We start from the raw sequence: 56,073 nt of genomic DNA on the forward strand, positions 1-56,073 counted from the left end.
GTCATGGGCAGAATTTGCGCTGGAAACAGTCCGCCGGCCATGGGACCATCCACAGCATCGCGGTTATGCACCGGGCTTCTCCGCCTGAGGCCACAGCCATCGTGCAGCTCGATGAAGGCATCTGCATCTACACGCAGATCAGGCTCGGCGAAGATGAAACAGCAGCCATTGGCGACAGGGTTCTGGCCAGCTTCGAGCCGGTTTCATCTGCCTCCAGCGCGCTTGTCTTCAGGCTCCCGACGTGACCCTGAACGCAGCATCGCTCCACTTCCTGGCGAAAGACCGGTTTGAACCAGCCTTTCCGTGGCCCACACGCAATGGTGTCGAAGCCGGCTCTGTCGCACCGTTTGGAATGCCGGCGCCGTGGCAGGGAGATCCGGTGATGGTGCGGTGGAAAAGGGCCGCGGGTTTGCCCCTTCAGTGATCCTGCCGGGCCGTTCCCAACTTTGCCGCTCGCCATCCGGGCGGCACGCCGCCGGTGTCCGGTTGCAGTGAGCCTCCCCTGTATTGGTGATACCTTCATCGCCAGCGACGTGATGGCCGGCAGTCAATGCCGGGCCATCACCAGCGTGCCGGACGGCCGTTTCCGGAGGCTGTCGTTCATGGCTGAGGGGGCCGGCATCTGTCGTCGGGAGGTAGTGCTTTCTATGCAGCACTTTTTTGCCTCAGCGCCGCAACCCCGCCGCCAGATGCAAGGGTGGGCCGGGACGGATGGCTTCGCATGAGGACCAGCACATACGAGTGTGCAGTCCATGCAGCGGCTGGCGGACTTGGCGATCGTTACTCGCAACGGGCGGGACACCAGCGCCGCGCGGGCATCGCGCCACGGTGATCCGTGTTGCCGGCCGATCATCGGAAACAGGAGCAAAATCACGCCCGTTTGAAAAAATGAAACTTTACATACATTCTTGTTTGTATATAAAATCGCCCGAAAGGTGTCGTCATGCGCAGGACCAAGGAAGACGCGGAACAGACCCGAACGGCCATCCTCGATGCGGCCGAGCGCGTCTTCATGGAGCGCGGCATAGATGCCGCGACGCTGGACGGCATTTCACGCGCTGCAGGCGTCACGCGCGGCGCCTTCTACTGGCATTTCAAGGACAAGACCGATCTTCTGAGCGCGTTGCAGGCGCGCAGTTCGTTGCCGCAGGAAGAACTGCTCGCTTATGACGAGACCAGCAGCACCGACGATCCGTTCGAGTTTCTGGAAGCTGCCGGCATCAAGGCCCTGACCGTCTTCGAAGAAGATGAAAGCTGCCAGCGCCTGTTCAGCATTCTCTCCAGCCATACCGGCCGGGGGCAGAGCGCCGACTGGATGGACGATGCCAATTGCCGCCTGTTCCGGCTGATTTCGCGCCTGACGCGCATCGCGGCGGATCAGGGCAAGCTCGGTCCCCATTTCACGCCGGACGAGGCGGCAGGCGTGCTCATGGCCAGCATGAACGGGCTTCTGGGCGAATGGCTGCGAGCCAAGAAAGTCTTCCCGCTGAAGGAGCTTGGCTCCAAGCTGTTGCGCGGGCAGCTTGCCATGCTGAGGGCATCCGAATGATCCCGCTGATCTTTTCGCTGCCTCCTCCGCCGACGCCGGATCTGCCCGGCTAGCCGGAACAAAAGGCGCTGTCGCCAGCGCAAATACATTCTCCCAAAAACGGTTTCATCAGAGAGTTCCCATGCGAAACAGGCTCACAGGAAGCGCTGCAACGGGTGTCTTCGCCTTGGTTCTGAGCGGGCTTGCCCCGCTTGCATCCATGGCGCAGGAGCAACCGCCGGCGACGGTAACGGTCATGAAAGCCGAACCGCAGGATTTCACGGTGACCGCGCGGCTGCCCGGCCGCGTCAAGGCATCCACGGTCGCGGAGGTGCGCCCGCAGGTGTCCGGCATCATCCGCGAGCGACTGTTCGACGAAGGTGCGCGGGTCGAGGCTGGCCAGCAGCTCTACAAGATCGAGGACGACACCTATGTCGCTGCCGTAGCCGCGGCGAAGGCCACTGTCGCGCAGGCCCAGGCCAACTATGATCTGGCGGTGCGCGAAGCCCGCCGCGCCGACGAACTGTTTCAGGCAAAGACCGGCTCGGAACAGCGCCGCGACAGCGCCAACGCCACGCGCGATGCCGCCGACGCCGCGCTGCAGCTCGCGAAGGCGCAACTGATGAGCGCCGAGATCGAGCTCGAACGCACCAATGTGCGCGCGCCGGTTTCCGGCGTTATCGGACTGTCGCAGACGACCACCGGCGCACTTGTCGGTGCCCAGCAGGCGACTGCGCTCGCCACCATCCGCACGCTCGACCCGATCTATGTCGACGTCACCCAGTCGGCCAACGACCTCATGCGCTGGCAGGGGGCGCGCAAGTCTGAAGAGCCCGGCGCGGATGCCGCAACCTTGATCCTGCCGACCGGCGGCGCGTTCCAGCACAAGGGAAAGCTCAGGGCGGCCGAACCGCAGGTGGAGCCGATGACGGGCATGATCACCCTGCGCGTCACCTTCGACAATCCCGAACACACGCTGCTGCCCGGCCTCTATGTGGAGGTGGAGCTGCCGCAGGCTGTGGCCGAAGGTGCCTATCTGGTGCCCCAGAACGCCGTGATGCGCGACACGACCGGTGCCGCCCATGCCTGGGTGGTCGAGGGCGGAAAGGTCGCCGTGCGCAATCTCACGGTGCTGACGGCTTCAGAAAACCGCTGGGTCATCACCGGCGGCCTGAAGCAGGGCGATGAGATCATCACTTCCGGCTTCCAGAAGATCGGCCCCGGCGCGCCCGTGGAAATCGTGCGCGAGAAGATTGAAGCGGCCGTGCAGCCGGCCGAAGGGAACTGACCCATGGCCCGCTTCTTCATCGACCGGCCCATCTTTGCATGGGTCATAGCCATCATCATCATGGGCCTTGGCCTGCTGTCGGTATCGCGGCTTGCGGTGTCGCAATATCCATCGATTGCCGGCCCCTCGATCGTCATCAGCGCGGTCTATCCCGGCGCCTCGGCGGAGACTGTCGCCGATACGGTCGTCCAGATCGTCGAAAAGGAAATGACCGGCCTCGACGGGCTGCGCTACATCAAATCGAGCACCACCTCGACCGGCACGGCCTCGATCACGCTGACCTTCAACATCGGCACCGATCCCGACATCGCGCAGGTTCAGGTGCAGAACAAGCTCGCCCAGGCGGAAGCCAACCTGCCCGAAGCCGTGGTGCGCCAGGGTGTTACGGTGGAGAAGTCGGCGACCGGCTTCCTGATGGTGATTGCGCTGATCTCCGACGACGGTGCGCGCCGCGACGTCGATCTCGCCGACTATCTGAACTCCTACATGGTCGAGCCGATCGCCCGTCTCACCGGCGTCGGCAAGGTTCAGGTGTTCGGCTCCGAATATGCGATGCGCATCTGGCTCGATCCGCAGAAGCTCAAATATTACAATCTGGCGCCCTCGACGGTGGTTTCGGCCATCAACGCCCAGAACGCGCAGATTTCGGCGGGTTCCTTCGGCGCCATGCCGGCGCCGGAAGGCCAGCTTCTCAACGCCACCATCACCGCCCAGTCGCTCCTGAAAACGCCCGGGGATTTCGAGGGCATCGTGCTGCGTGCCGATGCCGATGGCGGCCTCGTGCTGCTGCGCGACGTGGCGCGCGCCGAACTGGGCACCGAGAATTACGAGATCACCGGTTTCTATAACGGCAAGCCTTCCTCCGGCATGGCGATCCAGCTCGCTTCCGGCGCGAACGCGCTGGACACGGCCGAACTGGTCAAGGCCAGGATGGAGGAGCTTGCCGCTTCGCTGCCGGCGGGCGTCAGCTACGTCATCCCCTATGACACGACGCCCTTTGTTCTGATTTCGATCGAGGCGGTGCTGAGCACGCTGGGTGAGGCGATCATTCTCGTCTTCTTCGTGATGCTGCTGTTCCTGCACAATTTCAGGGCCACGCTCATTCCAACGCTCGCCGTTCCGGTTGTGCTGCTGGGAACCTTCGGCATCATGGCGGCGCTGGGCTTCACCATCAACACGCTGACCATGCTGGCCATGGTGCTTGCCATCGGCCTTCTGGTGGACGATGCCATCGTGGTGGTGGAGAACGTCGAGCGCATCATGCGCGACGAACATCTGGGGCCGGTCGAAGCCACGCGGAAATCCATGGACGAAATCACCGGCGCTCTGGTCGGCATCGCCATGGTCGTGTCCGCGGTGTTCGTGCCGATGGCATTCTTCGGCGGTTCCACCGGCGAGATGTACAAGCAGTTCGCCGTCACCATCGTCTCGGCCATGGGGTTGTCGGTGCTGGTGGCGATCGTGTTCACGCCGGCCCTGTGCGCCACGATGCTCAAGCCGCATTCGCATGCGCCGCGCAAGGGAATGCTGGCCCGCATGGGTGGCGCGTTCAGCGATGGTTTCGAGCGCCGCTTCTCGCAGGTGACGTCGGGCTATTCCGGCATCGTCCGCTTCGCGACCCGCGGGCCGCTGCGCATGCTGGTGGTCTATGCCCTGATCGTCGGCGGCATGGTCATGCTCTACCAGCGCACGCCTCCCTCCTTCCTTCCCGATGAGGATCAGGGCGTGCTGATGGCCATCGTCCAGCTTCCCTCCGGGGCCACCGCCGGACAGACGGAAGAGGTTCTGCACAAGGTGGAACAGTACTTCATCAGCACCGAACCGGAGAATGTGGCGTCGGTGTTTTCCGTTCGCGGCTTCTCGTTTTCCGGTCAGGGACAGAACATGGGCATGATGTTCGTCAAGCTGAAGGACTGGTCACTGCGCACCTCTCCCGATGCCTCGGCATCGGCCATTGCCGGACGCGCCTTCGGCCCGCTGTTCGGCGGCATCCGCGAGGCCATGGTGGTGCCTTTCGTGCCGCCTGCTGTCATGGAGCTTGGCACGTCGAACGGTTTCACCGCCTTCCTTCAGGCCTCGGCGGGCCAGAGCCATGAGGAACTGCTGAACGCCCGCAAAAAGCTGATCGGCATGGCGTCCGATGATCCGATGCTGACGGCGGTGCGGCCGAACGGGGTGGAGGACGCCACCCAGTTCCGCCTGAACATCGACTGGAAGAAGGCCGGCGCCGTGGGGGTGACGGCGGCGGATGTCGGCACCTTCCTGAACACCATCTGGTCGGGCGCCTATGTCAACGACTTCCTCTATGAGGGTCGCGTCAAGCGCGTCTACGTGCAGGGCGAGCCTTCGGCACGGACCAAGCCTGAAGACATGGCGCTGTGGCGCATCCCCAACGTCAATGGCGATTTCGTGGACCTGACGACCTTCTCCGAGCAGCAATGGGTGTTCGGGCCGCAGCAGGTGACGCGCTACAACGCGCTGCCGGCCATGGAGCTTGAAGGTTCGGCCCGCGACGGCTTCACCTCGGGCGAGGCAATTTCCGCCATGGAGCAGCTCGCCGAAAAGCTGCCCCCCGGCTACAATCTGCGCTGGACGGGCATGTCGCTTGAAGAAAAGGAAGCCGGTGCGGGTGCCATGATCCTGTATGGTCTGGCGCTGGCCACCATGTTCCTGTGTCTTGCGGCCCTCTACGAAAGCTGGACCATTCCGATCGCCGTGCTGCTGGCGATGCCGGTCGGCATTCTGGGCGCGCTGATCGGCGCCTGGATCGGCGGCCAGTCCAACGGCGTCTACTTTCAGGTGGGCCTGCTGACCGTCGTCGGCCTGACCGGCAAGAACGGCATCATGATCGTGGAATTCGCCCGCGACCGCATGGCCAAGCTCGGCGAGAGCGCGGTCGAGGCGGCGCGCGAGGCATCGAAACTGCGCTTCCGCCCGATCCTGATGACCTCGCTGGCCTTCGGCCTCGGCGTTCTGCCGCTGGTGGTGTCGTCGGGCGCCGGTGCGGGCGCGCGGCAGGCCATCGGCTTCGCCACCTTCTTCGGAACCATCACCGGAACGCTTCTGGCTCTGGTGTTCGTGCCGGTGTTCTTCGTCGTCATCAACCGGCTGTTTTCCCGCCGCCGGACAGAAGATCGGGCGGTCACCGCCTGATTGCGTGCGTAGCTGAGTAAACTCGTACCGCGTAACGGCCCTGCCGCCCGTGTCAAAACCGGCGGCAGGGCTTTTTTGAAGCAGGGCTTGCGCATTCCTGATCATCAGGAACGGTTGGAAGGGACACCGAAGCGATGAGCAAGACGGAAAATCCGAAACGCCCGAAGGAAGGCGTTTCCGTCATTCCGGCGGCGCAGAAGCGGCAGCGCGACCGCGTTTTCTGTGCCGTCGTCGCGGTTGCGCTCGATCAGGGGTTTGGCCATGTCACCATGGATGCGGTGGCAAGGCAGGCAAAGCTGAGCAAGGGTGGCCTGCTCTACTACTTTCCCAACAAGGCTGAACTGATCCAGGCGATGCTTGCCAGATATTCCGGCTGGGAAAACACCCCGCAATGCAATCCGGACAAGGGCGGCGGCGCAGGCGGCATCGACCTTTTCGCCGTTGCCGTTCTGGTCGCCGCCGCCGAAGACCCCTCTTTGCTCGCCTGTGCTGCCGATTGCCCCGGCCAGGAGGCCACCGGCGACGACAAGGCTGCATTCTCGGCAAGATGGCGTCTTTTCTGCCATCTCCTCGCCAACCGCCTTTAAAGCGTGTCGCGATCTTCCAGATTCGCTCCTCACGCTTTAAGTTATTGTTTTTGCGCATGTCGTTATCCCGAAACCAATTCCCACTTTCGGGCGACATGCGTTAGGGTCGGGGCCGAGTGCTTAAGTGACGGCCATTGTTGAGCAAATGGCTGCTGGCCGCGCGTGGCTGCGATGCAGACTGGTTTCCTGACGCTGCACGGGCAAAGGGATCACTGATCGTATTCAATTCCATTTGCCTTCCTGCGATGCCGCGCAAGCCCCTGACGATCGGCGTCGGTTACGCCCTGAGCCGGGTAAGAACCATATATCCGCAGCCGCACGACATCCCGATGGACGTCATCGTCACCGACTGATCGCGCAGACATGGGCCTTGATCCCGACCGCGACGGCGTGACGCCGCCCCTTCGGTGACTGCTGCTTGCGCGCATAGGCAGAAGCGCCTGCCGTTGCCTTCGGATGCATTCCTGCAGGGATTTCATGAACAGCGCCCCTGAAATGGGGGCTTGCCGGGGTGTCGGAGAATGAACCGGCGCCTGCTGCGACCATATCGCACATTTGTTGTCGGGGGAGTTTGCGCAAAAAGATTATCTGAGATACCTCTTTTAGGAGGAGCACGAATTTCGTGCAGGAGAGCCCGATGCCATCCGTTTCCGGTTTGCGCCTGACAGCCCTTGTCAGGCCCGTTTTCACCACAGTCTCCGGCTTCCGTATTGCATGGGCGCTGCCATGCGCCTGACGCTGCATACCGACTATGCGCTGCGCATGCTGATCTACGCCGCGACACGGCCCGACCGGGCGTGCACGGTGAGCGATGTGGCCGAAGCCTACGGGTTGTCGCGCAATCACCTGCTGAAGGTGGCGCAGACATTGCGCGAGCATGACTTCATCGAGACGGTGCGGGGGCGTTCCGGCGGCATAAGGCTGAAGCGGGAACCCGCCAGCATCGGCATCGGCGCGCTGGTGCGCACGATCGAGGAAGATCTCTCGCTCGTGGAATGCATGCAGAAGCGCGGCGGGCACTGCGTGATCTCGCCCTGCTGTGAGCTCCGGAACATGTTTTCCGAGGCGCTCGCCGCCTGGCTGGCCGTCCTCGATAAGTACACGCTCGCCGATATCGTGCGCAACAGGGCACAGCTCGGCATCCTGCTCGGCATCGAAGGCATCGCGGCATAGCCGGCAAACAAGCGAGGGGAAAGCCAGATGGTTTCAGGATTGACGGTTTCCGAACGCCAGCTTTCGCTGGCCGTGCTCACGCTGCTGGCGCTGTGCGGGCTTGCCATGGCCGCTGCCGGCCGGGCCGATGCGCTGGGCATTCACGGCTTCATCGTGCTTGCCTTCAGCCTTGGGCTGATCTTCCTGGTGATCTCGCGCTACAACGACCCCGAACCGCCGGCGGAGCGGCTGGCGCACTATTACGACGACCCGACGAGGGTCGGCATCGTGCTGACCATGATCTGGGCCGTGGTCGGCATGTTCTTCGGTGTGTGGGTGGCCGCGCTGCTGGCGTGGCCGGATCTGACCTTCGATGCCGGCTGGGCGAGCTTCGGCCGCCTGCGGCCGGTGCATACTTCCGGCGTGATCTTCGGCTTCGGCGGCAATGCGCTGATCGCTACCTCCTTCCACGTTCTCCAGCGCACGTCGCGGGCGCGCCTGCCCGACCAGTTCAGCCCGTGGTTCGTGCTGATCGGCTACAATCTGTTCTGCGTGCTGGCCGCCAGCGGCTATCTGATGGGGCTGACCCAGTCCAAGGAATATGCCGAGCCCGAATGGTATGCCGACATCTGGCTGGTGATCGTGTGGGTGGTGTATTTCCTCATCTACATCCGCACCCTGCAGCGGCGGAAGGAACCGCATATCTACGTTGCCAACTGGTACTACATGGCCTTCATCCTGGTCGTGGCGGTGCTGCACATCGTCAACAATCTCGCCGTGCCGGTCTCCTTCGGCCATGCCAAGAGCTACTCGCTGTTCTCCGGCGTGCAGGATGCGATGACGCAATGGTGGTACGGCCACAACGCGGTCGCCTTCTTCCTCACCTCCGGCTTCCTCGGCATGATGTATTACTATCTGCCCAAGCGCGCCGAACGGCCGATCTTCTCCTACCGGCTTTCCATCATCAGCTTCTGGGGCATCACCTTCATGTATATGTGGGCGGGCTCGCACCACCTGCACTATACGGCGCTGCCGCAATGGGTGCAGACGCTGGGCATGACCTTCTCGCTGGTGCTGCTGGTGCCATCATGGGCCTCCGCCGGCAATGCGCTGGCGACGCTGAACGGCGCATGGGACAAGGTGCGCACCGACGCCACGCTGCGCTTCATGATGGTGGCGGCCGTGTTCTATGGCCTGTCCACCTTCGAGGGCTCGTTCATGGCCATCCGCGCCGTCAACTCGCTGTCGCACTATACCGACTGGACCGTCGGCCATGTCCATGCGGGCGCGCTCGGCTGGGTGGCGATGATCACCTTCGGCTCGCTCTATGCGCTGGTGCCGTGGATGTGGAAGCAGCAGCGCATGTATTCGCCGAAGCTGGTCGAGGTCCACTTCTGGCTCGCGCTCACAGGCACCATCATCTACGTCTTCGCCATGTGGAACTCGGGCATCATTCAGGGCCTGATGTGGCGCACCTACAATGACAGCGGCACGCTGGCCTATTCCTTCATCGACAGCCTCGTCGCCATGCATCCCTACTATATCGCGCGCACCGTCGGCGGCCTTTTCTTCCTTGCCGGCGCCATCGTGGCCTCCTGGAACGTGTGGATGACGATCCGCATGGCCCGCACCGGCCAGTATCAGGAGAGCGGCGCCGACGTGCCGCTTTACGGCAGGGCCGACGCCGTGCAGGCAGGAGAATAGCGATGAAGGAGTTCTTCCACCGCAAGATCGAACGCAACGCCATCGGCTTCGTCCTGGCGATCGTCGGCGTCGCCTCCATCGGCGGCATCGTGGAGATCGCGCCGCTGTTCACCATCAGCGAGACGGTCGAGGAAGCGCCCGACATGCGCCTCTACACGCCGCTCGAACTGGCGGGGCGCAACATCTATATCCGCGAGGGCTGCTATGCCTGCCACTCGCAGATGATCCGCACCCTGCGCGACGAGGTCGAGCGCTACGGGCCGTTCTCGCTGGCGGTGGAGTCGCAATACGACCACCCCATGCTGTGGGGATCGAAGCGCACCGGGCCGGACCTCGCCCGCCTCGGCGAAAAATATTCCGACGCCTGGCATGTCGCCCACCTCATCAACCCGCGTGACGTGGTGCCGGAATCGGTGATGCCCAAATATGGCTGGCTGATGCGCAATGAGCTGAAATACGACGATCTTGGGCTGCATCTGGCGGCCCAGCGCAAGGTGGGCGTGCCCTATACCGACGAGATGATCGCCAATGCGCAATGGGACGCCTACGGGCAGGCCAACCCCGACAGCAATCAGGCGCAGGGCGTGGCCGAGCGCTATGGCGAGGCCACCATCATAAGGGTGTTCGACGGCGATCCCGCCCGCATCACCGAGATGGACGCGCTGGTCGCCTATCTGCAGATCCTCGGCAGGCTGACGGATGCCGCGCACCAGAGCGCGGCCGTGGAGGAGTGAGGCCATGGACCACGAGATGCTCGTCGCCTTCTCCAAGAGCTGGGGCCTGTTCTACCTGATCATCTTCGCCATCGGGGTGCTGGTCTACGCCTTCTGGCCGGCCAACAGGAAGCGGTTCGACCGCGCCAAGAAGAGCATTCTCGACGATGACGACCGGCCGGGGGAGGGGGAGTAGGCGCATGGCAACCGAACGACACGACCCCATCACCGGGCGCCCGACCACCGGGCACGAATGGAACGGCATCGAGGAACTGGAAACGCCGGTCCCGCGCGTGGTGTTCTTCTTCCTGATCGCCGGCACGCTGTTTGCGATCGGCTACTGGCTGCTGATGCCGGCATGGCCGCTCGGCTGGACCTACACGAAGGGCCTGCTCGGCATCGACCAGCGCACCGTGGTGACGCGGCAGGTGGAGCAGGCTGCCGTCTCGCGCGCCGTCTGGGCCGACCGCATCGCCGGCGAGGACTTTGCCGCCATCGCCGCCGACGAGGAGCTGATGCGCCATGTGCGCGACACCGGCCGCACGCTGTTCGTCGACAATTGCGCAGTGTGCCATGGCGTGCGCGGCACCGGCGGTCCGGGCTTCCCCAATCTGGCGGCGGGCGCGTGGCTGTGGGGCGGCGACCCCGAGACCATCGCCGAAACCATCAGCGTCGGCATCAATTCCACCGATGACGATACGCGCATCTCGCAGATGATGGCCTTTGGCCGCGACGGCGTGCTCGAAATCGGGCAGGTCAGGGCGGTGGCGGCCTATGTGCGCTCGCTGTCCGGCCAGCAGCTGGGCGAAACCGATCAGGCCCGGTTGCCGGAAGGGCAGGAGGTGTTCGCGGCGAACTGCGCCGCCTGTCATGGCGAGGAGGGCAAGGGCATGGTCGAGGTCGGCGCGCCAGATCTCACCGACGAGAACTGGATCTATGGCGGCGACGCCCAGTCGGTGTTCACCACCATATATTCGGGCCGGCAGGGACACATGCCGCACTGGCAGGACCGGCTGTCGCCGGTCGATATCAGGATCCTCGCCCTTTATGTCGGCACGCTCGCGACCGACGGAGGCACGCAATGAGCACCGCGCCTCCCGCCACGCGGCCCGGCCGGCTCAACTGGCGCCTCATCTCGGCGCTGATCGTCGCCGGCGGCGTGCTGCTGTTCGCCGGCGCCAATGCCCATCTCGTCTATGTCGCAATCGGCTCGCAGCCCGACTGCGTGCCGCATGAAAAGACGGCCGATGGCGCGGGAACATACCGCGCCGCCAGATCGTCCTGCTGAGGAGGAAGTTCATGGGACGCACCGAAAGCACGCCACTTCCGCTGGCCGGGCAGCGCCGGCGCAATCTGCCGGCAAGCGCCGCCTTCGGCTGGCTGGCGGCCGGCTGGCGCGACCTGTGGCGCAATCCCCTGCCCAGCCTCGCCTATGGGCTGGTGGTGTTCGTGCTGTCGCTGGCGGTGGTGACCTGCCTGTTCAGGCTGGAGCTCGACTACATATTGTTCCCGGCGCTGGCCGGCTTCATGGTGGTCGGGCCACTGGTCGCCATCGGCCTCTACCAGAAAAGCCGCGATCTGGAGGAGGGCAGGCCGGTGAGCCTTGCCCGCATGATCTTCGTCCGGGCGGAATCGGGCGCGCAGGTGTGGTTCATCGGCGCCATCCTGTGCCTGCTGATGCTGGTGTGGATGCGCGCCGCCGTCATCATCTATGCGCTGTTCTTCGGCCTTCGGCCTTTCCCCGGCCTCGACCACATCGCCGCCATGCTGTTCACCACGCCCGAAGGCTGGGGCATGCTGGTGGTGGGCACCGTGGTGGGCGGCCTGTTCGCCGCCTTCTCCTTCGCCATCAGCACCTTCTCCATACCCATGCTGCTGGCCGAGAAGGTCGATGCCTTCACCGCCATGGGCACCTCCATCTCCATGGTGTTCAGGAACCTGCCGGTGATGCTGGTCTGGGGCGCCATCGTGCTTGCGCTGTTCCTGATCTGCATCGTCACCGGCCTTGTAGGTCTCGTCGTCATCTTCCCGCTGCTCGGCCATGCGACGTGGCACAGCTACAGGGCGATCAGATGAGGCGCCGCACCCCATGGCGGCATCGGGCCTGCGGATGACGGGCAGCCTGCTCTATCTCGTTCCGCTGGCGCTGATGCTCGGCGCAGTCGCGCTCGGCGCTTTCCTGTGGTCGCTGAAGAGCGGCCAGTATGAGGACCTCGACGGGGCCGCGCAGCGCATCCTCATCGATGCCGAAAGCGACCGTATCGACGGCGATCCGGAGCCTTCGTCCGGCGAGGCCACCCAACCGCGCGAGAAGCGCGGCTAGAGCATTTTGCAGCCAGATGGAAACATCCGGCGTCGCATAAATGCGGCTGAAACAAAGCGATGGAGCATTTCCGGACGCAAAAGCGCGCAGCGATTTTGCTGGAATTGCTCTGAGACATCCGCATCGCAACTGTTTGTGATTGCGCAAAGTCCGTTCCGAGCGGCCCGGATAGATTCCGTCTGAAATCATCGACAGAGGAGTTTTCCCGATGAACAGAGGAAGCAGGGCCGGGCCGGACATGGTTCGCAGGCACCCGGCGCGGTGGCTGGCGGCGATGACGGGTGCATTGATGCTGGCCATGGCTCCCGCGATGGCGCAGGAGCACAATCACGCTACGGGTACCGATTCGTCGCAGGCGAACACTGCGCAGCCTGTGGCAGCGCCCGCCGACGGCACCAGCACGGCCGCCTCGCCGGCCGTCAGCTACCACAACGCCACCATCTTCACCCTGAAGACGGGCATCGCAGGCGGGCGCATGGTCTATATCGGCGTCGGCGGCGATATAGACGGCCAGACCAATCCGACGCTGATGGTGCATGAGGGCGAACTCGTGCAGATCAACCTCATCAACGGCGAGGGCGCCGAGCATGATGTGGTCATCGATCAGTATCCCGCCCGCTCCTCCATCGTCGTGGGCATCAACGCGTCCTCGACCTTCTCCTTCATCGCCAACAAGGTCGGCGAATTTACCTATTTCTGCTCGATCGCCGGGCATCGTGAAGCCGGCATGGAAGGGCTGATCCGGGTCATGCCCGGCCCGCGCGAGGCCATGGACACGGACGCGGCCGACATCGTGCATGATCCGGCGGATCTGCCCGGCCCCATCGGCCAGCGCGCCCCTCAGGTGGTCAAGGTCGAGATGGAGACGGTGGAGCTGAAGGGCAAGCTCGACGATGGAACGAGCTATGTCTACTGGACCTTCAACCGGAAGGTTCCCGGACCGTTCATCCGCGTGCGCGTGGGCGATACCGTGGAGGTTCACCTCAAGAATGCGTCCGACAGCGTGATGCCGCATTCGGTCGATTTCCATGCCGCGACGGGTCCCGGCGGCGGCGCCGACTTCACCCAGATCGCGCCGGGCGAGGAGGCGGTGGTGACATTCAAGGCCCTCAAGCCGGGGATCTATGTCTATCATTGCGCCACGCCGAGCGTCGCCCATCACATCACCAGCGGCATGTACGGCCTCATCCTCGTGGAGCCGGAAGGCGGATTGCCTCAGGTCGATCGCGAATTCTACGTGATGCAGGGCGAACTCTACACGGTCGAGCCGTTCGGCACGCAGGGCGAGATGGAGATGGACTATGACAAGCTGATCTCCGAGCGGGCGGAATACTTCCTGTTCAACGGTTCCGTCGGGGCGCTCACCAAGTCGCATCCGCTCTATGCGACGGCCGGCGAGACGGTGCGGATCTTCTTCGGCGTCGGCGGGCCGAACTACACCTCGTCCTTCCATGTCATCGGCGAGATCTTCGACCATGTCTACACGCTGGGCAGCGTGACCTCGCCGCCCGTCACCGGGGTCCAGACGGTCACCGTGCCGCCCGGCGGCGCCACCATCGTCGACTTCAGGATCGATCGTGGCGGACATTATGTGCTGGTCGATCACGCCCTGTCGCGCGCCGAGCGCGGGCTGGCCGGCTACCTGATCGTGGACGGGCCGGTGGATGACGAGATCATGCATTCCGGCCCGGCCGGAAGCCTCGGCAAATAACCGGGGGGCAGGAACGGGCGCGTCTGCGATGCGCCCGTTCTTCTTTCCATTAAAGCATGTCGCCCGAAGGTGAGGATCGGTTTCGGGACAACGACATGCGTAGAAACAACGGCTTAAGGCATAAGGAAGCGCATCTGAAGGATTGCGGCACGCTTTAAGTTCTCCGGCTGGAAGGGCCAGCGCTGCGCCATGCTCACCAACAGGCAGTATCGCGACGACATGAGCATGGATGAGATCATGCGGCTGTGGCCGGCGACCATCCGCGTCGTGCTCGACCATCGCCTGCTGTGCGTCGGCTGTCCGATTGCACCCTTTCATACCGTGGAGGAGGCGATACGCGCCCACAAGATCGACGGCGACGATTTCCGCAACGCCCTGATGAAGGCCATAGGCGGCAGCCGGCAGGGCTGAGTTCAGGACCGGCCGGTCCTGCCATCGGCCAGCAGAAGCAATCCGTGCGGATCGGTGATGCACACCTGCATGCGGCCGGAGCCGACCAGCCCCTTTTCCTCCCATGCGGTCAGCAGCCTGCTTACCGTATGCAGCGTGGTGCCGGTCATTTCGGCGATATCCTGCCGCGACAGCGGAAAGTCGATCAGAATGCCCTTGTCCGTTTTGCGCCCCGATTGATGGGCGAGCCGCAACAGGGCATGGGCGACGCGGCGCTCCACCTGCTCGGTGGCCAGTTCCATCACCTGCGTCTGCATATCACTGAGGCGGGCGCCCACCGTCCTGTACGTGGTCGTGCCGAAGGTGGGAAAAGCGGCGGCGAACTCGGACCAGAGCTTGCCCGGCCAGCTCAGCAGCACGCAATCGACGACGGCTATCGCGCTGGCCGGATAGGTGCTGCGCGCCAGAGCCTGCGCGATGCCCAGCAGCTCGCCCGGAACGATGTAGCGCACGATGATCTGCTGGCCGTCGACGGTGGATTTCACCACCCGCACTTTTCCATCGAGCAGCACGAAGAAGGAATGTGCCTCGCCATCCTGCCCGAAGATCGCGGCATCCTTCTCCACCCGCAGCGACCGGGCGCTTTGGAGGACGGCATCCAGATCGGCGGCATCCAGACCCTCGAACGGAGGCAGACCTGAAATCAGGGAACGGTCAAGTCTGCTCACATTCATCGGTCCCTGGATTGTCTGCGTACGGGCGGATTCATCCATACCGACTTTCACATGAACGCGATATGTCGGGCAAGCTTGTCCCGCGGCCTGATGATCTCTGCTTTTCCTGTTCTGTTTGCGTTTTTGCAAAGTCACGCGGAGCGCGCACGCCTAGAAACAGCACAACGCCAGACGTTGGAAACAGAGTGAAAGGCAAGAAAAATGAAATGGACGCTCACGATCGCGGCAGCACTCGCAGGCTTGCTGCTGGGTGGCGGCGCGCAGGCTGCGGACCATCAGGTGCAGATGCTCAACAAGGGCGACAAGGGCGCGATGGTGTTCCAGCCCGACTTTATCGCGGCGGCTCCCGGAGACACGGTCACCTTCCTGCCGACCGACAAGTCGCATGATGCCGAAAGCGTCAAGGGCATGCTCCCGGAAGGGGCGACGCCCTTCAAGGGAAAGGTGAATGAGCAGATCACCGTTACGCTCGACAAGGAGGGCGTCTACGGCATCAAATGCACGCCTCACTACGGAATGGGCATGGTGGCGCTGATCGTCGTGGGCAATCCGGTCAATCTGGAAGAGGCCAAAACCGTCAAGCATCCCGGCAAGGCCAAGAAAGTGTTCGCCGAACTTCTGGAACAGGCTGCGGCGAACTGACATCGGAACGAAGTCAGGCGGTTTACCGGGGGCTAGCTGCGATGCAGCCGGCCCCCGCGGCGCTGACTGCCCCTGCGGCGCTGACGGCAAGCCTTCAGCCTGTCACCCGCCAGCCGCGCCTCAGTCCCGCCCGGCCCATGGCACCAGCCTGCGCTCAAGATTGCGGATGGCGAATTCCAGCAGGAAGGCGATGGCCGCGATGACGAATATGCCCATGATCACCACGTCGGTGACCAGAAACTGCGCCGCCGACTGGATCATGAAGCCGAGCCCCTCGGTCGCCGCGATCAGCTCGGCGGCGACCAGCGTGGTCCATCCCGTTCCGAGCGCGATGCGCAAGCCGGTCAGGATCGAGGGCAGGGCGTCCGGCAGCACCACATGGCGGATCACCTGCGCGCGCGAGGCGCCGAGCGTGCGCGCCGCGTTGACGCGGTCGCGGCTGGCGCTCTTCACCCCCGAAGCCGTCGACAGCGCGATCGGCGCCAGCATGGCGATGGCGATCACCAGCACCTTGGACGGTTCGCCGATGCCGAACCAGATGATGATCAGCGGCAGATAGGCGAGCGGCGGGATCGGCCGCAGGAACTCCAGCAGGGGATCGAAGATGCCGCGCCCGACGGTGCTGAGCCCGATGGCGAGGCCGACCGGGACGCCGACGGCCAGCGCGGCCGCCAGTGCGGCGAAGACACGCCCGAGGCTGGCGCCGAGATGGGTCCACAGCGAGGCGTCGGCGAAACCATTGGCGGATACGGTGACGAATTTTCCTGCCACCGCGGCGGGCGAGGGCAGGAAGACCGGCGACACCAGCCGCAGCTCCGCGGCCAGCGCCCACAGCGCGATGAGCACGGCAAGCGTCGCGAGGCTGATGCGCTGCGAGGTCCAGAACCGCTTCCTGCGCGTCGGCGGGGCCTGTCGTGCGGCGGCTCGCGGCGAGGCGGGCGCCGGTTTGGCAAGCGTGCCGGATACGGTGCTCATGCTGTTTCTCCCTCGAAGATCGCGGCCGACAGCTCGGCGCGGGCGGCGATGAATTCAGGGTCGGCCTTGATCGAGGCGACCGGCTCGCCATCGGCGTAGCGCCGGCCGAATGCCGCCTTCCGGCTCCACACGATGCGACCGGGCCCCGGCGCCATCACCACGATGCGGGTGCCGAGCAGCAGGGCTTCCTCGATGCCGTGCGTGACCATCAGCACCCCGGCCTCCGCCGAGGCCCAGATGTCGAGCAAAAGGCTCTGCATGCGCTCGCGCGTCAGCGCGTCCAGCGCGCCGAGCGGTTCATCCATCAGCAGGAAGTCGGGTTCGGCGGCCAGCGCGCGTGCCAGCCCGACCCGCTGGCGCATGCCGCCGGAAAGCTCCCAGATGCGCTTGTCGCCGCTGTTGTCGAGACGCACTTTCCGCAGCAGCGCATCGGCCTGCGCCTGCCTGCGCCCGGGCGCCACGCCGCGCATGCGCAGCGCGAAGGCGACGTTCTCGCGCACGCTCAGCCACGGAAACAGGGCATCGTTCTGGAAGACCACCGCCCTGTCGGCGCCGGGCGCGGTGATCGGCCGGCCGTCGATGGTCGCCGAGCCGGACAGCGGCTCGACCAGCCCGGCCGCGACATTGAGCAGGCTGGTCTTGCCGCAGCCGGAGCGGCCCGTAAGCACCACGAACTCGCCCGTGGCCACGGCAAGCGAGGTTTGCGCCACCGCCACATGCGGCTGGCCGTCGTAATGGATGGTGATGTCGTCGAGCGACAGTTGCGGCATGTCGGAGATCCTTTTGCCACGAAGCCCGCCCCACGCCGCGGAGGCGGTGGAGCGGGCCGGCGAGCGCGTCCGGTATGGGCGTCAGGGGAGGATGACGCGTCAGTTGGACAGGGCAGCCTGTTCGACATATCTGGCGGAGACGTATTTGCCGTAGTCGGGCAGCACCGCGTCGATGCGCTCCTGTTCTTTCAGGAACTGCGACGTCGCGGTGAGCGCCTGCGTGATCGCGCCGCCAAGGAATTTATCCGAGGCCTGTTCCGCCAGCGACGGAAACACGTAGCCGTCGAGCAGCAGCTCGGTGTCATCCTGCTTCGCGCCGGTCAGCCTGCTGATCCGGGCAGCGTTCTCGGAAGCATTGTTCCAGGCGGAAGGGTTCTTCAGGAAATCGTCGTAGGCGGCTCCCGTCACCCGTGCGAAGCCGGTCACCGCGTCCGGGTTCTTCTGCACGAATTCGGTGCGCACGATCCACGCGTCGAAGGTGGGCGCGCCCCATTCCGCGACCTTCGCGGAATCGACGATAATCTCTCCCGAGGTCCTGATCTGGCCGAGCGCGGGGTCCCACACATAGGCGGCGTCGATGTCGCCGCGCTCCCATGCCGCCGCGATTTCCGGCGGACGCAGGTTCAGGATCTGCACGCTCTTCGGGTCGACGCCCTCGTGCTTGAGTGCGGCGAGCAGGGAATAATGCGTGGTGGACACGAAGGGCACAGCCACCTTCTTGCCGGCAAGGTCTTTGACCGAGGCGATGCCGGACCCGTTGCGGGCCACCAGCGCCTCCGACTTGCCGATCAGGCCGACCACGAAGATGGTCTCGATCGGCAGCTCGCGGCTTGCCGCGGCCGCCAGTGGGCTCGACCCGACATAGCCGATGTCGATCGCGCCCGAGGCGATGGCGGCGATCACGTCGGCGCCGGAATCGAACTTGCGCCAGTCGATGGTCGCGCCCAGCGCCTTTTCATAGTCGCCATTCGCCTGCGGAACCTTGGAGGGCTCCACCACGGTCTGGTAGCCGATGGTCAGCTTGAGGTCCTGCGCGGCGGCCGGCCATGCCAGCGAAGCGGCAAGCAGGGCCGTCGAAGCCGCGATGACGGCGCGGCGGGTGATCGTTGGCCGGAAAATCCTGGACATGGGGCTCGTTCCCGTTCGTGTTGAACCTGAGTGCCCGTTTACGATGCAGAATCCCGCCTTTGCTGTAGAGCCAACCCATGCCAAGTTTTCCGGAGGCAGGGGAAATTTCATTTCATTCTCCGGTTGCCGCCGCCGTGCGCGTTCGGCCGGCGGCGGCAACCGGGCTGTGCGTCAGACAGCCGATATAGTCAGGCAACCTGTGGTCAGACAGGCGATGATCAGGCAGCCGACGGATAGTCGATATAGCCTTTGGCCCCGCCGCCGTAGAAGGTCGCATTGTCGGGCGTCGCCAGTTCGGCGCCCTTCTTCAGCCTCTCGACCAGATCGGGGTTCGAGATGAACAGCCGTCCGAAGGCGACGAGGTCGGCGGTGCCGTCCGCCACCGCCTTTTCGGCCAGTTCTGCGTCATAGCCATTGTTGACCAGCCACGCGGCCTTGCCGCCGGCATCGCGATAAGCGGTCTTGAAGGCAGCGTAATCGAAGGGCTGGCCGCCCTGCCGGAAGTCCCGGTCGCCGCCGGTCGCGCCTTCGATCACATGCACATAGGCAAGGCCGTAGGGAGCCAGATGCGCGGCGACATGTTCGAACAGGGGCTGCGGATCGGGATCGGAGGCGTCGTTGGCGGGGGTCACGGGCGAGAGCCGGATCCCGGTGCGATCGCCGCCCACCGCATCGGTGACGGCCTTCGTCACCTCGAACAGGAAGCGCGCCCGGTTCTCTATCGATCCGCCATAGGCGTCGGTGCGATGGTTGGAGTCGGCACGCAGGAACTGGTCGATCAGATAGCCGTTGGCGGCGTGGATCTCGACGCCGTCGAACCCTGCTTCCTCGACCGCCGCCTTTGCGGCGCGGCGATAATCCTCCACGATGGCGGGGATCTCGTCGATGTCGAGCGCGCGGGGCTCAGACGTCTCGTCGAAGGCGCCGCTGCCGTCCTCGTTGACCAGATAGGTCTTGGCCGCCGCGCGGATGGCCGACGGCGCCACGGGCTTGCCGCCGCCCGGCTGGAGCCGCACATGCGAGATGCGCCCCACATGCCACAGCTGCACCACGATGCGCCCGCCGGCGGCGTGAACGGCATCCGTCACCTTCTTCCAGCCGGCGAGCTGGTCGGGTGCGTAGAGGCCGGGCACATTGGCATAGCCCTGCCCCTGATGGCTGATCGCCGTGGCCTCGGTGATGAGCAGCCCGGCGCTGGCGCGCTGGCTGTAATAGGTCACTGCCAGTTCGCCGGGAACCGCACCCGGAGAGCGGTTGCGCGTCAGCGGGGCCATCACGATGCGGTTGGGAAGATCGAGGGCGCCGACCTTGATCGGGTCGAAGAGCGTCGTCATTGCGGAAGCCTTTCTCGAGTGTGGAACCGTGATGATAGATCGGCTCTCGCGGCTTACGAAACAAGGCAAATGATTCCACTTTTGCAGGCGTTCGCGAAGCGGATTCGCCTTCGCGGCGGACCGGCGGCGCGCAAGCCTGTTCCGGGATCGCGTGCATTATTGGAACGCCCTTTCTCGCGCCGGCCGCTGCTTCCGGCAATGTTTGCGCGACCATTCCCATCCGCAAAAGGCACGGACAGCGCAGCCCCATGAGCATTCACATTCACTGGTATCTGCCCACCAATGGCGACAGCCGCGAGATCGTGGGCTCGGGCGACGATTCCCATGTCATTGAAGGCGTCAGCCGGCCGAGCTTTCGCGAGCCGAGCATCGGCTATCTCGCCGATGTCGCGCGCACGGCGGAGCGGCTGGGCTATGAGGCGGTGCTGACGCCGACCGGCACATGGTGCGAGGATGCGTGGATCACCACCGCGGCGCTGACGCAGGCGACCGCGCGGCTGAAGTTCCTCGTCGCCTTCCGGCCGGGTCTCGTGACCCCGACGCTCGCCGCCCATCAGGCCGCAACCTTCCAGCGCATCTCCGGCGGACGCCTGCTTCTCAACATCGTGACCGGCGGCGATCCGGTGGAGCAGCGGCGCTTCGGCGATTTCCTCGATCACGACCAGCGCTATGCGCGCACCGGCGAATTTCTCGAAGTGCTGCGCGGCGTCTCGAAGCCGGCGCATGAGCCCGGCGATTTCGACTATGACGGCCGCCACTACCGCATCGAAGCGGCGCGCATCGATTTCGGCGGCTATGAGCTGCCGCAGATATTCTTTGGCGGGGCGAGTGCGGCGGCCGAGCAGGTTGCCGCCCGCCATGTCGACACCTACCTGACATGGGGCGAGCCGCCCTCGGTGGTGGAAGAGCGGGTGCGCCGCGTGCGCGACCTTGCCGCCTCGCATGGCCGCACCGTTTCCTTCGGCATCCGCCTCCACGTCATCAGCCGGGATACGGAAGCGCAGGCCTGGGCCGAGGCCGACAGGCTGATCGAGCGGATAACGCCCGAGCGGGTCGCAAAGGCGCAGGTCGTCTTCGCGCGCACGGAATCGACCGGGCAGCAGCGCATGACGCAATTGCAGGAGGGGTCCGGCATCGCGGCCGTGACGTCGCGCAATGCGCGGGCGCTGGAAGTATCGCCCGGCCTGTGGGCCGGATACGGGCTGGTGCGCGGCGGGGCCGGCACAGCGCTTGTCGGCAGCCACGAGCAGGTCGCCGACCTCATCGGCGAATATCATGAGCTCGGCTTCGACCACTTCATCCTGTCCGGCCAGCCGCATGTGGAGGAAGCCTATCATTTCGCCGAGGGTGCAGCCGCCGTGCTGCGCGCGCGCAAGCTGATCGCGCCGGCCGCCGGCTAAGGTGCGTGGGGATTCATCTTGAATTGATGACGGCAGCTGCGAGATTGATGAAGGCTGCGAAGCTCTGGTCTGTTTTGTCGGCGGGCATGGCGATGCGCTTGAACTCCTTGAGCTTGCAGAAGAAGTTCTCGATGAGATGCCGCCACTTGTAGAGTTCCTTGTCGAGCGGCAGGGGAGAAGCGCGGCGAGAGTGCTGTGAGATAACGATCTTGGCGCCGCGCTGGTTGAGGTCGGCAATGATGGTGTTGCTGTCGAAGGCTTTGTCGGCGATCAAGCCACCGAAGCAGACGCCATCGATGAGCGGTGCGACGCCTACCGTATCGAACCGCTGGCCGGGCAAGAGGTCAAAGCGCACAAGATTGCCAAGTGCATCGGTGAGCGCCAGGATTTTGGTGGTCATGCCGCCCTTGGAGCGGCCTATGGCCTGGCTTTGAGTCCCCCTTTTGCGCCCTGTCCGTGGCGGTGGACCTTGACGATGGTGGCGTCGACCATGGCGTATTCCATGTCCGGTTCATCCGAACAGGCGTCGAAAAGCCTTATGAAAACATCGGCTTTGACCCAATCGCGATAGCGTTTGAAGACGGCGTTCCAGTTCCCGAAAACGCTAGGAAGATCACGCCATGGACTTCCTGTCCGCACAATCCAAAGCAAGGCTTCGATGAAACGGCGATTGTCACCGCCACTTCGTCCGGGATCGGTTGGTTTGCCCAGGCAATGCGCTTCCATCTTCGCCCATTGGGTGTCCGTCAGCACAAATCGTTCCATCCAAAGCTTCAATCACAATCCAAGCTCACGCGGAATCCTGAATCTCAACAAGCCTTAGGAGGTGTGGACAGTTGGGATTCACAAAGCGGTTGTGATCTGATTCAGGGTCGTTTTCTGCGGGAGGCGATCATGGGAGTGTTGGACCGGCTGATCCTTGGGGATGAGCAGTGGGCTCGGATGTCGGGCCACATCATCGGGGACGCGCGGACGCGCGGTTCGTCGGGTCGCGACAACCGGATGTTCGTGGAGGTGGTGCTGTGGATCGTGCGGACGGGTTCGCCGTGGCGCGCTCTGCCGGACGTGTTCGGCTCGTGGAACAGCGCGTTCCGCCGGTTCAGCCGGTGGAGCACCAAGGGCATCTGGCATCGCATCTTCGCCGCCTTCCAGCTGACCGGCGGCCACAGGGGCGACGTGCCCCAGACCGCCAGCCTGATCGACGGCCACCAGGCCGAGGTGTCCTGGCCGATGCCGCTTACGACGTCGACCATTTCCGTGCCGTCATCGCCGTCATGGACGCCACGGCGGTGATTCCCAACAACCCCTCGCGCACCGCCAAACACCCGTTCGACCGGCAGCTCTACCGCGAGCGACACCTGATCGAGTGCTGCTTCTCCAAGCTCAAGCAGTTCCGCCGCGTCGCCACCCGCTTCGAGAAAACCGCCCGCAATTATCTCGCCGTCGTCACACTCGCCGCAACCATCCTATGGCTCAGATAACTGTCCACACCTCCTGGAGTGTCTGTCGAAAGTCCTTCAGCCGGTATCCGCAGAGCACCCCGTCGGCGCATGAGCCGGGAAGAAAAGGCCCGCGCGACGCTGGACAGTCTGCTCAATGCCGGCTGCGCGGTCGTCGCAGCTGAGGGATATTCGGATGCTTCAGTGGCCAAAATCGCCGATCTGGCCGGTGTGGCCCATGGCACTTTCTACAACTATTTCGAAGACCGGAAGGCTCTGTTCAACGCGCTTCTGCCTTATGAAGGGCTGCGGATGCGCGAGAAGATCGAACAGATAGCGCGCACGGCCCCTCCGGGCATCCAGCGTGAGATCGTCCGCTTCGAGGCGTTCCTCAACTACGTGATCGAGAACGAGGGTTTCTACCGTATTCTCTACGAGGCGGAAATATTCGCCCCGGAAGCCCAACGGGAGCACATGGACAATATCGTCAACGGCTATCTCGGCACGTTCCGGCGGGCCATGGCTGAAAACCGGATACGGCGCTTCGACGACCAGCAGCTGCACTGTCTTATCTACCAGATTCTTGGCATGCGCGCCTATGCAGCCATGCAGATCCATTATGCGGCGGACCAGTCCGAGAAGCTCAGGATCCGGGACTGTTCCGTCGAGATGTACGGCCTGTTCTTCGGCCAAAGCCTTCTGCAAACCTGAACCGATACCTGATGCCGGCCGCCCTCAGGGCGCCGGGAGCGACCGGGCCCTCTCAGGACGCGTTTCAGGCCATGTGATCGCGCGCGTCTCTCCCTGTATCCATCGATAAGCACGAGGGGCGGGAGTCAGACCTGCGCCTTCAGCAGTTTCAGAACGGTTCGGGAGGCGATTTTTGCGCTCTCGTCATCGGTGAAGCCGGCTTCATCCAGCGCCGCGAACAGGCGGCCTGCGATCGGGCCGGTGCTGACGATCGGCCAGTCGCTGCCGGCAACGAGGTGGTCCGGCCCCAGCGTATCGGCAAGGGCGCGCAACAGCACCGCATCCAGCCCCATGGTTTCGGCATAGACCTGGCGCTTCAGCAGTTCGCGGGCCCTGAGGCGTCCCTCTTCACCCTTGTCGAATGTCGAGGACAACAGGATGCCGCCGACCGCCAGCGCCGTCACCACGACATTGAGGCGCGGCAGCGCTTCCAGCACGCCGCCTTCGATCAGGGCGATCAGGCTGGCGCCGTTGATGGTGCCGCGCGCCTGCAGGATGCCGAGACGCGGATATCTGGCAAGCTGCGCCGTCAGCCCGGGCGGATTGACGGGATGGACGAACACGGGAACGCCCAGCCCTGCCGCGGCCTCCAGCACGGGGCGTGCCTGTGGCGCGTCAAGCAGCAGATCGCCTTTGGCGCTGTCGACGAACACGCCTTGCAGGCCGAGCTGGCGCACGGCGTGTTCGAGCTGGCGGGCGCCTGCTTCACCGCCGAACGTGTCGACGCTGGCCAGACCATAGAGCCTGCCCGGATGGGCTGAGACCAGTTCGGCCAGTCCCTCGTTCAGCCTTTCGTGAATGCCATCGGCAAGCGGTGCCGTTCCTCCTTCCAGAAGGGCCGTCGGGCTGTTGACGACCCGGCCGGCGAGATCCCCGGATTCAATGTCTTCGAGCAGGGCCTGCCGGTCTGAAATGCGGCTGGCGATCGCTTCCCAGCGGGCCCGGTTCTGCGGTGATCCCTGCCCGATGGCGCCGATGGTGAAACCCGGCGGCAGGTAGTGCGTGTGAAAGTCGATGACGGGATGACGTTGGGCCATGTGACGATCTCAGATGTAAGTGCGCGGGCCGGGCACCACGCCGTTCAGGTGATAATTTCCGAGGTGGTAGAGCTTCCAGCGGAAGGGGTCGTGCAGCGAATGGGTGCGGGCGTTGCGCCAGTGGCGGTCGAGACCGTATTTGTCGAGGGTTGCGCGCGCGCCGGTCAAAAGGAAGAACTCGTCGGCAACCTTCGTGGCGGCGGCGCCGCAGTTCAGCCGGGCATCGGCGATGGCCAGCCGTGCTTCCAGCACATCGTTTTCCGTGCGGGTGGAATGCGCGATGTCGACCAGATCGGCCGCATGCCGCAACGACAGGCCGGCCGTGCGTATGGCGACGGCCAGCTCGCCGAATTCCTTGATGACGAAGGGCTCCTTCGCGTGCTCGTCATACGGATTGTCGATCCACGGGCGGTTGTGGTTGAGAATGTAGTGCCGGGCGTCGGCCAGCGTCGCTTCGGCGATGCCCTGATCGATGGCCGCATGGATGAGGCTCGCGAGCAGCATCCGCCCGCGATTGCCGGGCTTGTCCGAGGCGAAGGGAAAGACATTGGCGTCGGGCACGAACACGTCGTCGAAAATGGTGGTGCCGCTGGCCGTGGTGCGCTGGCCCATGCCGCGCCAGTCGTCCACCACGGTCACGCCGTCGCTGGATGCATCGACGAAGAACATCAGCTGGTTGTTCTGCTCGTCCTGACCGATGAAGGGGATCCACTGGGCGAATATCGCGCCGGTCGAGTAATATTTGCGTCCGGTGATGCGCCATCCGCCGGACACGCGGGTGAGCTGGTGCTCGTAATCGCCGGGCCGCTTGCGGGTGTCCTCCGAATGGGCATTGCCGATCCGGTCGCCGGCAAGGATGCGGCCATAGAAGAAGGCTTCCTGTTCCGGCGTGCCGTTGGAGAACAGAGGCAGCCAGCAGAAATGGTTCTGGGGGATCTGGCCGATGCTGGGATCGGCATCGGAGAGAATCCTGAAGATATCGGCGATGGTGCGGGCGGAAACCCCGGCGCCGCCGAATTCCTTCGGTACGGCGACCCCGAAGATGCCGTTGCGGGTAAGCTCCCCGATCTCCTCAGCTGGCAGGATGCGGTTCTGGTCGCGCGCCTGCGCGCCCTTGCGGAACTCCGCCGCAAGGCGGGTTACGATCTCCAGCGCCTCGGCATCGGAGCGGACGATGTGGACGGATGTGTCGGCAGGCGCGACGGCCCGCACGGCTGTTGTGGATGTCAACGAAATCTCCTGTTCCTGAAAGGGGCTGGCAGTCTTCAGCTGGCTCTGGCAAGCGCCTGGCTCGCCACCAGCGCGCGGGCCCTTGGAATGACGTGTTCGGCAAAGCGTTCCTGCTCGGCGATCAGCGGGAAGAAGGAGAGCATGAAGGTCGAGATGCCGATGCCGTGGAATTCGGCGAGGCGCTTCGCCACGGTGTCGTAGCTGCCGACGAAGCCGGGGAGCGTCCCGCCATTGGCGCCGATCATGGGCTTGTCGGGATATTTGAAACCGACCTTCAGCGCCTCGGCCTTCTCGTCGATATTGCCTTTCATCTTTTCGCGCCGGGCGGCGAAGAACGGTTCCTGAATGTCCAGCAGTCGCTGGACCTCGGCCTCCGCCTCCGCATCGGTCTCGCGCGCCAGAACGAAGCCGGTGACGCCGATGCCGAGCGGTGGCCGGCCGGGCGCGCGCCGCGACAGGATGTTGTCGACCAGCGGCACCACATCCTCCAGCGGGCGGCCGTTGATCAGCCAGTGATCGGCCAGTTCATCGACCAGTTTCAGGCCGGGCTCGGATTCGCCGCCGGCATAGATGACGGGACGGTCGCGGTAACGCGAGCGTGGCGACAGCCGGAAGCGGTCGAGCCTGAAGTTGGGCCCGTCGGCAGTTACCTCTTCGCCTGCGATCAGCGCCCGGACGATGCGCAGCCATTCGCCGCCATAGGCATAGCGCTCGTCATGCTCGGGAAAGCCGATGCCGGAGCGTTCCAGTTCCGGTTTGAACCATGCGTTGACGAAGTTGATGGCAAAGCGGCCATGGCTGATGTCCTCGATGCCGAGCGCCATCTTGGCGAGAACAGCGGGATGGTAGAGCCTTGGCTTGATCGCCGCGATGATCTCGATGCGTTCGGTAAGGGCAGCCGCCGCCGCCGCTGCCGTCCACGCTTCGAGTATTTCCTCGGCCTGGTCGATCGGATTGATGGTGTGCTGGGCGATCAGGACGGTGTCGAAGCCGACCCGCTCCGCACTCTGGATGACCTCGCGATTGAAGTCGAAGTCGGCAACGAGATGGTCATTCTCGCCGACGACCCACTGGCCGCGATACGGGGCCCATATGCCGAAGCGCAGCGGATGGCCGCTCTGCACAGGCCGCCGCGAAAATGTACTGGAACCGGACATCTGTGTTCTCCATAGGGACAGCGGTCGCGGACGGGGGCTCCCATCCGCGACGGCGCCTGTCACGGGATGTATTTGTTGAATTCGTAGTTGAAGCTGGAATCGACCTTGATCTCTTTTTCGATCACTTTCTGGCGAAACAGCTCATCGGCGATTGCCTGATTGCTGGGGATCAGCTCCGGCCGGATCTCCTGCAGCTTCTTTGGCCGGTTGCGCTCGACGGAGAGCGTGACTTCCGGCTCGATCCCGAGCAGTTCCGCCACGAAGCCGGCATGCTTTTCCTGGTTCTCGCTGGCCCATGCCAGATGCTTGCCGAGCTGGTTGACGAAGGCGCCGATGGCTTCCTTTTTCTCCGCGATCGCCTTGTTGGAGGCGATGAAGAACAGGGCGTTGTCGACATCGACATCGCCGGCATTGACGAGACGGCGCGCGCCCTGCGCCTCATAGGCCGACAAGGTGGCATCGATCGCCACCGCAACATCGATCTGGCCGGCCTCAAGCACGGAAAGCGTGTTGGTTCCCGCGGGCAGGAACACGGATTCGACATCGGTGATGTCGAGACCGGCCTTCTGGAGCGCCTTGTTGACGACCCACTGGCCGTTGGTGGCGCGCGCATAGGAAATCTTCTTGCCCTTCAGATCCTCCAGCGTGCGGATGGGGGAGTCGCCGGCAACGACCAGCGCTTCTCCGATGCGCCATGGCTCCGTTGCCGCGATGATCTGTGCCTCGACATCGGCCGACTGCGCCACCACGGGGCCAACCTCGCCCATTTCGGCAACGTCGATCTCGCCCGCATTGATTGCGGCAATGAGACCCACGACCCCCGACGTGAAGGGAATGATCTGGAACGTTATGTCGCCGGCCTTGTCATGGCCCGCCTGCTCGAAGGTGGATGCAACGCCGAAAAGATTGATGGTTCCGACGCGAAGCGTCTTCGCATCGTCGGCGGATGCCGGCACCGGAAGGGAAAGCGACAGGGCAAGAACGACAGCGGCGGTGGCGCTGCTCAGCAGCCTGGGAAGTCTCATGGAAATCTGCTCCGTGTGATTTGGAGCCGGATTAAGCCACGGCAGTGCGCGGGCTTGGGAGGCACTGGTTTTCCAAAAAAACCTAATGTCTATAAAAATACTCTACTAAAGCGGTGAAAGGAAAGGCCAGCCGCCCTTCAGGCATGGCGCAGACCCCCTTAGGCTTGCCGGCATCATTCAATGAACGTGAGCCGCATGTCCCTCGCAACTGTTTCCACCTCATCATCGGCCGCCGATCAAGGTGCCGCCGGCACATGGCAGGTGCCGCGCTTCGTGCGCCGCCTGATCGTGCCGGTGTCTCTTCTGGTGATCTGGCAGGTTCTTGCCAGCTACGGCATCATCAACCGGCGCTTCAGCTCGTCTCCGGTCGATATCATCGCGGCCCTGTGGAAGCTGGCCGTCAACGGGCAGCTCTTCGACAGCCTCTGGATTTCCCTGGTGCGCGCCTTTCTCGGCCTTGCGCTGGGCGGCTCGCTCGGCCTGCTGGCGGGCCTTGTCGCAGGGCTGTCCCGGCTTGGCGAGGACGCGCTGGATTCCACCATTCAGGCCATCCGCACGCTGCCCTTTCTGGGGCTGGTGCCCTTGTTCATCCTGTGGTTCGGACTGGGGGAAACGCCGCGCATATTGCTGGTGGCGCTCGGCACCTTCTTTCCGATCTATCTCAACGTCTTCAAGGGAATACGCGGCGTTGAGGAACGGCTGATCGAGCTTGGCCGCAGCTATGGCCTCAACCGTTGGGAACTGATCCGCGACATCATCCTGCCGGCGGCCCTGCCGAATGCGCTGGTGGGCCTGCGCTATTCGCTCGGCATCGCCTGGCTGGTGCTGGTGATCGCCGAGCAGATCAACGCCACCTCGGGCCTCGGGTGGCTGATCATCAAGGCAAGCGAGCTGGCCCAGACCTCCGTCATCATGATGGTGCTGGCCGTCTACGCCCTTATCGGCATTCTCGCCGATGCCATCGTTCGTCTCATCGAAACCCGGGCGCTGCGCTGGCAGCGGTCGTTCCAGGGAGCCTGATCATGCCAAACCTCGCCTCTTCGGGTGTCGCGCTCAGAAATGTCAGCCGCACCTTCGGGACCCGCAGGGTTCTGTCCGACATCGATCTTGAGATCGGCGAAGGTGAATTCCTCGTTATCGTGGGCGCCAGCGGTTGCGGGAAATCCACATTGCTCAAGATCATCGCCGGGCTCGATCGCGGCGCCGAGGGCGAAATACGGATCGAGGAAAACCGCTCGATCGTGTTTCAGGATCCGCGCCTGCTGCCATGGAAGCTTGTCTGGGAAAATGTCGTGCTCGGCCTGCGCGGCAACCGGGCGGAACTGCGCCGTCGCGCCCTGGCGGCGCTGGATGAGGTCAATCTGCTGGCCCGCGCCGATGCCTGGCCGCTGACGCTTTCCGGCGGCGAGGCGCAGCGTGTCGCCATCGCGCGCGCTCTGGTGCGAACGCCGAAGCTGCTGCTGCTGGACGAGCCCTTCGCCGCGCTTGATGCGCTGACGCGCCTGAAGATGCAGCAGCAGGTGGCGGCGCTGGTCGAACAGCACCGGCTGACGACGCTTTTCGTCACCCATGACGTGGATGAAGCCCTTCTGCTGGCAGATCGCATCCTGCTGGTGGAGGCGGGGCGGATCGCCAGAACCTTCGATGTTGGCCTGAACCGTCCCCGCAACCGGGCGGATGCCGGTTTCATCGGTCTGAGGCGTGAACTGCTGGAAGGGCTGGGCGTCAGCGAAGAAGACGGTTTCGCGGCTGCAGCACAGCCTCCGAAACAACCCCGCCAGACCCACCCCCTCGAAGTTGCCGTCGCAGCAGAATAACGCAGAACGAAGGTTTCCATCATGAGTGACAGAATTCCCCATATCGTGGTTCTCTCCGGCAGCACGCGGCGGCCTTCAAGGTCGCTGGCGCTCGGTGAAGCGGTGGCGCAGGTTGCCAGCCAGAAGATCGACGTCGTTGTCACGAGCTACGATCTGATCGATGCCGGCCCGGGCCTCGGTGCGGCCTTCACGCGTGATGCGCTTTCAGAGGAGGCGCTGGCGGTGATCGAAGCCGTCGAAAGTGCGGATGCCCTCATTGCCGTCTCTCCGGTCTACAAGGGGTCCTATGCGGGGCTGTTCAAGCACCTGTTCGATTTCGTTTCGCCGGAGGGGCTCGCCAACAAGCCCGTCGTCGTCGGGGCCACGGGTGGCGGTCACAGACATGGCCTTGTCGTGGAGCACCAGCTGCGCCCGCTTTTCGGTTTCTTCTCGGCCCTGACGGTGCCCACCTCCGTCTATGCCAGCGACAATGAATTCCTCCACGGCAAGGTCATCGATCTGACGGTTCGCGAACGCATCGAGCAGGCCGGCAACCAGCTTGCCCACCTGCTTTTCGCCTATAGCGGCAGGCAGGAGCCGGCGCCGGAGGAAGTGACCGCGAAAAGCGCCACGGCTGCCTAGAGCATTTTGCAGCCGGATGGAAACATCTGGCGTCGCATAAATGCGGCTAAAACAAAGAGATAGAGCATTTTGCAGCCGGATGGAGACATCCGGCCTCGCATGAATGCGGCCAGAACAGGGACCTGAAGCGCCAGCAGCTCATCTGAAAGATCGCGACACGCTTCAGGGGCAGCCCGGTGTGGTGAGCGGAAAGCAGCACCATGTCCGTGCTGCATTTTGCGCGCTCCCCGACCCTGTCGATGCCTTGTCAGGCGGGGTCTTTCTCCTGCGCTGCTGCGCATTTCGCCAGCCACATGTGGATGGCCTCCAGCGCTTCCGGCTCATCGAGAAATGGAATATGGCCGCGATCCGGCACTTCGGCTCGGATCAGGCCGGGGCTGCGGCGCTGCATTTCGCGCGCGGTCTCCAGCGTCAGCAAGTCCGAATTCGCGCCGCGGATCAGCGCCAGCGGCATTCCCGCACATCCCTCGAACAGGGGCCAGGCGTCGGCCAGCGGCCCGGTCATCGCCCGGTCGAAGCCGATGCGCAGGGCGGGATCGTAGGGCAGGTCGAGGCCGTCTTCGGTCTGGATGAAGTGGCGGACCGTCTCTTCCTCCCATCTGAGGGCGGGAATGTTGCGGAAGCCGGGATTGGCGGCCGGGCTGCGGTCGACCACCTCCTCCAGCGTGCGAACGGCAGGCTTCACGCCCAGATAGGTGCCGATCCGCGCCAGCCCTTCTTTTTCCAGAGCAGGCCCGACATCGTTGAAGCAGATGCCGGCTATGCGGGAGGGCGCGATGGCGGCCATCACCATGGCCAGCAGCCCGCCGCGCGACGAGCCGATGATTGCCGCCCGCGCGATGCCCAGATGATCGAGAAGCGCCAGGGCATCCTGCGCTTCCTGCGCGACGGTATAGGTTTCGGGATCGGCCCGCCCGGAAGCGCCGCGCCCGCGGCTGTCCAGCCGGATCAGGCGCACGCTGTCCCTGATATGGCGTGCCAGATAGTCGAAGTCGCGACCGTCCCGCGTCAGTCCGGCAAGGCACAGCACGGGCAGGCCGCTGCCCTCGTCGCTATAGGCAAGCTGCGTGCCGTCTTCCGCGCGGAAGCTTCCCCTTGTCATGGTCCGGCCGCTCCTCTTCAGCCCGGATAGTCGAAGAACCCCTTGCCGGTCTTGCGGCCCAGCCAGCCGGCATGGACCATCTGCTTCAGCAGCGGGCTTGGCCGGTACTTCGGATCGTCGAACCCCTGACAGAGAGTTTCCATGATGTTCAGCACCACGTCCAGCCCGATGAGGTCGCCCAGCGCCAGCGGTCCCATCGGGTGATTGGCGCCGAGCTTCATCATGGCGTCGACATCCTGCGGCGTGGCGACGCCTTCATGGACGCAGTTGATCGCCTCGTTGATGAAGGGGACGAGCAGGCGGTTGACGACGAAGCCATAGCTGTCGCTGGAGGCGTGCGGGCTCTTGCCGATGGCGCGGGCGACTTCGGTGACGGCCTGTGCCACCTCGTCGGTGGTCTGCAGCGCGCGGATGATCTCGATCAGCTGCATCATCGCCACGGGATTGAAGAAGTGCATGCCGATGACGCGGCCCGGATGGGCCGAGGCGGCCGCGATCTGGGTCAGCGAGATCGAGGAGGTGTTGGAAGCAAGAATGGTCTGCGCGCCGCAGATCGCATCGAGCTGCTTCAGCACCTGCGTCTTGACCTCCAGCCGCTCCACGATCGCCTCGACCACGAGGTCGCGGTCGGCCATGGCGGTGAGGTCCGTCGCGGTGGTGATCCGCGACAGGGCATCGGCGGCTTCCGCCTCCGTCAGCGCGCCCTTCTTCACCTGCCGGGCAAGGCTGGTTTCGATGGCGGCGCGCCCGCGTTCGAGCGCGGCTGCGGACAGGTCCTGCATCACCACCGCAAAACCCGCCACGGCAAAACATTGCGCGATGCCGTTGCCCATGGTGCCGGCGCCGATCACGCCGATCTTCTCTATTTTCATGATCTCTCCGCTTTCAGGATGGGAAGCGCTCAGGCAAAGCGCATTTCGGCCAGATCGTCGGCGACGATCAGGGTTGCGGCGGTGGCCGCGCGTATGTCGTCCACCGATACGCCCGGCGCATGCTCGCGCAGGAGCAGGCCGTCTTCGGTGGGCTCGATCACCGCCAGTTCGGTGATGACCAGATCGACGCGGCGCGCCGATGTCAGCGGCAGCGTGCATTCCGGCACGATCTTGGAGACGCCCTTGGCCGCATGCTGCATGGCGACGACGACGCGGGCAGCACCCGTCACCAGATCCATCGCCCCGCCCATGCCCGGCACCATCTTGCCCGGCACCTTCCAGTTGGCGAGGTGGCCGGCTTCATCCACCTGTAGGCCGCCCAGAACCGTGACGTCCAGATGGCCGCCCCGGATCAGGCCGAAGCTCATGGCGCTGTCGATGGTGGCCGCGCCCGGCACGGCGCTGACGTAGCCGCCGCCGGCGTCGGTCAGGTCGGCATGCTCCATTCCCTCGGGCGGGCGGGCGCCGAGCCCGATGATGCCGTTTTCCGCCTGGAAATACACGCCGGCATCGGCGGGCACGTAATTGGCCACAAGGCTGGGCAGGCCGATGCCGAGATTGACCAGCGTGCCGGGCCTAATTTCCAGCGCCACGCGCCGGGCAATCAGTTCCTTGGCGTCCATCAGTGCCTCCCTCAGCGGTGAACCAGAAGATGATCGACGAGCGCGCCGGGCGTATGCACCGCATCGGGCGCGATCACGCCGACAGGTACGATCGAATCCGGTTCGGCAATCACCGTGCGCCCCGCCAGCGCCATCACCGGATTGAAGTTTCGCGCCGTCAGCAGATAGAACAGATTGCCCACGTAATCGGCCTGCCAGGCGCCGATCAGCGCGAAATCCGCCCTGATCGGCGTTTCGACGAGGAAGGTCCTGCCTTCGACCTCTATGGTCTGCTTGCCGTCCTCGACCTCGGTGCCGAGGCCGGTCGGGGTGAGGATGCCGCCGAGCCCCATGCCGCCCGCGCGGATGCGCTCGATCAGCGTGCCCTGCGGCACGAGTTCGCAATCGATCTCGCCGGAGATCATCTTCGCCTGCGTTTCGGGATTGAGCCCGATATGGGAGGCGACAACACGGCTGACCGCGCCGGCGCTGATCAGCTTGCCGATGCCGCGTCCGGGCAGGGCGGTGTCATTGGCGATGACGGTGAGATCGCGGGCATTGCGGGCGACGAGGGCGTCGACCAGACGCTCCGGTGTGCCGACGCCCATGAAGCCGCCGATCAGCAGGCTCGCACCGTCGGGTATCAGGGCGGCGGCAGCCTCCGCCCTCAATGTGCTCTTCATGCCGCAACCCCCTCATTGATGCCAGCGGCGGCACGGGCTGCCCGGGCAATGACCAGATCCTCACGCGTTGTCACGATCATCACCGTGGTCCGCGAAAATTCGGAAGACAGAACAGTCGCGTTGGCGGCGTTTCGGCCGTGGTCGATCTCTATTCCCATCCAGCCGAGACGTTCGCACACGCGACGACGGATGACACGCGAGTTTTCACCTATGCCGCCACAGAAGACAAGCGCGTCAATACCGCCCATCACCGCCGCCATCGCGCCAAGCTCGCGCTGCACGCGGAAGACGAAATAGTCGATGGCCCGGTGGGACTGCGCGCTGTCGGCCTGCTCCAGCGTGCGCATGTCGTTCGACAGCCCGCCGGACAGGCCCAGAAGCCCGGATTCATTGTAGAGGATCTGCCGGATCTGCGCCGTATCGAGATGTTCCCGGTCGAGCATGTAGAGCAGCACGCCCGGATCGATCTGGCCGCAGCGCGTGCCCATCGGCAGGCCGTCCAGCGCCGAAAAGCCCATCGACGAGGCTACGGAGCGGCCCTTGTAGATGGCGCACATGGAAGCCCCGTTACCCAGATGCGCCACCACCACGCGCCCCGCCATCAGATGCGGCGCGATGCGCTCCAGCTCGCTCGTCACGTAATCGTAGCTGAGCCCGTGGAAGCCATAGCGGCGCACGCCTTTCTCGTAATAGCGGTGCGGGATGGCGAAGGTGTCGTTGACGAAGGGCTGGCCGCGGTGGAAGGCGGTGTCGAAGCAGGCGACCTGCGGCACGCCCGGAAACGCCGTCATCGCCGCCCGGATGCCGGCGATGTTGTGGGGCTGGTGAAGCGGCGCGAAGGGCTCCAGATCGGCAAGCTTCGCCAGCACCGCCTCCGTCACCGTGACCGGTTCGGCATAGTCGAGCCCGCCATGCACCACGCGGTGGCCGATAGCGGCCATGCGCAGGCCGGGAAAGGCCCGCTTGACGGTGGCGATGACGGCCGCCAGCGCGCCCGCGTGGCTGGTGAGGTCGCCCCCGGCCACGGTTAGTCCGGCGCCCGATGCATCCTTCAGCTTCAGCGTGCCTTCCGGCCCGATGCGGTCGGCCTGCCCGGTCACCAGCGGCTCGTCGCCCTCTGCGGGGAACAGCGCGACCTTCAGCGAGGACGATCCCGCATTGAGCGCCAGAATGCCGGTGTTGCGGTCTGCGGACGTCATCGGTTGCGTTCCCCTGCGAATGCGTGATGCAGCGAAGCGACCGCGCAGGACGCCAGCCGCGACATCGGACTGTCGGAGCGTGAGTTCAGGATGACCGGAACCCTTGCGCCCAGAACCAGCCCCGCGCCCTCGGCATGGCTGACGAAGGACAGTTGCTTGGCGAGCATGTTGCCGGCATCGATGCCCGGCACCACCAGAATGTTGGCATGGCCGGCGACGCCGCCCTTCAGCCCCTTGGTGCGCGCGGCCGACAGGTCGACCGCATTGTCCATGGCCAGCGGACCGTCGACCAGCCCGCCCGAAATCTGCCCGCGCTCGGCCATCTTGGACAGCAGCGCGGCATCGATGGAGGACTGGATGGCGGGATTGACCGTCTCCACCGCCGACAGCACGCCGACGCGCGGCTCGATGCCCAGCGAAAGCGCGAGATCGATGGCGTTCTGGGTGATGTCGACCTTGGTGGCGAGGTCGGGTGCGATGTTGATCGCGGCATCCGTCACCATGACCGGCTCCGGCCGGCCCGGCACATCCATGACGAAGACATGGGTGAAGCGGCGCCCGACCCGCAGCCCGCCGGCCTTGTCGAGCATGGGCTTGAGCAGGTCGTCGGTGTGGAGGTGGCCCTTCATCACCGCTCCGGCGCGGCCTTCGTGGACGAGCCGGCAGGCCGCGGCGGCGGCAGCCTGATCACCGGACATGCCGATGATCTCGAAGCCGGAAAGATCGGAACCGAGTGCGGCGCCTGCCTCGCGGATCGCCGTCTCGTCGCCGACGAGCAGGGGAGCGATCAGCCCTTCCTTCGCCGCCCGCAGCGCGCCGCCCAGCGAATTGCCGTCATCGGGGCAGACGACCGCCACCGGCAGCGGGGCCAGCGCCTTCGCCCGCTCGACCAGCGCTTCGAAATGGCGATGGCGCTGCACGAGCAGGCCCGGAACCTCGATGTCGTCGCGATCGTATTTCTCCTGCGGGGCCAGCACCCGCGCCGTGCCCGATACGATCAGCGCGCCATCGGCGGGCCGCGTCACCTCGGTATCCAGCGTGACCGTGCCGTCTTCGGATTTCTCCACCATCCGCACCCGGCACAGAAGCTCGTCGCCGGCGCGGGCGCGGTCGTGGAAATCGGTCACCTGCCGCAGATAGAGCGTGCCGGGACCGGGCAGCAGCGTGCCGAGGACGGCCGAGATCAGCGAGGCCACGAACATGCCGGGGGCGATGTTTTCGGGCCGGCCATCGCCGTCCACATCGGCCGATGGCAGGTGCATGGGATTGTAATTGCCGGAAGCCGCGGCGAAGACGTAGAGGTCGTCCGGGGTGACGAGGCGGCGCAGTTCTGCCGTCTCGCCGACGCTGAGTTCGGCGAAGGTGCGGTTGACGAGATGCATGTCAGCTCTCCGACTTCGTCCGGGCGGTTGCCCTTTGCCGCCGCGCCACGGCCGCCGCATGGGCGATCTCGGCATTGGCGGCCGCCGCTGCGGCCTGCTCTTCCTGCACCTGTGCTTCCTCCAGCGGGTCGTCCGGCATGTCGCCAAGGAAATGCGGCAGCCCCAGCACCTCGTGGAACCTTTGCAGAAGCTGGATGGTTTCGGGCAGCATCTCTTCCGTGGAACCGGGCACGTAACGCACCACGCGCAGCGCCAGCTCGCGCTCGGCGGGATCGGGGAGCAGCGCGGGCAGGGTGCGGATGGCCAGATCCGGCTCGTAGGTGGCGATCAGCGTCTGTTCGTGGATGATCAGCGCCCGGCGCTCCGCCCCCAGCGAGCGGAACGGCTCGTCCTGCGTCAGGATTTTCGAGGATCGCTCCAGCCGGTCGCGGCGCACGCCCTTGCGGTTTTCGGCCAGCAGCACCAGCATGCGGATCACCGCTTCCGGAAAACCGCCGCGCTCGATGTTGTGCAGCGCCGCCGCGACTTCCGGCAGGCCGCGCAGCTCGTCGGTGTTCTTCAGCGTGCGGCGCGCCTCGTGCGTGCGGCCGAAGACGCGCATCCACGGGTTCGACCAGACGTTGAAGAAGGTCAGCTCATAGAGCATGTCGCGGGTGTCGCGGGTGAAGTCGATCATCTGCTCGACGCCCTCCACCCACAGCGCTTCCATGGCGAGGAAGGGATTGTCCGCCGCCGCTCTGGTGCGGTTTTCCCGCACATTGGCGGCCATGCCGGAAACCGCCTCCATCAGCGGGTTCTTGGACGAGGCCAGCGCCCGCTCCAGCCGCTTGGGATGCAGTGCGCGCGACAGCTCGGCGCTGGTTCCCGTCACCGTCGCCCGCACGAAGGGGCGCAGCAGCGTGTCATAGACCTGCGCCTGCACCTCGGAGGCGCGGGCCACCGCCGCGAAGGGCTGCTCGTCGGCAAAGCCGTCGTCCAGCGCGCGGATGTCGTCCAGCGTGCGTTCGGCGAAGCCGACGGTGAAATGCTTGCGGCCGTCGCGCTCCTCGATGTCCTCGATGCGCATTTCGTAGAGGCCGGGGGCCAGCGCTTCGATGGTCTTCAGCGTCGAGGTCACCTCGGCATGTTCCTTGCGCGCGATCTGCGAGGACACGAAGATTCCCAGATGCCCGACCTGATCGTGGACCATGTAGACGATGCGCTGGCCGCGGATGCGGATTTCCTGCACATCGGCATAGGTCTCGGCGATCCAGTTCAGCGCCTGCTGCGGCGGGGTGATGTTGTCGCCATGGCTGGCGAAGACGATGATCGGGGCGCGGATCGCCTTCAGGTCGACCGGGCGGCCGGGCTCCAGCCGGGCCTCGTTCTTCGCCAGCCGGTTGCCGACGAAAAGCTGCTCGACGATCCAGCGGATTTCCGGCTCGGTCAGCATGAAGAAGCCGCCCCACCACTTCTCGAATTCGAGGAAGGTCCGGTCGCCCTTGTCGATGTCGCGATAGAGATCGGTGTATTTGCGGAACAGGGTGCGGCCCGGATTGAGCAGCTCGAAATTCAGCACCAGATGCGCGCCGTCGAAGATGCCGCCGCCGAGATCCGACAGCATCATGGGTATCCACGTTCCGCCGAGCACGCCGGCATTGTAGCGCATCGGGTTCTCGCCCACGCGGCCCGACCATGGCGCGACCGGCGCGCCGTTGACGACGATGGGGCCGGTCAGGTCGGTGTTGGTGGCGGCCAGCAGCAGGGTGGCCCAGCCGCCCTGACAGTTGCCGGTGACGACCGGGTTCGACGCCTGCGGATGGCGGCGCATCACCTCGCGCACGAAGGCGGCCTCGGCGCGGGTGACGTAGGACAGATACTGGCCGGGCTCCGGGCGCGAGCGGAAGGCGACGAAATAGACCGGATGGCTCTCGCGCAGTGCAACACCCACCTGGCTGTCGGACTTGAAGCCGCCGATGCCGGGGCCATGGCCGGCGCGCGGGTCGATGATGATGTAGGGGCGGCGGGTATCGTCGATGACGACGCCTTCGGGCGGCAGGATCTTCAGCAGCATGTAGTTGCTGGGATAGGGCAGGTCGCGCCCGTCCATCACCACTTCGTAGTCGTAGATCAGCACCGGCGGGCAATCGGCCGCCTCGTGCTCCAGAAAGATGTCGCCGCGCTTGCGCAGCGTGTCGGCGGTCAGCACGGCGCGTTCAGCCGCATCCCGCTGATATTCGAGCAGGCTGCCGATCAGGCCGTGCTGCGCCTGCGACCTGTGCAGCCCGGAGATCAGGTCGGCGCCGGCTTCCATCAGGCGGCGGGTGCGGGCCGAGTGGCTTTCAAGGATGCGGTGCGCATGGCTGGCGGCCGCCATGGTCTGGATTTCTCCGGTTTGCGAGGCGGCGCCGACCTCGGCGCGCGCGCTGGCCATGCCGGCCTCCATGATGTGGAGCGCATCGCTCTGGGCGCGGGGAACGCCGGGCTGAAGCTTCGGGTCGAATATTTCGAAGACGCTTGCCATGGTGATTGATCCTTCAGGCGACAATCGAGAAGCCGCCGTCGATGTCATGGACACCGCCGGTCAGGTTGCGGGCCTCGTCCGAGGCGAGATAGACGGCCATCGCGCCGACATCGTCGACGGTGGCCAGCCGGCGTGTCGGTGCGCGGGTGGCGGCCTGATCGAGGAGCGCGTCGAAATGGTCGATGCCGGATGCGGCGCGGGTTGCCAGCGGTCCGGGCGACAGGGCATGGACGCGAATGCCTTTGCCGCCGAGTTCGGCGGCGGCATAGCGGGTGGCGCTTTCCAGCGCCGCCTTGACAGGCCCCATGACATTGTAGTGCTCCACCACCCGCCGCGAGCCGAGGAAGGAGACGGAAAGGCAGCATCCGCCCCCCTCCATCAACGGTTCCGCCAGCCGGATCATGCGCAGGAAGGAATGGACCGAAATGTCCATCGCCAGACTGAAACCCTCGGCCGAGCAATCCACCACCCGCCCGTGAAGGTCGGCCTTCGGCGCGAAGGCGATGGAATGCAGCAGGATGTCGAGCCGCCCCCACCGTCCGGCGATTTCCGCGAAGACCGCCTCGTCAGAGCCCGGCACCGTCACGTCGAGCGGCATGAGAATTTCGGCTTCCAGCTCTTCGGCGAGGGGCCGGACGAACTTTTCAGCCTTCTCGTTCAGCCATGTCACGGCGAGATCGGCGCCCTGCGCGCGAAGGGCCCGGGCGCAGCCCCACGCAATCGATTCACGGTTCGCTATGCCGACGATGAGCGCCTTGCGGCCTTCGAGTGAAAACACGATGCCCCTCCGGTTTCATCACTATTCAGGCACTCTTGCGATTCCTTTTGATGACGGAGCGATAATGGTTTGCTGACATTTTCTCCGCCGGGGCTGCGGGCGGCTGCGCCTTGCATGCGCGAGGCTTACCCGGCCGCGGTCACGGCTTCAGCCAGTTGCGGATGAGCGCTGCGTCCGGCTCGGAAAACTCATGGCCGCAGTCGACCGCGTGAGCTTCGACCCGCGCGCCGGCGCGGCGCAGCTGCTGCGCCAGCGGCGCGGCATAGGGGCCGTAGGTCGTGTCCCTCCTGCCCGAAAGCACCAGCGCCGACACGGCGGAAAGATCGGCCGGCGGCGGTGCGTCCAGCACCGGCATGGCGCGCATCAGCACGGCCCGGCGGACCAGCCCCGGGTGCAGGAACAGCAGGCTGGACAACAGATTGGCGCCGTTGGAATAGCCCAGAAACACCGCATCGGCAGGGTCGAACCCATGTTCGCGGCCCGCCTGCACAAGGAAGCGCGCGAAAGCCTGCGCCTCGCTGCGGATGCTGTGCTGATCGAACGCGACCGGCGTGAGGCGGGTAAACCAGCGCCGGCTTTCCTCCTGCACGATGCGTCCGCGCACAGCCATCAGCCGCGCCTGCGGAAAAACCTGCGCGGCGAAGGGCACAAGCACCGTCTCGTCCGTGCCGGAGCCATGGAGAAGAATGACCCATGAACCGTCCGGCGCGTCCGGTTCATGCAGCCGGTAGCCGAAGGCAAGCTCTTCATGAAGTTCCGAGGTTCTCGGCATGTGACGGTCCTGCGTGGGCTTCGGCGGGTTTGCCGGCTTCAAAACGAAATGTTTTCAAGGCTGTCCAAAGTTGAACGATGCCGGTCCTGTTTTAGGTCCGATTTCTCCGGTTTGTCATGGATGCCTGCAAGCAGTGTGGCATAGCGCCGTCGAACATATCGGAAGGACAGCTCATGAAGACTGGCATGACGGCGCACAGGGATGCGCGCATAGACATGGTGCGGGCGCTGGCTTTGCTGACCATCTTCATCAACCACGTTCCCGGCAACATTCTGGAGCGCTTTACCTACAAGAATTTCGGTTTCTCGGACGCGACCGAGATCTTCATGCTGGTGTCCGGCATTTCGATCGCGCTTGCCTATGGAACGCGATTCGTGCCCGGGCAGCGCGCCACTCTGACGCTGAGAATGTGGCGGCGGGCAGGCGTGCTCTATGTGTCCCATATTGTCGTCACCATGGCCGGCATCGCGCTTTTCTGCCTCGGCGCAGTGTACGCAAAGCGCCCCGAACTTCTTTCGCAGATCAATATCGGGCCGGTGATGGAGCGAACGCCGGAGGCGATGATCGGCATCATCACGCTCGGCCATCAGATCGGCTACAACAATATCCTGCCCGTCTATGCGCTGCTTTTGCTGGCGGCGCCGCTGATCATCCATGGCGCGCTGCGCTGGCCGGGCACGACGCTCGGTGCCTGCGGCGTGCTGTGGCTGGCTGCCGGCCTGTGGCAGATCGCGCCGCGCAATTATCCGGAAGCCGGCCAGTGGTTTCTCAATCCGCTGTCGTGGCAGTTTCTGTTCGCGATCGGCATCACCGGCGCGATCCATGTGCGCAGGACGGGTGCATTTCCCGTCAGTCGCTGGGGCGTTGCACTGGCAGGCGCCTATGTGATCGCGGCGCTGGCGTGGGTTCACTCGCCCCTGTGGGGTCAGGTGACATGGTTCGGCCTTTCGCCGGTCCTCGGCGGCTTCGACAAGACCTATCTGTCGCTGGCGCGCCTGCTGCATATTCTGGCGGTGACCTATCTTGTGCTTGCCCTGTGTTCGGCGGTTCGCGTGCGGTTCCGGGCCGACAATCCTCTGGCCGTCCTTGGCCGCCGTTCACTGGCGGTTTTCATCGCCGGGACCGTGCTGGCGCTGGCCGCGCAGATGCTGCGCATGGTCCATGCCGGCGGCGTCGGCTACGACCTTTGCCTGCTCGTGATCGGCATCGCGGCCCAGTTCGGGCTGGCATATTATCTCGACTGGGTCGACAGGGTGAAAGCCGCCGCCAGAAGCGATACACCGGTCCGGCACAGAGCCCCGGCCCTGAGCGCAGGACGGGTACTTGCGGGGCATGGCGCGTAGGGACTAGTTCTTTCTTCCCGTCGATCCCGAAGAGCTATCGCCAGAAGCGCTTTGCATCGACGAACGCATCGTGGGCTTCCGCCGCTTCGGTCAGGCTTTCTTTTCCGGTTGAGGTCAGCATGCCGGCCACCTCGTCAGGCGCAAGGTCCAGCCGTTCCAGCAGCCGGGGCAGGACGGCAAGGTCGTTCAGGGTGCCCAGCCGGTCCTGCATCACCTCCAGAGCGTCGACGAAACGCCGAAAGCGGCGCTGCTGGCGGCGGGTGTCGAACAGGGAGCCGAAGAAGCCGGCCGCATAGCGCAGCTTCTTGGCATCCTTGCGCACTTCATGCCGCGTCTCGTCGTCAAGTTCGGCAAGGTCCCTGCCGCCCTTTTTGACCTTGCGGCGAAACCGGTCGAGCGCGGAGGCCGCGAAGTCGCGCACCGGTTGCGCGCGGATTGCCGCGGCGGCTTCCGTGGTCCGCCATCCGCCGAACGCCAGCCATTCGACAAGATCAAGCATCAGCAGCCGTGCGCGCGGTGAGTTCAGGGCCTCCATGGCCCGCTCATAAGCGCTGGTCCGCGCCACCTCGATCCGGGCGCGCAACCCGTCTTCGGCACCGCGTGCAGCCAGCACGTCGAGATCGCGGGCGTCGCCCGTACTGCCGGCCAGCCAGCGCAACTCGTCCCGCAAACGGGCGAACCGGCTATCCTCCAGCATCTCCCTGTAAATCGACAATGCCGAGCGCAGACGGCGCAGGGCCACGCGCGCCTGATGCAGCGCTTCGGGATTGCCGGGCGACAGCAGCGGCTCGTTCAGGAGGAAATGACGCAGGCAGGATGCGGCGATCTCCTGGAAGGCATCCTCGGCGCTCATCCCGGCGTGCAGCATCACGGCTTCGGCCTTTATCGCCCGCGGCGCCTCGGCAAGCAGCCTGTAGCCGCGCGCGGCCTTGTTGAGGACCCCCGGCCGCAGTGGCACCAGATCTCCCAGCCGCCGGGCAAGGGCAAACAGCGCCGCCGGGTTCCCCTTTTTAAGCTCAAGCTCGATCTCGCACAGCGAGGAACGGCGGTCCCCGGCCATGACCTCGCCGCGATCCAGCGCGACCTCGATCGTCGCGTCATCCTGAACGACGTTCCAGATCATGCGCCCGACATGGACTTCGAAAACCGGGCGAATGTCCTGCACCTTCGCGCCCAGCATGGAGACGAACGGCAGGGTGTCATCGAAGACCGGCCGATCATCCGGTACGGACCGCTCCCACTCCCGGCGAACAAACATGCCAGCCGCCGGACCTCCGGCCTTCACCGTCTGGATACGCGCGCCGTTCGCCTCCCTGACCCTGAGCGTGAAGCCGGCCGCTGCGAGGTCGTTGCGGGGCGTGTCGAAGTAGATGGCCCGCTGCCGCAGCAGGGATGCCTCCTGTGCGAACGGATTGCAGGCCAGTAAATCGTCGGCATCGTCCGGCGTCAGTTCGAGCTTGAGTTCAGTTTCCGGCATCATGCGAGCTGCGCCTTGCTTGACTTGCGATATAGCCCGGACGACAGGCACTGTTGGCGCCCCCCAAGCGGAACTGCCGCATTATGGACAGCGCCCGGGGCAGGGCGTCAACAGGCGTCGTCCTCCCGGCTCTGACCCCGCCCCCCTGTTCAGTACTTCTGCGGAACGTAGAGTTCGCCCGGCAGCGTGGCGCGTTCATATTCGGGATTGAACACGCGCTCCGGCAGGCTGATCTCCTCGTGCGGCACCGGCTGATAGGGGATCTGGTTGAGCAGATGATCGATGCAGTTCAGCCGTGCCCGCTTCTTGTCATTGCCTTCCACGATGTACCAGGGCGCTTCGGGAATGCTGGTGCGCTCGAACATCTCTTCCTTGGCCTTGGTGTACTGTTCCCAGCGCACGCGCGACTGCAGATCCATCGGCGACAGCTTCCACTGCTTCATCGGATCATGGATGCGCATCATGAAACGCATCTGCTGCTCTTCGTCGGTGATCGAGAACCAGTACTTGACCAGCCGGATGCCCGAGCGCAACAACATGCGCTCGAATTCGGGAACGTCGTTGAAGAAGTCCTCGACCTGTTCCGGCGTGGCAAAGCCCATCACCCGCTCGACGCCGGCCCTGTTGTACCAGGAGCGGTCGAAGAGCACGATCTCGCCGCCGGCGGGGAGGTGCGGCACATAGCGCTGGAAATACCACTGCGTCTTCTCACGGTCGCTGGGCGCTGGCAGGGCCGCCACCCGCACGATGCGCGGGTTGAGCCGCTGGGTGATGCGCTTGATGACGCCGCCCTTGCCGGCGGAATCGCGCCCCTCGAACAGCACGACGATCTTCTCCCCGGAGTGCGATACCCAGTCCTGCAGCTTGATGAGCTCGGACTGAAGCCGGATCAGCTCCAGAAAATAGGTCTGGCGATTGAGGGAGTCGGGGTGCGCCTTCTTGTAGATCTTCGCCAGTTCGGCCGAAAGCGCGGGTTCGGACAGTTCGAGTTCGTAATCCTCGTCGAGGGCGTCCTCCATCTCGGCTCTTAGCCAGGATACCGCGCTGCTGTTGTCGAAATCCATGAAACTCTCCAGGTCCGGATTGGAACGCGATCCGTGCGTGAAGCTCCACCCTGCGCCGGATGTCGGAATCTCGCACCTACCGTTCCGGGCCGACTATCATCAGCTGGTTACATGCATATGACGGCTGCGGCCGCCCGCATCGCTGCGGCCGCATTGCGGAGAGAAAGGTCCTTGCGGCTACGTGGAGCATTGCTGCTTTTCTCAGAAATGCTCTGTCTCTTTGTTTGGCCGCATTCATGCGACGCCGGATGTCTCCATCTGGCTGCAGGATGCTCTACGCGATGTTCCGGTTTGCGGAACGCTGCTCCAGCTTCGTGGCGCGCAGCAGTTGCTGCGTGTAGGGCTGGGTGGCCTGACCGGAATAGATCTGGTCGCGCATCAGGGTCTCCACCAGCTCGCCCTTGTTGAGCACGATGACGCGGGCGCACATATGGGCGATCACCCCGAGATCGTGCCCGACAAACAACATCGTCAAGCCGCGTTCACGGTGGAGCTTTGCAAGCAGGTTCAGAACTTCGGCCTGCACCGATACGTCAAGCGCCGAAGTCGGCTCGTCGAGCAGCAGCACTTCGGGTTCGAGAATGAGGGCGCGCGCAATGGCGACGCGCTGACGCTGCCCGCCTGACAGCTGATGCGGATATCGGAAGCGGAAGCCGAGCGGCAGGCCGACGGAGGCCAGGCTGGCGCGGATCTTCGCCTCGCGGTCGCCGATGCCCTGTATCGCCAGCGGCTCCTCCAGAATCCGCTCGACAGAATGGCGAGGATGCAGCGCCGCATAAGGGTCCTGAAAGACCATCTGCACACTGCGCGTGTGCCGCTTGTCTCTGGCCCTTGCGGAGGCCGGCATGCCGAGGATTTCCATCATGCCGGCGGCCGGAGCGGTTCCGGTGAGGGCTTTGAGGATGGTGCTCTTGCCGGAGCCGGATTCTCCGATGAGGCCCAGGCATTCTCCGTGTGCGACCGAGAAGCTGACATCGTTCACGACGTTTGCCGAGCCATAGGTGACGCAGAGGTTCTTTACGTCGAGCGCGTTCGCCGGCGCGTTTACAGGGACTGGTCTTGCGTGTTCCATGACAGCCATGCGGCCAGATCGTCGGCACTCCCGAACAGGCGAGCGAAGCGGCGGCGCTGCTGGATGGCCCCTTCGTGGTGAAAGTGGTCTCTCCTGATATCGTGCATAAATCGGACGTCGGCGGGGTCGTGCTCGGCCTCGAAACGCCTGATGATGTGGCGCGGGCTGTAACGCAGATGGGCGCATCCATCGCGCAGAAGCTTCCCGATGCGCGTATCGAGGGTTTTCTGGTTCAGGAAATGCGCACCGGCAAGGTTGAACTGCTGGTGGGCGCCCGCAACGATCCGCAGTTCGGCCCGATGATCATCGTCGGCGCCGGCGGCGTTCTGGTCGAGCTGCTCAGGGATGTGGCGGTGGCGATGGCCCCTGTCTGCGAGAAGAAGGCACGATCGATGATCGAAAGCCTGCAGATCGCAAAGCTGATGCAGGGCTTCAGGGGCAGCGCGGAACTCGACATCGATGCCGCTGCCCAGGCCGTGTCGCGGATCAGCTGGATCGTATCGGACATCGGCCCCCGCTTCTGTGAACTCGACGTGAACCCGCTTCTTGTTGCAGAGGCCGGAAAGGGTTGCGTGGCCGTCGACGCCCGCATTCTGCTCGACGACAACTGATATCCGGCGGCCGGAGCGGCCCGGACATGCACAGCACTGGAGGACTTAATGTCAGCACTGGACGTAAGACAGGATGGCAGGACGACCATCTTCACCATCAACCGCCCGGAGAAGATGAATGCCATCAATGCCGAGGTGGCGAATGAGATGCAGCGGCGCTTTGCCGAATTTGACAGCTCGGATCAGCGGGTCGCGATCATCACGGGCGCAGGGGAAAAGGCGTTTTCTTCCGGCGCCGATGTCTCGGACATTCCCGAACTCTGGCGCTGCATACCAACGATCGGCATCGTCACGGAAAAGCCGGTCATATGCGCTGTCCATGGCTGGTGCGTCGGCGGGGCGCTGGTGATGGCCGCAATGGCGGATCTGTGCGTGGTGACCGAGAACACCCGTTTTTCCTATCCGGAAGGCAAGGTCGGGCTGACAGGCGGCATGATTGCCACGCTGGCAGGGCGCATACCGCATAAGATGGCCATGGAGATCATGCTGCTTGGCCGAACCGTTTCCGGCCGCCGCGCCTGCGAGATCGGGCTTGCCAATGAGGTGGTGGAAGACGGCAGGCATCTGGAGGCCGCGCTGGCGATGGCCCGCGAGATGGAAGATATGGCGCCGCTGGTGCTGAAGACGCTGAAGCGCTTCGTCGTCGATCATACGCTTATCCAGACACCTTCGGAAAAGCTTGCGCGTGCCCAGCGCGACCTTGCCGTCGTCCGCACCAGCGCAGACCTGAAGGAAGGCGTTGCGGCGTTCCGGGAAAAGCGCAAGCCGGTGTTCAACGGCAGATAGAACCGATCCGCCATTTCCCGGCCGCCTTCAGGCCCAGAGGCTGCCTGTGGGGCCGTGTCAGCGCCGGCCGACGTCATTGCCGTGTCTGTCACAGGGCATCTTGCCGGCGGCTGCCGCAGCCATCTGAACCTCCCCGCACGGCCGCCGGCGCATCGTTGCGGCGAGGTGTGGCGCAGGCGACCGGACCTGAAGCGTGTCGCGATCTTTCGGATTTTCTCATTCTGCTTTAAGCCATTGTTTTCACGAATGTTATTGCCTCGAATCCGGTTCCCTCTTTCGAGCGGTATGCTTTAACTGTCCGGCGGCAATTGACTTGCCGGGCGTCCATGTTATCGGGAGCGCGGTTATGGTTCTTTCGTTGTCTCCGGAGAGCGAAAGCTAAGAGGGAATCCGGTGAAAATCCGGGGCTGCCCCGCAACTGTAAGCAGAGAGTGCGCCGTCGCCTGTAGTCACTGGCTTTCCCGGGAAGACAGACGGTGCATGATGACCTGTGAGCCAGGAGACCTGCCTGACCATGGAAGTTCGGTGGGCGGGGTGGACCACTGGAATGTGCGGCATTCGGTAAAGGAAACCGGGCGCGGCATCCGTCTTGCGAACCCCGTTGTTAAAGAGAGGGGGAGCAATGGCTGTCTTCACATATTCTACCACAAACAATACGGGTCGCCGCAGGCCGGGCTTTATCGCATGGCTTGGCCTTGGGGTGGCGGCGATCGCTCTGGCAGGTTCGGGGAATGCTTTCGGGCAAACGAGAGCCGAGCAGAGCACCGAGGACATTGAAGCGGGGCGGGCTCCTCTTTTGACGCCCGAAGAAACCATTCTTCTGGAGCGCATAACCGTCACTGCCCAGCGCGGCCCGAACGAACTGTTCAACGTCGCGCAGAACGTCACCATCCTGACCGGCGAACAACTCGACAGCAGGGCCGTTCGCGATATCGACGACATGGTGCGTTATCTTCCCGGTCTGAGCGTCGACCGCGAAACCTCTCTCAACAATCCCTATGGCCAGCTCGGTTCGTTCAGCATCCGGGGCGTCGGTGGCAACCGTGTGCAGATCCTTGTCGATGGCGCGCGGGTTCAGGAACAGACGATCTACGGCAGCCGCGATTTTGCCGATCCCTTCAACATGAAGGCGGTCGAAATCGTTCGCGGTCCGTCTTCCGTGCTTTGGGGGGCGGATGCGCTGGGCGGCGTCGTTTCGTTTCGCACCCGCGATCCGCAGGATTTGCTGGATGGTTCCGACAAGCCATGGGCGGGTGAAATCAAGAGCGCCTATGACAGCTTCGACGGCAGCTTCCGCAAGCAGTTCACGGCGGCGGCCTCGCAGGGCGATTTCCAGATGCTGGCGAGTTTCGGCCACCTGTCCGCCCATGAGCCGCGGCTGAGGAATGCGCGCGCCGACGGCGGCATCTGGGGATGTCCGCGTCCGGCCTCTTTCGGCTGTGACAAGCTGTTCGATGCCGACACCTACGCATGGAACGCGCTCGGCAAGCTGATCTGGACCCCTGAAGATCACGAGTTCAGGCTGACCGGGGAGTTCTTCAGGCGCCACACCGAAGTCGATCAGGTGTGGGACGCTTTTGCCGCCTCCAGCGGCTATGCCAGCGCCAGCTATCCGCGCGAGCTGGACATGCAGAGGACGCGTCTGGCGCTGGAGCACAAATGGACGCTCAACACGCCGCTGCTCGACGAAATCAAGTGGCAGCTGTCCTATTCACCGCAGAAGCGCGACACGTCGGGCACGCAGACACGCATCTTCGCCACGCGTACGGACACATACACGCCCGTGCGCAATTATGGCGAAACCTTCCTTGAGGCGGATGTGCAGCTGACCAGCCGTTTCGCCACCGGCGGCATCGCCCACAAGCTGATCTACGGTTTCGACGGCGATCTGACGGATTCCTCCTATGACGGCTATAATATCGTCCACCGATCCGACACCGGCGTGACGACGATCCAGACCAATCAGGGCTACAACTTCCCCGAAGTGAAGACCCGTCGGGCGGACTTCTACATTCAGGATGAGATGGAGTTGCTGGACGGGCGGCTCAGGATCACGCCCGGCGTTCGCTTTGCGACCTACAGGATCGATCCCACCGGGGACACGGGATACAAGCCCCTTCCCGGCAACGAGCCCGAGGTGACGAGCAACACCAGGCTCATCAAGAAGCTCGGCCTGATCTACGAGCTGGATGACAGCTATTCAGCCTATGCCTCCTATGGCGAAGGCTTCAAGATGCCGACGTCGCAGCAGATGTTCGTTTCGGCCAGCGACCCGTTCATCGGCGGCATCGTTCTGCCCAATCCCGGTCTGAAGCCGGAATCGGTCAGGAACTACGAGATCGGTCTCAGAGGGCTGTTCGATCGCGGAAGCTTCAGCGCCGGTGTCTTCTATGCCGACTATCAGGACTTCATTCGCGGGCCGATGAATCTCGATCCCACGCGGCCCAATGTCTGGACCTATGACAATGTCGAGGATGTCAGACTGTGGGGCATCGAGATCGCCGGCGAATATGAGTTCCATGCCGACTGGTGGGCATCTGCGGCGATCTCCTACCAGCATGGCACGCAAAGAGTGGCGGGTGGAAAGAAGACGCCCTTCGACGGGGCCGTGCCGCTGACGGCGGTGCTTGGCCTGCGCCATTTCATCGCCGACTGGAATCTGGAAGCGGAGGTTCTGGGCACCTTTGGCGCAGCGGTGACCCGCCGCGCCAGCCCGAACGCCTTCCTGCCGGGTGGCTATGCGGTGTTCGATGCCTATCTGAACTGGAAGCCGCGCAACAATCTGGAGCTCAACGCGGGCATCCAGAACATGTTCGACACGCGCTACTTCCGAAACAGCCTCTACGGTTACGATGTCACCCCTGCCTCCGCCGCCACGGCGGGAGCGCGCCCGCTTGAGGCGCAGGTTGCGCCGGGGCGCACCTTCAAGCTGGGAGCAACGCTGCGTTTCTAGCAAGCAACAGCAGACAAGCCGTCATGCGTGACGGCTTGTCTGCTCTGTCCGATGGTCATGTCGAGAACGGAACCTGACGATGATTGAGATACTGCGCCATGTCTCGCGGATCCTGAAGCTCTGTACCAGCGGCAGGGGTGGCAGGATTACGCTGCTGATCTATGGTGTGGTTCTTGTTCTGGAACTGGCTTCCATCGTCGTTGCCCTGCGGGTTATCGACTGGACCAAGGATTTCTACGACGCGCTCCAGCAGATGAACGCGGCCGAAGCGCTGCACCAGACCTGGATTTTCGCGGCCATCGTGGTGGCGGAGGCGTCGAGAAACCTCTGTTCCATCTATTTCCGCAAGATGCTGGAAATACGCTGGCGCGAGGCGCTGACGGCGCGCCTGCTCGACAAATGGCTGCAAGGGGGCCACTACCACCGCATACAGGAGTTCACCGAAGGCGGCCTTCTGGACAATCCCGATCAGCGTATCGCGGAAGACAGCCGGATCTTCATTTCCGGAAATGTCGCCGACAGCACCACCGCTTCCGGCTTCGTTCCCCTGTCGCTCGACATCGTCACCCGCATGGTGGGGCTTATATCCTATGCGAGCGTGTTGTGGGGGCTCTCCGGTTTTGCGCTCGATCTTGGCGTGCTTGGCATCGACTGGTCGCTGCCGCGCTACATGGTCTGGTTCGCCTTTGCCTATGTCATTCTCGCCATCGCAATTACCCATCTGCTCGGGCGGCCGCTCAAAGAGCTGTATTTCAGGCAGCAGCAGCGTGAAGCCGATTATCGCTTCGGGCTCGTTCATGTTCGCCGCAATGCCGATCAGATCGCGCAGCTCGATGGCGCCGCTGCGGAACGTCGCGAACTCGACAGGCGGTTTGGCAGGATCGTGGCCAACTGGCGGCGCCTCATCGGACAGGAACTGCGGCTGAGCTCCTTCACCTATCCTTATTATTACACGGCGCTGCGCATCCCCACCTTCCTTGCCATGCCGGCCTATTTCGCCGGGGCGCTCACCTTCGGCGGCATGATGCAGATCAGCTCGGCCTTCGCGAAGGTGGTGACGACCCTGTCATGGTTCATCTTCTCCTATCGGCCGCTTTCGGAACTGGCCGCCGCCGCGAAGCGTCTGGGCGGGCTGATCGAATTTCTGGACAGGCCTCCGCAAGCGGTCGCACCCGCCATCTCGGCAGGGTCATCGCCCGACGGAGCTTTTCGCGCGCAGGCGCTGGAACTGGCCGCTCCCGGCACGAAACCCTTTCTGGCTCTGCCGGAACTACGTCTCAACCGGGGCGAGTCCATCTGGCTGAGTGGGCCTTCCGGGGTCGGAAAGACAACGCTGGGCAAGGCCATCGCCGGTTTGTGGCCACACGGACGCGGTGAGGTGCTCTTCCCGGCGTCCGGCTTCTTCGTCATTCCCCAGCACCCCTATCTGCCGCTGGGCGATGCGGTGGATGCGGTCTGCTATCCCCTGCCTGTTTCGGGTTTCAGCGATCAGGAGATCGACGCCGCACTGGAGGATGTCGGGCTGAAACCTGAAATCATCCGGGCCATGGGGCCCGGGGATCTGACCACGCTTTCAGGTGGCGAACTTCAAAGGCTGGTTCTGGCCCGCCTCTTCCTGCACAGGCCGCAATGGGTCATCATGGATGAGGCGACGAGCGCGCTGGACCGGGTGGCGGAAGAAACGATCTTCCTCCGCCTGAGCCGGAAGCTGGCAGACACCGGGTTCATCGTCATCTCGCATCGCCGGCCGGAGGGGCTGGAGCATGTCAGCGAAGTCGACCTTTCTCTGCACAGCCTGAAATCCGATCCGCAGCCCGGCCTCCCGCACTTGCAGGAGGCAAGCGCATAGCGCTTTTTATCGGCGGAATGTCGTCCTGATGAACCGCGTCAGGCCGGGACTGCCACCGGCGTTCTTCCGCAAATCCGGTCGAGCAAGGCATGCCAGGAGTGCGCCTGCGCGCTGCCGGGACGGCGCTCGCCGAACACCCATGCGATCTGATCGCCCTGATCGTCAAACAGCTCGATGGACCTGATTTCGCCATCGATGGTCGGCTTGGACACGAGCCAGCAGCTTGCTGCCGGGGATCTGGCGATCTCAAGCCCGAACGTCTCGTCTTCCACCGAAAGGCGCTCCGCCGTTACGCTGACAGTGTTCACCTGTCCGATATGGATCTGCACGTTGCCCGGCGAGCCGACGAAGATCATGACGCCTTCGCCCTGTCTGGCTGCTTCTTTCAGCACCTCGAAGAAAAGGTCGGTATCGACCTGCGAGGCCAGATCGTCCGGCACCAGCCGGTAGCTTTGGGTGCGCTGCGCGCCGTGGCGGCGGGCCAGCGCGAAAATATCATGGGTGTCGAGCATGGAGCGCCACTGCGCCGCCAATGCCGCCACATCGATTTCTGCGTCGTCGGGTGCAGCCGGCGGCGGGGAAGGGCGGTGCACACCGATCCGCGGGCTCTGATCGCTGTCCCTGAAACGCTGCGCAAGCTCGCGCAGCTTTTCACCGCCGGCCGGCGTGCGCGCAAGAACATGCAGGACAGACCGGCCGCAGGAATCGAATATGTGCAGCCCGTCAGCGTCGTATCCGGCTATCTGTGCGCCGGCAAAGAAGCCGTGCGTCCAGCTTTCCAGTCTGATGCGCAGATTGATGTTGCGGTCGAGAACGACCGGGCGCTCCTCATTCCACATGATCCGGTCGAACATGCCATGCTTGCGGTGGGTTGCGGCAGGATTGCGGGTCACGACGGTAACCTCCCCCGCTTCCGGCAGGGCCTGCACAATGCCTTCCCAGTCGGTATCCAGCCGTATGACGCTTTCTCCGACCAGAGCCGCCATGAGGTGCGCTTCGGTGACAGCGTGCGCGGCTGCGAAATCGGGTACGCCAGACGGGGTCCGATCCGCCAGATTCCGTCGCCACAGCGCGGCCAGACCTTCGGTGTCGACCGGCTCGAAAAGTTCGGCCGGGGTGGGGCGGGCGAGCAGCTTCACCTCGGTGCGCGTCTGTTTCGCGGCGTTCCAGTAGGGCGCTACGTGGATGCGTCCTTCATCGATATGACCGAGCTTGCGCCAGTGCGCGCGGGCAATCTGGAAGGCGGTCAGTTCAGCGCCGAGCCAGCAGGCGACGCGGCCCGTTTCGGGAACGGGCGTTTCCACCACCGCTTGCGCCAACAGCCGGCCATGCGGCAGGCCGGGCTCGCCATCGCGCTGAAGCCATCTTATCTCCATGCCGGCCGGCGCTTTCAGAACCTGTCGCTCCTGCGCATCGGCGATTTCGATCAGCACAAGCCCGCGGGCATCATGAGGCAGGTTTTCCAGCATGCGCGCGATCGGCGGCAGGGAAGATTCATCGCCGGCAAACAGATACCAGTCGGCTTCATCGACAGGGCGGCCAATGGGGCCGATGATGCCCAGAAGAGCATCCGCCTTCACATTTTTCGCCCATGAAGCGGCGACCCCGTCCCCGTCATGCAGGAAGAAGTCGATGTCGACTTCACCGGCATCGGCACGAATGTTGCGCAGGGTGTAAGCCCGTATCGGCATCCGCGCCTGTCCCCGGTTCCAGACCGGGCGGCCATCGGCGCTGACATGCGGCCATTGTGGCTTGTCGCCTTCGGGAAACAGCAGCCTTGCGTGCAATCCGCTGCCGGCCAGCGGCCCGACGTCGGCTCCGGCAAGCGTCACCCGCCGCATGGTGGGCGTCAGATCCACCCACCGGCATACCCTCATGATGCGCAACGGGCGCTCGTCTGCGGTCCCCATCCAGTCCTCTCCCGAACACCGAAGCCTGCCTGTGGCGAGTACAGTATTCCGCCCGCGGTTGAAAGCTCGGTGAAAATCCCGGGGAGGAAGGGGCGTGATACGGGGCAATTGCAGAAACTGCCTTCGCATTCGGTTTGAGGCGCTGCGCAGCCCCATGCCATGAGGGAAGCGCAGGCGGTCCAGCGGTGTCAGGCCAAGCTATCTAGAGCTTTCTGGATATGGGAAATGTCCCGTCCAGTCGCCGCTCCTCATGATGGGCGACTGCGCGCGTGAGCGCTTCTGCCGAGAACTGGATATCGGTTGCGATGGCCTGTGCGGCCACCGAGGCATTGCGTGTCCGCAATGCCCCGATCAGCTTCTCGTGATGAGGCAGGCCATCGGCCGGCGTGGCGAAGTCCGGATAGATGGTGACGAGGTAGGAGCCGACCGTGAGCCACAGGCTCTCGATCATCTTCAGCAGCGTCGGCATTCCCGCCGCTTCATAGAGGGTGAAATGCACCTTCCAGTTCGCCTCGATCATGGCCGTGTAGTCCTTCGCGGCAAAATGGTCGACGAGTTCGTTGTGGAACGCCTCGATGCGATCGACGGTCTCGTCATCGATGATCGCGGTTGCGGCCTCGGTGGCGAGCTTCTCCAGCGACAGGCGGATGGCCGTGATCTCTGCCACGCGCTCCGGCGTCAGGGCGGGAATGCGCACCGTGCGGTTCTGGTCGAGTTCGAGGATGCCCTCGGCCACGAGGTTGAAGAGCGCCTCGCGCGCCGGCGTCATGCTGACATTGAGCACGGCGGCGACGGCCCGGATGGTGATCTTCTCGCCGGGACGGAAATTGCCGGCCATCAGCGCGCTGCGCAGGCTGCGATGCGCCATGCCGCCCAGCGTTTCCTGCCGGTCAATCGGATCGATAGCCTTCAAGCCGGACACTGCATTCTCCGTCAGCCCCTCACCGCGACCGCGCTGATTTCAACCAGAACACCGGGCACCGGAAAACCCACGACCACAACCGTATTGGCCGGCCGGATGTCCCCGAATGCCTCGCCGAGCGCCGTCCCCACGGCCGGCATCAACTCTGCGCCGGCAATATAGGTTGTGAGCTGGACGATGTCAGCCCGCCTGAAATCCGCCTGTGCAAGGGCGGCCTCGATATTGGTTACGATCTGGCGCACCTGCATGGCCGCGTCGGGATCGATCGTGCCGGTGGCGTAATTCATGCCCACCGTGCCGGAAACGAAGACCTGGCTCCCGGTCACCACGGCTCTGGAATATCCATAGGCCGCCTCGAAGTGCGAGCCGGAGGAGATGTTACGACGCGTCATGGCCAGCTTCCTGTTCGTCGGGATCCATGCCGAGATAGGCGATGCCTATGCGGCGGTCGTTGAGGATATCGGCCGCGGAGCCGGAAAACTCGTTCTGGCCCATGGCCAGCACATAGCCGCGGTCGGAGATTTCGAGCGCGCCATAGACATCCTGCTCCACCATCAGAACGGTGATGCCGAGCTTCGCGGGCAGTTCCTTCACGCTGGCGAACATGTCGGTCGTGGCGGAGGGCGACAGTCCGGCGGACGGCTCGTCGAGCAGCAGCAGGCGGGGGCCGGCCATCAGCGCCGAAGCGAGCGCCACGGTCTGGCGTTCGCCGCCGCTCATGGTGCCGGCCTTCTGGCGCATGCGCGGAGCCAGTATGGGGAAAATGCCGACCAGCTCCTCGATGCGCCGCGACACCGCCGCGCGGTCGAGCGTATAGCCGCCCAGCTCCAGGTTCTCGCGAACGGTCATGCCTTTGAACGTGTTGGCAAGCTGGGGAACGAACCCGAGCCCGAGCCCGACCAGCTCTTCCGTCTGCCTGCCGAGGATGCTGTGGCCTTCAAGGCGCATTTCCCCCTTCGACCACGGCACGTAGCCCATGATCGATTTGAGCAGGGTGGACTTGCCGCAGCCGTTCGGCCCGATGATCGACACAATCTCGCCGGCAGAAACCGACAGATCCACCCCGTGCAGCACCTGTGCCGGACCGTAGCCGGCGCGCAGGTTCGCGACTTCAAGCAACGGCTGCATGGCGCTTCCCCAGATAGACCTCCAGCACGCGCGGATCGCGCTGCATCTGCGCCGGCGTGCCGGAGGAAAGATTGCGGCCGGCGCTCAGCACGAACACATGATCGCAGGCCCCGCTGATGAACTTCATGTCGTGCTCGATGATCAGGAAGGTCTTGGCCGACCGGTCGCGCAGATCGCGCACCATGGAGACGAATTCGCGCACCAGCGTGGGGTTCACGCCGGCCGCAGGCTCGTCCAGCATGATGAGATCCGCGTCGCACATCACCGCGCGGCCGAGCGCCAGCAGCTTCTGCTGGCCGCCGGACAGATTGCCGGCATATTCGTTGGCGACCCGCGTCAGCTTCAGCGTTTCGAGGATTTCGCGCGCCCGGACAAGCTGAGCCGTCTGCTGCGTCCT

54 protein-coding genes, 2 pseudogenes and 1 riboswitch (2 of these 57 running past the window's edge) are annotated in these 56,073 nt (G+C 64.4%); of the genes and pseudogenes, 28 read left to right on the forward strand and 28 right to left on the reverse strand.

Annotated elements, in window-relative coordinates; translation table 11 throughout:
* The 6 genes and pseudogenes from AC5XE7_RS02935 to AC5XE7_RS02960 form a co-directional block, all read left to right on the forward strand.
* Window positions 1-245: the 3' portion of a Zn-ribbon domain-containing OB-fold protein gene (locus tag AC5XE7_RS02935; protein WP_495364712.1), read on the forward strand. The gene continues 148 nt to the left of window position 1, outside the view; 245 of the gene's 393 nt are visible here — the last part of the coding sequence; the start codon falls outside the window, past its left edge; its stop codon occupies window positions 243-245.
* Between the two features lie 698 nt (window positions 246-943).
* On the forward strand, window positions 944-1,549 hold the full coding sequence (locus AC5XE7_RS02940; RefSeq protein ID WP_495364713.1) for a TetR family transcriptional regulator: 606 nt from the start codon (window positions 944-946) through the stop codon (window positions 1,547-1,549).
* 121 nt (window positions 1,550-1,670) lie between these two features.
* Complete coding sequence (locus tag AC5XE7_RS02945) at window positions 1,671-2,816, forward strand: efflux RND transporter periplasmic adaptor subunit (protein WP_495364714.1); 1,146 nt, start codon at window positions 1,671-1,673, stop codon at window positions 2,814-2,816.
* A 3-nt stretch (window positions 2,817-2,819) separates the two neighbouring features.
* Window positions 2,820-5,969: an efflux RND transporter permease subunit gene (locus tag AC5XE7_RS02950; protein WP_495364715.1), complete on the forward strand. Its 3,150-nt coding sequence runs from the start codon at window positions 2,820-2,822 to the stop codon at window positions 5,967-5,969.
* 134 nt (window positions 5,970-6,103) lie between these two features.
* Window positions 6,104-6,556, forward strand: a complete 453-nt coding sequence (locus AC5XE7_RS02955; RefSeq protein ID WP_495364716.1) for a TetR/AcrR family transcriptional regulator — start codon at window positions 6,104-6,106, stop codon at window positions 6,554-6,556.
* 236 nt (window positions 6,557-6,792) lie between these two features.
* Window positions 6,793-6,909, forward strand: a pseudogene (locus tag AC5XE7_RS02960) (5-formyltetrahydrofolate cyclo-ligase); the annotation flags it as partial.
* Here AC5XE7_RS02960 and AC5XE7_RS02965 read toward each other — a convergent pair.
* The gene (locus tag AC5XE7_RS02965; RefSeq protein ID WP_495364717.1) at window positions 6,899-7,246 is read right to left on the reverse strand and encodes a hypothetical protein; all 348 of its coding nucleotides are present in this window, start codon (window positions 7,244-7,246) and stop codon (window positions 6,899-6,901) included. The pseudogene AC5XE7_RS02960 and the gene AC5XE7_RS02965 sit on opposite strands and share 11 nt — an antisense overlap.
* A 36-nt stretch (window positions 7,247-7,282) precedes the next feature.
* Here AC5XE7_RS02965 and AC5XE7_RS02970 point away from each other — a divergent pair, with 36 nt between their 5' ends.
* The 10 genes from AC5XE7_RS02970 to AC5XE7_RS03015 all read left to right on the forward strand — a co-directional run bounded on the left by AC5XE7_RS02970 (window position 7,283) and on the right by AC5XE7_RS03015 (window position 14,570).
* The gene (locus AC5XE7_RS02970; protein WP_183831992.1) at window positions 7,283-7,729 is read left to right on the forward strand and encodes an Rrf2 family transcriptional regulator; all 447 of its coding nucleotides are present in this window, start codon (window positions 7,283-7,285) and stop codon (window positions 7,727-7,729) included.
* Window positions 7,730-7,756: 27 nt separating this feature from the next.
* The gene (gene ccoN / locus AC5XE7_RS02975) at window positions 7,757-9,412 is read left to right on the forward strand and encodes a cytochrome-c oxidase, cbb3-type subunit I (RefSeq protein ID WP_495364718.1); all 1,656 of its coding nucleotides are present in this window, start codon (window positions 7,757-7,759) and stop codon (window positions 9,410-9,412) included.
* A 2-nt stretch (window positions 9,413-9,414) separates the two neighbouring features.
* Complete coding sequence (gene ccoO / locus AC5XE7_RS02980; protein WP_495364719.1) at window positions 9,415-10,146, forward strand: cytochrome-c oxidase, cbb3-type subunit II; 732 nt, start codon at window positions 9,415-9,417, stop codon at window positions 10,144-10,146.
* Window positions 10,147-10,150: 4 nt separating this feature from the next.
* Window positions 10,151-10,321, forward strand: a complete 171-nt coding sequence (locus AC5XE7_RS02985; protein WP_495364720.1) for a cbb3-type cytochrome c oxidase subunit 3 — start codon at window positions 10,151-10,153, stop codon at window positions 10,319-10,321.
* A gap of 4 nt (window positions 10,322-10,325) precedes the next feature.
* Window positions 10,326-11,210: a cytochrome-c oxidase, cbb3-type subunit III gene (gene ccoP, locus AC5XE7_RS02990; RefSeq protein WP_495364721.1), complete on the forward strand. Its 885-nt coding sequence runs from the start codon at window positions 10,326-10,328 to the stop codon at window positions 11,208-11,210.
* A complete protein-coding gene (locus tag AC5XE7_RS02995) occupies window positions 11,207-11,413 on the forward strand; it encodes a hypothetical protein (protein WP_495364722.1) in 207 nt (68 codons plus the stop codon). The genes ccoP and AC5XE7_RS02995 overlap by 4 nt, the downstream gene beginning before the upstream one ends.
* 11 nt (window positions 11,414-11,424) lie before the next feature.
* Window positions 11,425-12,201, forward strand: coding sequence for a DUF2189 domain-containing protein (locus tag AC5XE7_RS03000; RefSeq protein WP_495364723.1), 777 nt, complete (start codon window positions 11,425-11,427; stop codon window positions 12,199-12,201).
* A 34-nt stretch (window positions 12,202-12,235) separates the two neighbouring features.
* Entirely contained in the window at window positions 12,236-12,448 is a 213-nt protein-coding gene (gene ccoS / locus AC5XE7_RS03005) for a cbb3-type cytochrome oxidase assembly protein CcoS (protein ID WP_495364941.1), read from the forward strand.
* Between the two features lie 208 nt (window positions 12,449-12,656).
* Complete coding sequence (nirK, locus tag AC5XE7_RS03010; protein ID WP_495364724.1) at window positions 12,657-14,159, forward strand: copper-containing nitrite reductase; 1,503 nt, start codon at window positions 12,657-12,659, stop codon at window positions 14,157-14,159.
* 189 nt (window positions 14,160-14,348) lie between these two features.
* Complete coding sequence (locus tag AC5XE7_RS03015) at window positions 14,349-14,570, forward strand: DUF1858 domain-containing protein (RefSeq protein ID WP_495364725.1); 222 nt, start codon at window positions 14,349-14,351, stop codon at window positions 14,568-14,570.
* 2 nt (window positions 14,571-14,572) lie between these two features.
* Here AC5XE7_RS03015 and AC5XE7_RS03020 read toward each other — a convergent pair whose 3' ends face one another.
* Window positions 14,573-15,277 carry a Crp/Fnr family transcriptional regulator gene (locus AC5XE7_RS03020; protein ID WP_495364726.1) on the reverse strand — a complete coding sequence of 235 codons (705 nt, stop codon included), beginning with the start codon at window positions 15,275-15,277 and terminating at the stop codon, window positions 14,573-14,575.
* 207 nt (window positions 15,278-15,484) lie between these two features.
* On the opposite strand from AC5XE7_RS03020, the gene AC5XE7_RS03025 reads away from it, so the two are divergent.
* Entirely contained in the window at window positions 15,485-15,925 is a 441-nt protein-coding gene (locus tag AC5XE7_RS03025; RefSeq protein WP_495364727.1) for a pseudoazurin, read from the forward strand.
* Window positions 15,926-16,045: 120 nt separating this feature from the next.
* Here AC5XE7_RS03025 and tauC read toward each other — a convergent pair whose 3' ends face one another.
* The 4 genes from tauC to AC5XE7_RS03045 all read right to left on the reverse strand — a co-directional run bounded on the left by tauC (window position 16,046) and on the right by AC5XE7_RS03045 (window position 20,132).
* Window positions 16,046-16,900 carry a taurine ABC transporter permease TauC gene (tauC, locus tag AC5XE7_RS03030; protein WP_495364728.1) on the reverse strand — a complete coding sequence of 285 codons (855 nt, stop codon included), beginning with the start codon at window positions 16,898-16,900 and terminating at the stop codon, window positions 16,046-16,048.
* The gene (locus tag AC5XE7_RS03035; RefSeq protein WP_495364729.1) at window positions 16,897-17,670 is read right to left on the reverse strand and encodes a taurine ABC transporter ATP-binding protein; all 774 of its coding nucleotides are present in this window, start codon (window positions 17,668-17,670) and stop codon (window positions 16,897-16,899) included. Before AC5XE7_RS03035 ends, tauC begins: the two co-directional genes overlap by 4 nt.
* A gap of 99 nt (window positions 17,671-17,769) precedes the next feature.
* Window positions 17,770-18,798, reverse strand: coding sequence for a taurine ABC transporter substrate-binding protein (gene tauA / locus AC5XE7_RS03040; protein ID WP_495364730.1), 1,029 nt, complete (start codon window positions 18,796-18,798; stop codon window positions 17,770-17,772).
* Window positions 18,799-19,016: 218 nt separating this feature from the next.
* Window positions 19,017-20,132: an alkene reductase gene (locus AC5XE7_RS03045; RefSeq protein WP_495364731.1), complete on the reverse strand. Its 1,116-nt coding sequence runs from the start codon at window positions 20,130-20,132 to the stop codon at window positions 19,017-19,019.
* Window positions 20,133-20,380: 248 nt separating this feature from the next.
* Here AC5XE7_RS03045 and AC5XE7_RS03050 point away from each other — a divergent pair, with 248 nt between their 5' ends.
* Window positions 20,381-21,532, forward strand: a complete 1,152-nt coding sequence (locus AC5XE7_RS03050; RefSeq protein WP_495364732.1) for an LLM class flavin-dependent oxidoreductase — start codon at window positions 20,381-20,383, stop codon at window positions 21,530-21,532.
* Between the two features lie 13 nt (window positions 21,533-21,545).
* Here the strand turns inward: AC5XE7_RS03050 and AC5XE7_RS03055 are convergent.
* Window positions 21,546-22,297, reverse strand: a protein-coding gene (locus AC5XE7_RS03055; RefSeq protein WP_495364733.1) for an IS5 family transposase whose coding sequence is annotated in 2 segments (ribosomal slippage) — window positions 21,546-21,967 and window positions 21,967-22,297 — 753 coding nt in all. Because the reading frame shifts where the segments join, the coding sequence is not laid out codon by codon here.
* Between the two features lie 129 nt (window positions 22,298-22,426).
* Here AC5XE7_RS03055 and AC5XE7_RS03060 point away from each other — a divergent pair.
* A pseudogene (locus AC5XE7_RS03060) lies at window positions 22,427-23,013 on the forward strand (transposase).
* A gap of 69 nt (window positions 23,014-23,082) precedes the next feature.
* On the forward strand, window positions 23,083-23,682 hold the full coding sequence (locus tag AC5XE7_RS03065; protein WP_495364734.1) for a TetR/AcrR family transcriptional regulator: 600 nt from the start codon (window positions 23,083-23,085) through the stop codon (window positions 23,680-23,682).
* Window positions 23,683-23,807: 125 nt separating this feature from the next.
* Here the strand turns inward: AC5XE7_RS03065 and AC5XE7_RS03070 are convergent, their stop codons facing one another.
* From AC5XE7_RS03070 to AC5XE7_RS03085, 4 genes are read right to left on the reverse strand one after another with little or no spacing between them, the layout of a single operon-like run.
* On the reverse strand, window positions 23,808-24,758 hold the full coding sequence (locus tag AC5XE7_RS03070; protein ID WP_495364735.1) for an amidohydrolase family protein: 951 nt from the start codon (window positions 24,756-24,758) through the stop codon (window positions 23,808-23,810).
* A gap of 9 nt (window positions 24,759-24,767) precedes the next feature.
* Entirely contained in the window at window positions 24,768-25,988 is a 1,221-nt protein-coding gene (locus AC5XE7_RS03075; protein WP_495364736.1) for an SfnB family sulfur acquisition oxidoreductase, read from the reverse strand.
* A gap of 35 nt (window positions 25,989-26,023) precedes the next feature.
* A complete protein-coding gene (locus AC5XE7_RS03080; RefSeq protein WP_495364737.1) occupies window positions 26,024-27,145 on the reverse strand; it encodes an LLM class flavin-dependent oxidoreductase in 1,122 nt (373 codons plus the stop codon).
* A gap of 59 nt (window positions 27,146-27,204) precedes the next feature.
* Entirely contained in the window at window positions 27,205-28,170 is a 966-nt protein-coding gene (locus AC5XE7_RS03085; protein ID WP_495364738.1) for an ABC transporter substrate-binding protein, read from the reverse strand.
* 195 nt (window positions 28,171-28,365) lie between these two features.
* Here AC5XE7_RS03085 and AC5XE7_RS03090 point away from each other — a divergent pair, with 195 nt between their 5' ends.
* Genes AC5XE7_RS03090 through msuE form a run of 3 tightly spaced genes read left to right on the forward strand, consistent with a single transcriptional unit; the run spans window position 28,366 to window position 30,608 of the window.
* Window positions 28,366-29,190: an ABC transporter permease gene (locus AC5XE7_RS03090; protein WP_495364739.1), complete on the forward strand. Its 825-nt coding sequence runs from the start codon at window positions 28,366-28,368 to the stop codon at window positions 29,188-29,190.
* Window positions 29,191-29,192: 2 nt separating this feature from the next.
* Window positions 29,193-29,987: an ABC transporter ATP-binding protein gene (locus AC5XE7_RS03095; protein ID WP_495364740.1), complete on the forward strand. Its 795-nt coding sequence runs from the start codon at window positions 29,193-29,195 to the stop codon at window positions 29,985-29,987.
* A gap of 21 nt (window positions 29,988-30,008) precedes the next feature.
* Window positions 30,009-30,608 carry an FMN reductase gene (gene msuE / locus AC5XE7_RS03100; protein WP_495364741.1) on the forward strand — a complete coding sequence of 200 codons (600 nt, stop codon included), beginning with the start codon at window positions 30,009-30,011 and terminating at the stop codon, window positions 30,606-30,608.
* A 247-nt stretch (window positions 30,609-30,855) separates the two neighbouring features.
* Here the strand turns inward: msuE and AC5XE7_RS03105 are convergent, their stop codons facing one another.
* The 9 genes from AC5XE7_RS03105 to AC5XE7_RS03145 form a co-directional block, all read right to left on the reverse strand.
* Window positions 30,856-31,710 (reverse strand): alpha/beta fold hydrolase, encoded by an 855-nt coding sequence (locus tag AC5XE7_RS03105; RefSeq protein WP_495364742.1) that lies wholly within the window; start codon window positions 31,708-31,710, stop codon window positions 30,856-30,858.
* A gap of 17 nt (window positions 31,711-31,727) precedes the next feature.
* Complete coding sequence (locus AC5XE7_RS03110; RefSeq protein ID WP_495364743.1) at window positions 31,728-32,582, reverse strand: 3-hydroxybutyryl-CoA dehydrogenase; 855 nt, start codon at window positions 32,580-32,582, stop codon at window positions 31,728-31,730.
* Between the two features lie 29 nt (window positions 32,583-32,611).
* Window positions 32,612-33,265, reverse strand: a complete 654-nt coding sequence (locus AC5XE7_RS03115) for a 3-oxoacid CoA-transferase subunit B (RefSeq protein ID WP_183832048.1) — start codon at window positions 33,263-33,265, stop codon at window positions 32,612-32,614.
* An 11-nt stretch (window positions 33,266-33,276) separates the two neighbouring features.
* Window positions 33,277-33,927, reverse strand: a complete 651-nt coding sequence (locus AC5XE7_RS03120; RefSeq protein WP_183832049.1) for a CoA transferase subunit A — start codon at window positions 33,925-33,927, stop codon at window positions 33,277-33,279.
* Window positions 33,924-35,126 (reverse strand): acetate/propionate family kinase, encoded by a 1,203-nt coding sequence (locus AC5XE7_RS03125; protein WP_495364744.1) that lies wholly within the window; start codon window positions 35,124-35,126, stop codon window positions 33,924-33,926. Before AC5XE7_RS03125 ends, AC5XE7_RS03120 begins: the two co-directional genes overlap by 4 nt.
* Entirely contained in the window at window positions 35,123-36,508 is a 1,386-nt protein-coding gene (locus AC5XE7_RS03130; RefSeq protein WP_495364745.1) for a bifunctional enoyl-CoA hydratase/phosphate acetyltransferase, read from the reverse strand. The genes AC5XE7_RS03125 and AC5XE7_RS03130 overlap by 4 nt, the downstream gene beginning before the upstream one ends.
* Before the next feature lies 1 nt (window position 36,509).
* Complete coding sequence (locus tag AC5XE7_RS03135; RefSeq protein WP_495364746.1) at window positions 36,510-39,011, reverse strand: DUF3141 domain-containing protein; 2,502 nt, start codon at window positions 39,009-39,011, stop codon at window positions 36,510-36,512.
* 13 nt (window positions 39,012-39,024) lie between these two features.
* Entirely contained in the window at window positions 39,025-39,789 is a 765-nt protein-coding gene (gene fabI / locus AC5XE7_RS03140) for an enoyl-ACP reductase FabI (RefSeq protein ID WP_495364747.1), read from the reverse strand.
* A 139-nt stretch (window positions 39,790-39,928) separates the two neighbouring features.
* Window positions 39,929-40,561: an alpha/beta hydrolase gene (locus tag AC5XE7_RS03145; RefSeq protein ID WP_495364748.1), complete on the reverse strand. Its 633-nt coding sequence runs from the start codon at window positions 40,559-40,561 to the stop codon at window positions 39,929-39,931.
* Window positions 40,562-40,734: 173 nt separating this feature from the next.
* On the opposite strand from AC5XE7_RS03145, the gene AC5XE7_RS03150 reads away from it, so the two are divergent.
* Window positions 40,735-41,904 carry an OpgC family protein gene (locus tag AC5XE7_RS03150; RefSeq protein ID WP_495364749.1) on the forward strand — a complete coding sequence of 390 codons (1,170 nt, stop codon included), beginning with the start codon at window positions 40,735-40,737 and terminating at the stop codon, window positions 41,902-41,904.
* 34 nt (window positions 41,905-41,938) lie between these two features.
* On the opposite strand, the gene AC5XE7_RS03155 is transcribed toward AC5XE7_RS03150, so the two are convergent.
* From AC5XE7_RS03155 to AC5XE7_RS03165, 3 genes are all read right to left on the reverse strand, one after another.
* Window positions 41,939-43,384, reverse strand: coding sequence for a CYTH and CHAD domain-containing protein (locus AC5XE7_RS03155; protein ID WP_495364750.1), 1,446 nt, complete (start codon window positions 43,382-43,384; stop codon window positions 41,939-41,941).
* Window positions 43,385-43,530: 146 nt separating this feature from the next.
* Window positions 43,531-44,445: a polyphosphate kinase 2 gene (ppk2, locus tag AC5XE7_RS03160; RefSeq protein ID WP_495364752.1), complete on the reverse strand. Its 915-nt coding sequence runs from the start codon at window positions 44,443-44,445 to the stop codon at window positions 43,531-43,533.
* Window positions 44,446-44,719: 274 nt separating this feature from the next.
* Window positions 44,720-45,526, reverse strand: coding sequence for an ABC transporter ATP-binding protein (locus tag AC5XE7_RS03165; RefSeq protein WP_495364753.1), 807 nt, complete (start codon window positions 45,524-45,526; stop codon window positions 44,720-44,722).
* Between the two features lie 8 nt (window positions 45,527-45,534).
* Here AC5XE7_RS03165 and AC5XE7_RS03170 point away from each other — a divergent pair, with 8 nt between their 5' ends.
* From AC5XE7_RS03170 to AC5XE7_RS03185, 4 genes are all read left to right on the forward strand, one after another.
* Window positions 45,535-46,128: an acetate--CoA ligase family protein gene (locus tag AC5XE7_RS03170; protein ID WP_495364942.1), complete on the forward strand. Its 594-nt coding sequence runs from the start codon at window positions 45,535-45,537 to the stop codon at window positions 46,126-46,128.
* 48 nt (window positions 46,129-46,176) lie between these two features.
* Window positions 46,177-46,914, forward strand: a complete 738-nt coding sequence (locus AC5XE7_RS03175) for an enoyl-CoA hydratase/isomerase family protein (protein WP_495364754.1) — start codon at window positions 46,177-46,179, stop codon at window positions 46,912-46,914.
* Between the two features lie 329 nt (window positions 46,915-47,243).
* Window positions 47,244-47,440, forward strand: a riboswitch (cobalamin riboswitch).
* Window positions 47,441-47,536: 96 nt separating this feature from the next.
* Complete coding sequence (locus tag AC5XE7_RS03180) at window positions 47,537-49,867, forward strand: TonB-dependent receptor domain-containing protein (protein WP_495364755.1); 2,331 nt, start codon at window positions 47,537-47,539, stop codon at window positions 49,865-49,867.
* A 79-nt stretch (window positions 49,868-49,946) separates the two neighbouring features.
* Window positions 49,947-51,716 (forward strand): ABC transporter ATP-binding protein/permease, encoded by a 1,770-nt coding sequence (locus AC5XE7_RS03185; protein ID WP_495364756.1) that lies wholly within the window; start codon window positions 49,947-49,949, stop codon window positions 51,714-51,716.
* Window positions 51,717-51,754: 38 nt separating this feature from the next.
* Here the strand turns inward: AC5XE7_RS03185 and AC5XE7_RS03190 are convergent, their stop codons facing one another.
* The 5 genes from AC5XE7_RS03190 to AC5XE7_RS03210 form a co-directional block, all read right to left on the reverse strand.
* Window positions 51,755-53,626 (reverse strand): SIP domain-containing protein, encoded by a 1,872-nt coding sequence (locus AC5XE7_RS03190; RefSeq protein WP_495364757.1) that lies wholly within the window; start codon window positions 53,624-53,626, stop codon window positions 51,755-51,757.
* 202 nt (window positions 53,627-53,828) lie between these two features.
* Window positions 53,829-54,548 (reverse strand): GntR family transcriptional regulator, encoded by a 720-nt coding sequence (locus tag AC5XE7_RS03195; RefSeq protein ID WP_495364758.1) that lies wholly within the window; start codon window positions 54,546-54,548, stop codon window positions 53,829-53,831.
* Between the two features lie 11 nt (window positions 54,549-54,559).
* Window positions 54,560-54,940, reverse strand: a complete 381-nt coding sequence (locus AC5XE7_RS03200; RefSeq protein ID WP_495364759.1) for a Rid family hydrolase — start codon at window positions 54,938-54,940, stop codon at window positions 54,560-54,562.
* On the reverse strand, window positions 54,927-55,676 hold the full coding sequence (locus AC5XE7_RS03205; RefSeq protein WP_495364761.1) for an ABC transporter ATP-binding protein: 750 nt from the start codon (window positions 55,674-55,676) through the stop codon (window positions 54,927-54,929). The genes AC5XE7_RS03200 and AC5XE7_RS03205 overlap by 14 nt, the downstream gene beginning before the upstream one ends.
* Window positions 55,660-56,073, reverse strand: partial view of an ABC transporter ATP-binding protein gene (locus AC5XE7_RS03210; RefSeq protein WP_495364762.1) — the 3' portion only. 369 nt of this gene lie beyond the right edge of the window; 414 of the gene's 783 nt are visible here — the last part of the coding sequence; the start codon falls outside the window, past its right edge — the gene reads right to left on this strand; its stop codon occupies window positions 55,660-55,662. The genes AC5XE7_RS03205 and AC5XE7_RS03210 overlap by 17 nt, the downstream gene beginning before the upstream one ends.

Source organism: Aquamicrobium sp. YD-1-mutant5, from assembly GCF_059509755.1.

Coding starts and splice junctions, on each gene's coding strand:
- AC5XE7_RS02940 (WP_495364713.1), top strand. CDS start 944: ATGCGCAGGACCAAGGAAGACGCGGAACAGACCCGAACGGCCATCCTC.
- AC5XE7_RS02945 (WP_495364714.1), top strand. CDS start 1,671: ATGCGAAACAGGCTCACAGGAAGCGCTGCAACGGGTGTCTTCGCCTTG.
- AC5XE7_RS02950 (WP_495364715.1), top strand. CDS start 2,820: ATGGCCCGCTTCTTCATCGACCGGCCCATCTTTGCATGGGTCATAGCC.
- AC5XE7_RS02955 (WP_495364716.1), top strand. CDS start 6,104: ATGAGCAAGACGGAAAATCCGAAACGCCCGAAGGAAGGCGTTTCCGTC.
- AC5XE7_RS02970 (WP_183831992.1), top strand. CDS start 7,283: ATGCGCCTGACGCTGCATACCGACTATGCGCTGCGCATGCTGATCTAC.
- ccoN (WP_495364718.1), top strand. CDS start 7,757: ATGGTTTCAGGATTGACGGTTTCCGAACGCCAGCTTTCGCTGGCCGTG.
- ccoO (WP_495364719.1), top strand. CDS start 9,415: ATGAAGGAGTTCTTCCACCGCAAGATCGAACGCAACGCCATCGGCTTC.
- AC5XE7_RS02985 (WP_495364720.1), top strand. CDS start 10,151: ATGGACCACGAGATGCTCGTCGCCTTCTCCAAGAGCTGGGGCCTGTTC.
- ccoP (WP_495364721.1), top strand. CDS start 10,326: ATGGCAACCGAACGACACGACCCCATCACCGGGCGCCCGACCACCGGG.
- AC5XE7_RS02995 (WP_495364722.1), top strand. CDS start 11,207: ATGAGCACCGCGCCTCCCGCCACGCGGCCCGGCCGGCTCAACTGGCGC.
- AC5XE7_RS03000 (WP_495364723.1), top strand. CDS start 11,425: ATGGGACGCACCGAAAGCACGCCACTTCCGCTGGCCGGGCAGCGCCGG.
- ccoS (WP_495364941.1), top strand. CDS start 12,236: ATGACGGGCAGCCTGCTCTATCTCGTTCCGCTGGCGCTGATGCTCGGC.
- nirK (WP_495364724.1), top strand. CDS start 12,657: ATGAACAGAGGAAGCAGGGCCGGGCCGGACATGGTTCGCAGGCACCCG.
- AC5XE7_RS03015 (WP_495364725.1), top strand. CDS start 14,349: ATGCTCACCAACAGGCAGTATCGCGACGACATGAGCATGGATGAGATC.
- AC5XE7_RS03025 (WP_495364727.1), top strand. CDS start 15,485: ATGAAATGGACGCTCACGATCGCGGCAGCACTCGCAGGCTTGCTGCTG.
- tauC (WP_495364728.1), bottom strand. CDS start 16,900: ATGAGCACCGTATCCGGCACGCTTGCCAAACCGGCGCCCGCCTCGCCG.
- AC5XE7_RS03035 (WP_495364729.1), bottom strand. CDS start 17,670: ATGCCGCAACTGTCGCTCGACGACATCACCATCCATTACGACGGCCAG.
- tauA (WP_495364730.1), bottom strand. CDS start 18,798: ATGTCCAGGATTTTCCGGCCAACGATCACCCGCCGCGCCGTCATCGCG.
- AC5XE7_RS03045 (WP_495364731.1), bottom strand. CDS start 20,132: ATGACGACGCTCTTCGACCCGATCAAGGTCGGCGCCCTCGATCTTCCC.
- AC5XE7_RS03050 (WP_495364732.1), top strand. CDS start 20,381: ATGAGCATTCACATTCACTGGTATCTGCCCACCAATGGCGACAGCCGC.
- AC5XE7_RS03065 (WP_495364734.1), top strand. CDS start 23,083: ATGAGCCGGGAAGAAAAGGCCCGCGCGACGCTGGACAGTCTGCTCAAT.
- AC5XE7_RS03070 (WP_495364735.1), bottom strand. CDS start 24,758: ATGGCCCAACGTCATCCCGTCATCGACTTTCACACGCACTACCTGCCG.
- AC5XE7_RS03080 (WP_495364737.1), bottom strand. CDS start 27,145: ATGTCCGGTTCCAGTACATTTTCGCGGCGGCCTGTGCAGAGCGGCCAT.
- AC5XE7_RS03085 (WP_495364738.1), bottom strand. CDS start 28,170: ATGAGACTTCCCAGGCTGCTGAGCAGCGCCACCGCCGCTGTCGTTCTT.
- AC5XE7_RS03090 (WP_495364739.1), top strand. CDS start 28,366: ATGTCCCTCGCAACTGTTTCCACCTCATCATCGGCCGCCGATCAAGGT.
- AC5XE7_RS03095 (WP_495364740.1), top strand. CDS start 29,193: ATGCCAAACCTCGCCTCTTCGGGTGTCGCGCTCAGAAATGTCAGCCGC.
- msuE (WP_495364741.1), top strand. CDS start 30,009: ATGAGTGACAGAATTCCCCATATCGTGGTTCTCTCCGGCAGCACGCGG.
- AC5XE7_RS03105 (WP_495364742.1), bottom strand. CDS start 31,710: ATGACAAGGGGAAGCTTCCGCGCGGAAGACGGCACGCAGCTTGCCTAT.
- AC5XE7_RS03110 (WP_495364743.1), bottom strand. CDS start 32,582: ATGAAAATAGAGAAGATCGGCGTGATCGGCGCCGGCACCATGGGCAAC.
- AC5XE7_RS03115 (WP_183832048.1), bottom strand. CDS start 33,265: ATGGACGCCAAGGAACTGATTGCCCGGCGCGTGGCGCTGGAAATTAGG.
- AC5XE7_RS03120 (WP_183832049.1), bottom strand. CDS start 33,927: ATGAAGAGCACATTGAGGGCGGAGGCTGCCGCCGCCCTGATACCCGAC.
- AC5XE7_RS03125 (WP_495364744.1), bottom strand. CDS start 35,126: ATGACGTCCGCAGACCGCAACACCGGCATTCTGGCGCTCAATGCGGGA.
- AC5XE7_RS03130 (WP_495364745.1), bottom strand. CDS start 36,508: ATGCATCTCGTCAACCGCACCTTCGCCGAACTCAGCGTCGGCGAGACG.
- AC5XE7_RS03135 (WP_495364746.1), bottom strand. CDS start 39,011: ATGGCAAGCGTCTTCGAAATATTCGACCCGAAGCTTCAGCCCGGCGTT.
- AC5XE7_RS03145 (WP_495364748.1), bottom strand. CDS start 40,561: ATGCCGAGAACCTCGGAACTTCATGAAGAGCTTGCCTTCGGCTACCGG.
- AC5XE7_RS03150 (WP_495364749.1), top strand. CDS start 40,735: ATGAAGACTGGCATGACGGCGCACAGGGATGCGCGCATAGACATGGTG.
- AC5XE7_RS03155 (WP_495364750.1), bottom strand. CDS start 43,384: ATGATGCCGGAAACTGAACTCAAGCTCGAACTGACGCCGGACGATGCC.
- ppk2 (WP_495364752.1), bottom strand. CDS start 44,445: ATGGATTTCGACAACAGCAGCGCGGTATCCTGGCTAAGAGCCGAGATG.
- AC5XE7_RS03165 (WP_495364753.1), bottom strand. CDS start 45,526: ATGGCTGTCATGGAACACGCAAGACCAGTCCCTGTAAACGCGCCGGCG.
- AC5XE7_RS03175 (WP_495364754.1), top strand. CDS start 46,177: ATGTCAGCACTGGACGTAAGACAGGATGGCAGGACGACCATCTTCACC.
- AC5XE7_RS03180 (WP_495364755.1), top strand. CDS start 47,537: ATGGCTGTCTTCACATATTCTACCACAAACAATACGGGTCGCCGCAGG.
- AC5XE7_RS03185 (WP_495364756.1), top strand. CDS start 49,947: ATGATTGAGATACTGCGCCATGTCTCGCGGATCCTGAAGCTCTGTACC.
- AC5XE7_RS03190 (WP_495364757.1), bottom strand. CDS start 53,626: ATGGGGACCGCAGACGAGCGCCCGTTGCGCATCATGAGGGTATGCCGG.
- AC5XE7_RS03200 (WP_495364759.1), bottom strand. CDS start 54,940: ATGACGCGTCGTAACATCTCCTCCGGCTCGCACTTCGAGGCGGCCTAT.
- AC5XE7_RS03205 (WP_495364761.1), bottom strand. CDS start 55,676: ATGCAGCCGTTGCTTGAAGTCGCGAACCTGCGCGCCGGCTACGGTCCG.